Origin of the sequence: Pseudomonas sp. DSP3-2-3, assembly GCF_049898225.1 — a bacterium.
GTDB lineage: Bacteria > Pseudomonadota > Gammaproteobacteria > Pseudomonadales > Pseudomonadaceae > Aquipseudomonas.
Genome location: NZ_JAFCXH010000009.1, coordinates 115,344 through 171,966, shown reverse-complemented (window position 1 = coordinate 171,966; position 56,623 = coordinate 115,344). Strand labels below are relative to the sequence as shown.

At 60.2% G+C, this 56,623-nt stretch carries 53 protein-coding genes and 1 riboswitch (2 of these 54 only partly in view); of the genes, 30 read left to right on the top strand and 23 right to left on the bottom strand.

The genetic code is table 11. From position 1 onward, the window contains the following. Positions 1 to 934, top strand: the 3' portion of a protein-coding gene (locus tag ACP7E4_RS13095; RefSeq protein ID WP_426114208.1) for an alpha/beta hydrolase. It extends 23 nt beyond the left edge of the window; the window shows 934 of its 957 coding nt (coding positions 24-957); its start codon lies beyond the left edge, outside the window; its stop codon occupies positions 932 to 934. On the opposite strand, the gene ACP7E4_RS13090 is transcribed toward ACP7E4_RS13095, so the two are convergent. After that, positions 935 to 1,666 carry a CatB-related O-acetyltransferase gene (locus tag ACP7E4_RS13090; protein ID WP_426114290.1) on the bottom strand — a complete coding sequence of 244 codons (732 nt, stop codon included), beginning with the start codon at positions 1,664 to 1,666 and terminating at the stop codon, positions 935 to 937. 235 nt (positions 1,667 to 1,901) lie between these two features. Between ACP7E4_RS13090 and ACP7E4_RS13085 the strand changes: the two genes are divergently transcribed. Next, the gene (locus tag ACP7E4_RS13085) at positions 1,902 to 2,678 is read left to right on the top strand and encodes a DUF899 domain-containing protein (RefSeq protein WP_426114206.1); all 777 of its coding nucleotides are present in this window, start codon (positions 1,902 to 1,904) and stop codon (positions 2,676 to 2,678) included. Here the strand turns inward: ACP7E4_RS13085 and deoC are convergent. Beyond that, a complete protein-coding gene (deoC, locus tag ACP7E4_RS13080; RefSeq protein ID WP_426114204.1) occupies positions 2,672 to 3,355 on the bottom strand; it encodes a deoxyribose-phosphate aldolase in 684 nt (227 codons plus the stop codon). The genes ACP7E4_RS13085 and deoC overlap by 7 nt on opposite strands. Positions 3,356 to 3,453: 98 nt before the next feature. Between deoC and deoR the strand changes: the two genes are divergently transcribed. After that, positions 3,454 to 4,224: a DNA-binding transcriptional repressor DeoR gene (gene deoR / locus ACP7E4_RS13075; RefSeq protein ID WP_426114202.1), complete on the top strand. Its 771-nt coding sequence runs from the start codon at positions 3,454 to 3,456 to the stop codon at positions 4,222 to 4,224. 21 nt (positions 4,225 to 4,245) lie between these two features. Here the strand turns inward: deoR and ACP7E4_RS13070 are convergent, their stop codons facing one another. The 7 genes from ACP7E4_RS13070 to pcsA form a co-directional block, all read right to left on the bottom strand. Further along, positions 4,246 to 5,316 carry an aldose 1-epimerase family protein gene (locus ACP7E4_RS13070; RefSeq protein WP_426114200.1) on the bottom strand — a complete coding sequence of 357 codons (1,071 nt, stop codon included), beginning with the start codon at positions 5,314 to 5,316 and terminating at the stop codon, positions 4,246 to 4,248. After that, positions 5,313 to 6,644: an L-fucose:H+ symporter permease gene (fucP, locus tag ACP7E4_RS13065; protein ID WP_426114198.1), complete on the bottom strand. Its 1,332-nt coding sequence runs from the start codon at positions 6,642 to 6,644 to the stop codon at positions 5,313 to 5,315. Before fucP ends, ACP7E4_RS13070 begins: the two co-directional genes overlap by 4 nt. 61 nt (positions 6,645 to 6,705) lie before the next feature. Then, on the bottom strand, positions 6,706 to 7,626 hold the full coding sequence (gene rbsK / locus ACP7E4_RS13060; RefSeq protein ID WP_426114196.1) for a ribokinase: 921 nt from the start codon (positions 7,624 to 7,626) through the stop codon (positions 6,706 to 6,708). Positions 7,627 to 7,851: 225 nt separating this feature from the next. Beyond that, positions 7,852 to 8,616 (bottom strand): trans-aconitate 2-methyltransferase, encoded by a 765-nt coding sequence (tam, locus tag ACP7E4_RS13055; protein WP_426114194.1) that lies wholly within the window; start codon positions 8,614 to 8,616, stop codon positions 7,852 to 7,854. A gap of 75 nt (positions 8,617 to 8,691) precedes the next feature. Then, positions 8,692 to 9,438: a DUF72 domain-containing protein gene (locus ACP7E4_RS13050; RefSeq protein ID WP_426114192.1), complete on the bottom strand. Its 747-nt coding sequence runs from the start codon at positions 9,436 to 9,438 to the stop codon at positions 8,692 to 8,694. A gap of 5 nt (positions 9,439 to 9,443) precedes the next feature. Further along, positions 9,444 to 9,620 carry a hypothetical protein gene (locus ACP7E4_RS13045; protein WP_331150019.1) on the bottom strand — a complete coding sequence of 59 codons (177 nt, stop codon included), beginning with the start codon at positions 9,618 to 9,620 and terminating at the stop codon, positions 9,444 to 9,446. 213 nt (positions 9,621 to 9,833) lie between these two features. Continuing rightward, entirely contained in the window at positions 9,834 to 10,553 is a 720-nt protein-coding gene (pcsA, locus tag ACP7E4_RS13040) for a phosphatidylcholine synthase (protein ID WP_065831981.1), read from the bottom strand. A 187-nt stretch (positions 10,554 to 10,740) separates the two neighbouring features. After that, positions 10,741 to 10,932: riboswitch (cobalamin riboswitch) on the top strand. 185 nt (positions 10,933 to 11,117) lie between these two features. Between pcsA and ACP7E4_RS13035 the strand changes: the two genes are divergently transcribed. Genes ACP7E4_RS13035 through ACP7E4_RS13025 form a run of 3 tightly spaced genes read left to right on the top strand, consistent with a single transcriptional unit; the run spans position 11,118 to position 13,962 of the window. Next, a complete protein-coding gene (locus ACP7E4_RS13035) occupies positions 11,118 to 12,134 on the top strand; it encodes an ABC transporter substrate-binding protein (RefSeq protein ID WP_426114189.1) in 1,017 nt (338 codons plus the stop codon). After that, positions 12,131 to 13,174 carry a FecCD family ABC transporter permease gene (locus tag ACP7E4_RS13030; protein WP_426114187.1) on the top strand — a complete coding sequence of 348 codons (1,044 nt, stop codon included), beginning with the start codon at positions 12,131 to 12,133 and terminating at the stop codon, positions 13,172 to 13,174. Before ACP7E4_RS13035 ends, ACP7E4_RS13030 begins: the two co-directional genes overlap by 4 nt. Continuing rightward, positions 13,171 to 13,962: an ABC transporter ATP-binding protein gene (locus ACP7E4_RS13025; RefSeq protein ID WP_426114185.1), complete on the top strand. Its 792-nt coding sequence runs from the start codon at positions 13,171 to 13,173 to the stop codon at positions 13,960 to 13,962. Before ACP7E4_RS13030 ends, ACP7E4_RS13025 begins: the two co-directional genes overlap by 4 nt. Before the next feature lie 167 nt (positions 13,963 to 14,129). Here ACP7E4_RS13025 and ACP7E4_RS13020 read toward each other — a convergent pair whose 3' ends face one another. From ACP7E4_RS13020 to ACP7E4_RS13010, 3 genes are all read right to left on the bottom strand, one after another. After that, entirely contained in the window at positions 14,130 to 14,624 is a 495-nt protein-coding gene (locus ACP7E4_RS13020; RefSeq protein WP_426114183.1) for a GNAT family N-acetyltransferase, read from the bottom strand. Positions 14,625 to 14,721: 97 nt separating this feature from the next. Further along, entirely contained in the window at positions 14,722 to 15,672 is a 951-nt protein-coding gene (locus ACP7E4_RS13015) for a DUF979 domain-containing protein (RefSeq protein WP_426114181.1), read from the bottom strand. Then, positions 15,673 to 16,404, bottom strand: coding sequence for a DUF969 domain-containing protein (locus ACP7E4_RS13010; protein ID WP_044901065.1), 732 nt, complete (start codon positions 16,402 to 16,404; stop codon positions 15,673 to 15,675). A 302-nt stretch (positions 16,405 to 16,706) separates the two neighbouring features. On the opposite strand from ACP7E4_RS13010, the gene ACP7E4_RS13005 reads away from it, so the two are divergent. Continuing rightward, positions 16,707 to 17,627, top strand: coding sequence for a LysR family transcriptional regulator (locus ACP7E4_RS13005; RefSeq protein ID WP_426114178.1), 921 nt, complete (start codon positions 16,707 to 16,709; stop codon positions 17,625 to 17,627). Positions 17,628 to 17,841: 214 nt separating this feature from the next. On the opposite strand, the gene ACP7E4_RS13000 is transcribed toward ACP7E4_RS13005, so the two are convergent. Beyond that, the gene (locus tag ACP7E4_RS13000) at positions 17,842 to 18,729 is read right to left on the bottom strand and encodes a LysR family transcriptional regulator (RefSeq protein ID WP_426114176.1); all 888 of its coding nucleotides are present in this window, start codon (positions 18,727 to 18,729) and stop codon (positions 17,842 to 17,844) included. Positions 18,730 to 18,941: 212 nt separating this feature from the next. On the opposite strand from ACP7E4_RS13000, the gene ACP7E4_RS12995 reads away from it, so the two are divergent. Together ACP7E4_RS12995 and ACP7E4_RS12990 are read left to right on the top strand one after the other, a co-directional pair. After that, on the top strand, positions 18,942 to 19,403 hold the full coding sequence (locus ACP7E4_RS12995; RefSeq protein ID WP_426114174.1) for a multidrug/biocide efflux PACE transporter: 462 nt from the start codon (positions 18,942 to 18,944) through the stop codon (positions 19,401 to 19,403). A 112-nt stretch (positions 19,404 to 19,515) separates the two neighbouring features. Then, positions 19,516 to 20,349 carry a PhzF family phenazine biosynthesis protein gene (locus tag ACP7E4_RS12990; RefSeq protein WP_426114172.1) on the top strand — a complete coding sequence of 278 codons (834 nt, stop codon included), beginning with the start codon at positions 19,516 to 19,518 and terminating at the stop codon, positions 20,347 to 20,349. Here ACP7E4_RS12990 and ACP7E4_RS12985 read toward each other — a convergent pair. After that, positions 20,346 to 21,497: an MFS transporter gene (locus tag ACP7E4_RS12985; protein ID WP_426114170.1), complete on the bottom strand. Its 1,152-nt coding sequence runs from the start codon at positions 21,495 to 21,497 to the stop codon at positions 20,346 to 20,348. The two genes, ACP7E4_RS12990 and ACP7E4_RS12985, sit on opposite strands and share 4 nt — an antisense overlap. A gap of 520 nt (positions 21,498 to 22,017) precedes the next feature. Between ACP7E4_RS12985 and rarD the strand changes: the two genes are divergently transcribed. Further along, on the top strand, positions 22,018 to 22,893 hold the full coding sequence (rarD, locus tag ACP7E4_RS12980) for an EamA family transporter RarD (protein ID WP_426114168.1): 876 nt from the start codon (positions 22,018 to 22,020) through the stop codon (positions 22,891 to 22,893). Positions 22,894 to 22,899: 6 nt separating this feature from the next. Here the strand turns inward: rarD and zapE are convergent, their stop codons facing one another. Further along, complete coding sequence (zapE, locus tag ACP7E4_RS12975) at positions 22,900 to 24,018, bottom strand: cell division protein ZapE (RefSeq protein WP_426114166.1); 1,119 nt, start codon at positions 24,016 to 24,018, stop codon at positions 22,900 to 22,902. 171 nt (positions 24,019 to 24,189) lie between these two features. On the opposite strand from zapE, the gene ACP7E4_RS12970 reads away from it, so the two are divergent. Then, positions 24,190 to 25,635 (top strand): SulP family inorganic anion transporter, encoded by a 1,446-nt coding sequence (locus ACP7E4_RS12970; protein WP_426114164.1) that lies wholly within the window; start codon positions 24,190 to 24,192, stop codon positions 25,633 to 25,635. A gap of 48 nt (positions 25,636 to 25,683) precedes the next feature. On the opposite strand, the gene ACP7E4_RS12965 is transcribed toward ACP7E4_RS12970, so the two are convergent. Genes ACP7E4_RS12965 through ACP7E4_RS12955 form a run of 3 tightly spaced genes read right to left on the bottom strand, consistent with a single transcriptional unit; the run spans position 25,684 to position 28,674 of the window. Further along, complete coding sequence (locus ACP7E4_RS12965) at positions 25,684 to 26,004, bottom strand: AtuA-related protein (RefSeq protein WP_426114162.1); 321 nt, start codon at positions 26,002 to 26,004, stop codon at positions 25,684 to 25,686. Next, positions 26,001 to 27,365 (bottom strand): acyclic terpene utilization AtuA family protein, encoded by a 1,365-nt coding sequence (locus ACP7E4_RS12960; RefSeq protein WP_426114288.1) that lies wholly within the window; start codon positions 27,363 to 27,365, stop codon positions 26,001 to 26,003. Before ACP7E4_RS12960 ends, ACP7E4_RS12965 begins: the two co-directional genes overlap by 4 nt. Positions 27,366 to 27,381: 16 nt before the next feature. After that, positions 27,382 to 28,674, bottom strand: coding sequence for a CitMHS family transporter (locus ACP7E4_RS12955; protein WP_426114160.1), 1,293 nt, complete (start codon positions 28,672 to 28,674; stop codon positions 27,382 to 27,384). Positions 28,675 to 28,805: 131 nt separating this feature from the next. Between ACP7E4_RS12955 and ACP7E4_RS12950 the strand changes: the two genes are divergently transcribed. From ACP7E4_RS12950 to efeO (ACP7E4_RS12925), 6 genes are all read left to right on the top strand, one after another. Further along, entirely contained in the window at positions 28,806 to 29,684 is an 879-nt protein-coding gene (locus tag ACP7E4_RS12950; RefSeq protein ID WP_426114158.1) for a LysR family transcriptional regulator, read from the top strand. A 73-nt stretch (positions 29,685 to 29,757) separates the two neighbouring features. Next, positions 29,758 to 30,912, top strand: coding sequence for a class C beta-lactamase (gene ampC / locus ACP7E4_RS12945; RefSeq protein ID WP_426114156.1), 1,155 nt, complete (start codon positions 29,758 to 29,760; stop codon positions 30,910 to 30,912). Positions 30,913 to 31,112: 200 nt separating this feature from the next. After that, on the top strand, positions 31,113 to 31,976 hold the full coding sequence (gene efeU / locus ACP7E4_RS12940) for an iron uptake transporter permease EfeU (protein ID WP_426114153.1): 864 nt from the start codon (positions 31,113 to 31,115) through the stop codon (positions 31,974 to 31,976). Between the two features lie 8 nt (positions 31,977 to 31,984). Next, a complete protein-coding gene (efeO, locus tag ACP7E4_RS12935) occupies positions 31,985 to 33,193 on the top strand; it encodes an iron uptake system protein EfeO (protein WP_426114148.1) in 1,209 nt (402 codons plus the stop codon). Between the two features lie 237 nt (positions 33,194 to 33,430). Next, entirely contained in the window at positions 33,431 to 34,744 is a 1,314-nt protein-coding gene (gene efeB / locus ACP7E4_RS12930) for an iron uptake transporter deferrochelatase/peroxidase subunit (RefSeq protein ID WP_426114146.1), read from the top strand. A 44-nt stretch (positions 34,745 to 34,788) separates the two neighbouring features. Next, on the top strand, positions 34,789 to 35,613 hold the full coding sequence (efeO, locus tag ACP7E4_RS12925; protein WP_426114144.1) for an iron uptake system protein EfeO: 825 nt from the start codon (positions 34,789 to 34,791) through the stop codon (positions 35,611 to 35,613). Positions 35,614 to 35,889: 276 nt separating this feature from the next. On the opposite strand, the gene ACP7E4_RS12920 is transcribed toward efeO (ACP7E4_RS12925), so the two are convergent. From ACP7E4_RS12920 to ACP7E4_RS12910, 3 genes are all read right to left on the bottom strand, one after another. Continuing rightward, positions 35,890 to 36,660, bottom strand: coding sequence for a molybdopterin-dependent oxidoreductase (locus ACP7E4_RS12920; RefSeq protein WP_426114142.1), 771 nt, complete (start codon positions 36,658 to 36,660; stop codon positions 35,890 to 35,892). Further along, the gene (locus ACP7E4_RS12915; protein WP_426114140.1) at positions 36,653 to 37,276 is read right to left on the bottom strand and encodes a cytochrome b/b6 domain-containing protein; all 624 of its coding nucleotides are present in this window, start codon (positions 37,274 to 37,276) and stop codon (positions 36,653 to 36,655) included. Before ACP7E4_RS12915 ends, ACP7E4_RS12920 begins: the two co-directional genes overlap by 8 nt. A 115-nt stretch (positions 37,277 to 37,391) precedes the next feature. Then, positions 37,392 to 37,997 (bottom strand): hypothetical protein, encoded by a 606-nt coding sequence (locus ACP7E4_RS12910; RefSeq protein ID WP_426114138.1) that lies wholly within the window; start codon positions 37,995 to 37,997, stop codon positions 37,392 to 37,394. Between the two features lie 196 nt (positions 37,998 to 38,193). Here ACP7E4_RS12910 and ACP7E4_RS12905 point away from each other — a divergent pair, with 196 nt between their 5' ends. Together ACP7E4_RS12905 and ACP7E4_RS12900 are read left to right on the top strand one after the other, a co-directional pair. Then, positions 38,194 to 38,889, top strand: coding sequence for a heavy metal response regulator transcription factor (locus ACP7E4_RS12905; protein ID WP_020288740.1), 696 nt, complete (start codon positions 38,194 to 38,196; stop codon positions 38,887 to 38,889). 35 nt (positions 38,890 to 38,924) lie between these two features. Then, on the top strand, positions 38,925 to 40,253 hold the full coding sequence (locus tag ACP7E4_RS12900; protein ID WP_426114286.1) for a heavy metal sensor histidine kinase: 1,329 nt from the start codon (positions 38,925 to 38,927) through the stop codon (positions 40,251 to 40,253). Between the two features lie 344 nt (positions 40,254 to 40,597). Here ACP7E4_RS12900 and ACP7E4_RS12895 read toward each other — a convergent pair whose 3' ends face one another. Both ACP7E4_RS12895 and ACP7E4_RS12890 read right to left on the bottom strand, forming a co-directional pair. Continuing rightward, entirely contained in the window at positions 40,598 to 41,266 is a 669-nt protein-coding gene (locus ACP7E4_RS12895; RefSeq protein ID WP_426114136.1) for a polysaccharide lyase family 7 protein, read from the bottom strand. Positions 41,267 to 41,691: 425 nt separating this feature from the next. Continuing rightward, positions 41,692 to 43,032: an HD domain-containing phosphohydrolase gene (locus ACP7E4_RS12890; protein WP_426114134.1), complete on the bottom strand. Its 1,341-nt coding sequence runs from the start codon at positions 43,030 to 43,032 to the stop codon at positions 41,692 to 41,694. Positions 43,033 to 43,244: 212 nt separating this feature from the next. Here ACP7E4_RS12890 and ACP7E4_RS12885 point away from each other — a divergent pair, with 212 nt between their 5' ends. The 11 genes from ACP7E4_RS12885 to ACP7E4_RS12835 form a co-directional block, all read left to right on the top strand. Then, positions 43,245 to 44,204: a cytochrome-c peroxidase gene (locus ACP7E4_RS12885; protein WP_426114132.1), complete on the top strand. Its 960-nt coding sequence runs from the start codon at positions 43,245 to 43,247 to the stop codon at positions 44,202 to 44,204. Further along, positions 44,201 to 46,006, top strand: a complete 1,806-nt coding sequence (locus ACP7E4_RS12880; protein WP_426114130.1) for a DAHL domain-containing protein — start codon at positions 44,201 to 44,203, stop codon at positions 46,004 to 46,006. Before ACP7E4_RS12885 ends, ACP7E4_RS12880 begins: the two co-directional genes overlap by 4 nt. Continuing rightward, positions 46,003 to 47,421, top strand: coding sequence for an ATP-binding protein (locus ACP7E4_RS12875; protein ID WP_426114128.1), 1,419 nt, complete (start codon positions 46,003 to 46,005; stop codon positions 47,419 to 47,421). Before ACP7E4_RS12880 ends, ACP7E4_RS12875 begins: the two co-directional genes overlap by 4 nt. A 435-nt stretch (positions 47,422 to 47,856) precedes the next feature. Continuing rightward, on the top strand, positions 47,857 to 48,309 hold the full coding sequence (locus tag ACP7E4_RS12870) for a MarR family winged helix-turn-helix transcriptional regulator (RefSeq protein WP_426114126.1): 453 nt from the start codon (positions 47,857 to 47,859) through the stop codon (positions 48,307 to 48,309). Next, positions 48,306 to 50,393, top strand: coding sequence for an FUSC family protein (locus tag ACP7E4_RS12865; RefSeq protein ID WP_426114124.1), 2,088 nt, complete (start codon positions 48,306 to 48,308; stop codon positions 50,391 to 50,393). Before ACP7E4_RS12870 ends, ACP7E4_RS12865 begins: the two co-directional genes overlap by 4 nt. Further along, entirely contained in the window at positions 50,390 to 50,599 is a 210-nt protein-coding gene (locus ACP7E4_RS12860) for a DUF1656 domain-containing protein (RefSeq protein WP_020288749.1), read from the top strand. The genes ACP7E4_RS12865 and ACP7E4_RS12860 overlap by 4 nt, the downstream gene beginning before the upstream one ends. Next, positions 50,596 to 51,495, top strand: coding sequence for an efflux RND transporter periplasmic adaptor subunit (locus tag ACP7E4_RS12855; protein WP_426114122.1), 900 nt, complete (start codon positions 50,596 to 50,598; stop codon positions 51,493 to 51,495). Before ACP7E4_RS12860 ends, ACP7E4_RS12855 begins: the two co-directional genes overlap by 4 nt. Continuing rightward, positions 51,492 to 52,928: an efflux transporter outer membrane subunit gene (locus ACP7E4_RS12850; protein ID WP_426114120.1), complete on the top strand. Its 1,437-nt coding sequence runs from the start codon at positions 51,492 to 51,494 to the stop codon at positions 52,926 to 52,928. Before ACP7E4_RS12855 ends, ACP7E4_RS12850 begins: the two co-directional genes overlap by 4 nt. 72 nt (positions 52,929 to 53,000) lie before the next feature. Continuing rightward, a complete protein-coding gene (locus ACP7E4_RS12845) occupies positions 53,001 to 53,822 on the top strand; it encodes an aldo/keto reductase (RefSeq protein WP_426114118.1) in 822 nt (273 codons plus the stop codon). A gap of 108 nt (positions 53,823 to 53,930) precedes the next feature. Further along, positions 53,931 to 54,953: a transporter gene (locus ACP7E4_RS12840; protein WP_426114116.1), complete on the top strand. Its 1,023-nt coding sequence runs from the start codon at positions 53,931 to 53,933 to the stop codon at positions 54,951 to 54,953. A gap of 480 nt (positions 54,954 to 55,433) precedes the next feature. Then, on the top strand, positions 55,434 to 56,623 hold the 5' portion of the coding sequence (locus ACP7E4_RS12835; protein WP_426114285.1) for an inorganic phosphate transporter. It continues 340 nt past the right edge of the window; only the first 1,190 of its 1,530 coding nucleotides appear in the window; it begins with the start codon at positions 55,434 to 55,436; its stop codon lies off the right edge, out of view.

Sequence of the window (56,623 nt, the reverse complement as noted above, 5' to 3'; positions counted from 1 at the left end):
CTTCAAAGCGCGCTGGTTCGCCTGGTCATGCATGGCCCTGCTGATTATCGGTCTGCCGGTGGGTTGTGCGGTGTTGCAACATACCGAACGTGAGCTGGTGTTTCGCATCGAACCGGGGACTGCCAGCTGGTACAGCGGGCTGCCCGCCGGTGTACAGGAGTTCGAGCTCAAGGCCCCGGACTTCGGCGTGGCGCAGAACATCCATGCCTGGTGGTGGCCGGCCAACCGCAAGGACGCGCCAGCGGTGCTGTATCTGCATGGCTCGCGCTGGAACCTCACCGGTCAGCTGTTTCGCATTGAGCAACTGCGCGCGCTGGGCTTCTCGGTGCTGGCCATCGACTATCGTGGTTTCGGCCAGAGTCAGGGGCGATTGCCCTCCGAAGCCACGGTTTATGAAGACGCCCGCGTCGCCTGGGAACGCCTGAAACTGCTGCAACCCGACCCGCGCCAGCGGCTTATCTACGGCCACTCATTAGGCGGCGCCGTGGCGGTGGACCTGGCCGCCGAATTGGGCCGCGACACTGAAAACGGCAAGGAGCCCGCGCAAGCCCGGGGGCTGATTATCGAATCCACGTTCACCACCCTGGCGGATGTCGCCACCGCCGTGGCCAATACGTCGTTGCCGGTGCGCTGGTTGCTGTCGCAGAAATTCGACTCCATCGACAAGATCGCCGATATCCACATGCCGTTGCTGATCGTCCACGGCACCGAGGACCGCTATGTGCCATCGCGTTTCAGTGAGGAGCTTTTCGCCGCGGCCCAAGAGCCGAAGAAACTCCTGCTGGTGCCGGGCGGTTCGCATAACAACAGCATGAGCCTGGGACGACAGGCGTATGGGCAGGCGATTCAGGCGTTGTTCAGAGCCAGCGAGGCGCCGGCCCATGCCGCGAAATCCCCGGCGGGCGCCGAGGTTGTCGACCATTCCCCAGGCTGATCACTGCGGATCGATATGGCTCACAGTGAACGGCTTGCTGCGCACCACCACCTGCCCTGGATGACTGGCCGGCGCGACGCTGCCGTTCAGTTGCTTGAGTAATGCTTGCGGGTCTTCGATGGGCAACCCGGCTAACTGCTGCGCCGGCAGGTTCCACCACTGGCTGGCCAGCAAGCCGTCGATGACGTCCTGATCAAAGCGATAGCGCACCACCTGGGCCGGTGAACCGACGGCGATGGCGTAGGGCGGAATGTCCTTGTTGACCAGCGATTGCGCGCCAATCACCGCGCCGGTGCCGATGGTCACGCCTTCCAGGATCAGCACGTCCATGCCGATCCACACGTCATGACCGATGCAGGTTTGCTTCACCCCGTCGTGATGCGGCGCAATGCCGCCCAGCTTCTGGCGCAGGCCCACCAGCCCGCTATGGGAAGTCAGCCAGCTCAGCGGATGGGATTTACGGTCCTGGCCGATGGTCACGTTCCTGGCGATCGAGCAATAGCGCCCGATGCTGGAGACGTCGTGCAGCTCGGAACCGCTGACGATATCGGTGTAGGCGCCGATGGTCAGCTTGCGGGACAGAATCTTGATTTGATGCAGCTTCACGCCATGCTCCAGCGTCAGCTCGGTTTCGCGCCGCAGGCCTTTGATCCCGCTGTCCAGACGACACTTGTTCTTCGAAAGCGCCTTTTTCAGCTTCCTGTCCAACAGCGCTCGCTTGAAGAAATTCATGGTCTGGTTCCACAGATGATTGGTGGGCTGGCGGCGATTCCACGGCATGAGTGGAATTTTCCTACGCCTGCCTAAATGCTATCCCACACAAAGTCGGGAATCATCGCACAAGCCGAGCGAATCCCAAAAAGCTTGTTCACTGTAGCTCCCGTTCAGAGGGTGTCGATTCGCAGACGGGTCATTCGACTATCCAAAGCTGCACCCGAATGAATGAACACCGACGAGGAACACGCCCATGAGCACTTATCCAGTCACCCCACACGCACTCGACACTCACCCGGTCGTCTCCCGAGAAGAGTGGCTGACGGCGCGCAAACAGCACCTGATTCAAGAAAAAGCCTTTACCCGCCAACGCGATCAACTCAGCGCCGAGCGCCGCGCCCTGCCTTGGGTCAGGATCGACAAGCCGTACAGCTTTGAAGGTCCCAACGGCAGACAAAGCCTCAGCGAGCTGTTCGGCAATAACAGCCAGTTGATCATTTATCACTTCATGTTCGGTAAGGATTGGCAGGAAGGCTGCACGGGCTGTTCGTTCCTGACCGATCACATGGACGGCGCCAACCTGCATCTGGCGCACCACGACATCAGCCTCGTCGCCGTTTCCCACGCGCCATGGCAACAGTTTCAAGCGTTCAAACAGCGCATGGGCTGGCAGCTGCACTGGGTTTCATCGGCGGGCAGTGATTTCAACTATGACTTCGGGGTGTCCACTACGGCCGAACAGATTGCCGACGGTGGCGTCACCTACAATTACGAGCCTTGCACCGAACCCTTCGAGGAACTGCCCGGCCTGAGCGTCTTTTACAAAAACCCGGCGGGCGAGATTTTCCACCCCTACTCAACCTACGCCCGAGGCCTGGACATCCTGGTGGGCGCCTACAACTATCTGGACCTCACGCCTAAAGGCAGGAATGAGGTGCAAATCATGGACTGGATGCGCCTGCATGACCGCTATGAAGACAATGCCACGAGTTCTGCGGACTGTTGCGCAAGCAAAGCCCGCGATCAGTAACCGCTGCCCGACGCCTGGGCGCCGCTGACAATGGCGATGCCCGAGCTGGTGCCCAGACGCGTGGCGCCCGCTTCGATCATGGCCACGGCGGTGGCGTAGTCGCGAACGCCGCCGGAGGCCTTCACCTCGACCGCATTGCCGACCACTTTACGCATCAGGGCCACGTCTTCCAGAGTCGCGCCGCTGCGGCTGAAACCAGTGGACGTCTTGACGAAGGCGACGTTCAGCTCGCGGGAAATCTCGCAGGCGCGGATTTTCTGCGCCTCGTCGAGCAGGCAGGTTTCCAGGATCACTTTCAAGGGCACGGCACCGCACGCTCGCTTGACCTGGGCAATGTCATCGCGCACCACCTCGAACAGCCCGTCTTTCAAGGCGCCGATGTTCAGCACCATGTCGATTTCTCCGGCGCCGGCAGCAATCGCCCGCTGCGCTTCGAAGGCTTTGCTTTCGGTCAAGCCGGCCCCCAGGGGAAATCCCACCACCGCACAGACTATGACGCTCGCGCCCGCCAGCAGCTGCGCCGCATAAGGCACCTGCCCGGAATTGACACAGACTGAATAAAAGCCATGATCTTTGGCTTCCTGACACAACGTGGCGATTTGCGCTCTGGAGGCATCAGCGGCCAGCAAGGTATGGTCGATATACTTGGCCAATGCAGCCGGTTCGAGTTTGATCATCAGAAGATTCCTGTCAGAGTGCGCTTTCAAATCAGCACGTGAAGTTATTTTAGTCACAAATAGTGTTAGTTTTACAACAGCAAACTTTCATTACCGGAATGCCCGTGGACAGTAAAAAATCCGAACGCATCAAATTCATTCAACGCGCCCTGCAAGATCAGAAGGCTATTCACCTCCGGGAAATGGCCGCCTTGCTGGACGTCTCGGAAATGACCCTGCGCCGGGATCTGGGCCGCCATCCGGACAAATTTCATTTGCTCGGTGGCCACATCACCCTGGCCTTCGATGGCAATGAAGCCGCCGATTACCGGGTCACCGAGCAGGACACCCGGCACGTCGAGGAAAAACGTCGCATCGGCAAACTGGCCGCCGCGTTCATCAAGCCCGGCGACACGGTGTTTTTCGATTGCGGAACGACCATCCCCTTCGTGGTCGATTTCATTCCTGATGAGCTCGAATTCACTGCGGTGTGCAACTCGCTCAATGTGTTGCTCAAACTCCAGCAAAAACCCAATTGCACCATCGTGCTCTGCGGCGGCACCTTCCATCGCAAGAACCAGATCTTCGAGAATCGCGCCGAAACCGGCATCCTCGACGGCGTGCGCCTGAGTTGGGCGTTTGTTTCCGCCGCTGGGGTCAGCCAGGAGTTCGGCGTCACCTGCTTCAACTTCAACGAAGTCGAGGTCAAGCAAAAGGTCCTGCGTCAGGCGCGGCATTGCATGTTGCTGGCCGACCATTCCAAGTTCGACGCCGTGCGCACCGCGCATTTCGCCAACCTGGAGAACTTTCAGGTGGTGGTCACTGACAAAAAGCTGCCCCGTGTTTATCGCGATCTGATCGAGGCCAACGGCGCCCAACTGGTGCTCTGATCCAGACGTTACAAAAGCCACTTACAACAGTTCTTGCTCGATGGCCTGCCGTTCAGCGGCCGACAAATAGCCGGTCGTCACACTGAACTGCGCGCTTTCACCCGCCGCCAGCGCCCGTACATTGCCCTTGGCTGACTCGGCGCGATAACCCTCCGGTTCGCAGGTTGCCGGCAGGATAAACGCCGCAACCTGCTGATCGGGGTTGTGCAAAATCCAGCGCGCGGCGTGGTCGAACTGCTCCGGCCGAAAGCGGGTGTAGAACGCCGGGCCTTGCGGGTGTTCAAGCAGAAAATGCGCGTCACCGCTGCTGTCAGCACGCACACCATCGAAGAAACAGACGATTTCCGGGTCGTACAGCTCAGGCGTATCCAGGGTTTGCAAGCGCGTCGGATCCTGGGTCAGCTCACGCATATACGCACTCCACTGCGGCGTCGGGCGCACATGGGCGGGAACGCTGCTGCGCACCCGGGGACGTTCGACACCCAGCGGCTCGACAAACCGGCCGCCGGGCACATAGGCGTAATTCATGTGCGCCATGTACATCAGGTCCATGGGCTTGCCGGCCAGATTGGTTACCTGCATGCCGATGTCGAACAGCGCCGAACCGGCCCGCAGCGTGACACTGGGCCGCGCCTGATAATGATCGCCGAAACCCTGCACGTATTCGTACTCACCGCCCAGCCGCAGCCAGGCGCCGTCGGCATCTGCGCCGACTTCCAGCCAGGCGCTGTCCATCGCCGCGCAGGGCATTTCGCCATGCAGCGGATGATCGTCCTCGGGCCCGGGACAGCCGTTGCGCAACAAGCCGCTGTGAAACATGAAGCAGCCGTAAGTGCCGATCACGGTCGGGCTTGAGCGCGGCTGGCTGAACATGTTACGCATGGTCAGGTCGCAGCCATCGAAGACTGCCGACCAGATCATCTGCCCTTGATAAGGCAGCACCACCAGTCGACCGCGCTTGTTTTCCAACGCCAGAGCCAGCACGCCGGACGGAAACGTCCAGGCGCTGACCCGAAAATCGTCGGATTCGAGCAGAAGCTTTTCCGCGCCTGAGAACTGCGCAGGACACAATGCAACCCGGGTCGGATTCATGATGCGGTCACCACGCCTGCCGACACCTGTTCAGTGTTGCCCTGGCGCATGCAGCGCACGGCGTAGAGGACAATCACCACGAAGCACAGCAACGGAATGCTGTAGGCCATTTGCATGTTGCCGCCGGTGTAATCGGACAGCAGGCCCTGGAAGATCGGAATCACCCCGCCGCCGACAATGCTCATGACCAGCAGTGAACCGCCGACGCTGGTGTCTTCGCCCAAACCGTCGATGGTCAGGCCGTAAATGGTCGGCCAGCACGGGCCGAGGAAAATACTCACGCCCACCGCCGCGTAAACCGCAGAAATGTTCGGCACCAGAATCGTGTAGACCAGCAACACAATGGTCAGCACACCATACAACGCCAGGACTGTAGCCGGACGCATCTTGCGCATCAGCAGATTGGCAATCATCTTGCCCACGAAATAAGCGGCAAAGGTCGTCAACAGGAACCACGAAGCGCTGCGCTCATTCATCCCGCCCATCTGCATGGCCAGGCGAATGGTGAAACTCCACACGCCGACTTGCGCACCGACGTACAGAAACTGCGCCAGCACGCCGAACACGAAACGCGGATTACGGCGCAGGCGCGACAGACTCTGGCCGATGCTGGAGGTTTTCACGTCAGCCTTGGCGTTGCCTTTGCAGGCCGGAAAACGCGTGATGGCGACCAGGATGAACATCAGGATCAGTACTGCGATCATCCATTTGTACGGCAGCAGGGTCGACTGGATCATCTGCAACTGCTGGATCGCCGCATCGCTGGCGCTCATCTGGGTCAATTGCTCACGGGTCGCGTCGGTGTCCTTGAACATTACGAAACTGCCGACATAGACCCCGGCCATGGCGCCGAACGGGTGGAAAGTCTGCGAGATATTCAGGCGCCGAGTACCGGTTTCACGCGGTCCCATCAGCGTTGAATAGGTGTTACAGGCGGTTTCCAGAAACGCCAGGCCCGCCGCAATGACAAACAGCGCCATCAGGAACATGCCGTACTTGGCCGTCGAGGCCGCCGGAAAAAACAGCAGACAGCCCAGCATGTACAACATCAGCCCGATGAGAATCGTGGTCTTGTAGCTGAAACGGCGCACCGCCATCGCCGCCGGAATGGCGACAAAGAAATAGCCCAGGTAAAACGCCGACTGCACGAACGCAGTCTGGAAATCGCTGAGCAGGAAGGCTTTCTTGAAGTGCGCGATGAGCACGTCGTTCATGCTCGCCGCTGCCGCCCACAGGGCAAAGATGCTGCACAACAGCAGAAAGGCAAACCACGGCGTGCGATTGAGGTAAAACCCATCGGCGGTTTGTTGAAGCGGAGGCTTAGTCATTATTGTTCTCCGGAGTGAAGCAAGGAAATGCGACGCAAGGCTCAGGGCTCGGCGACGCCGATCAAACAGTTTTCAGGAACTCGGCAAAAGCTTCGGCATCGGGATAGGAAGTCTGCGTTCCCAAACCGGTAACCGAGCAGGCGGAATAAGCCACGGCCTGGGTCATCGCGCGGCGGATGTCGCCGTCCTGCGTCCAGTGGCGCGCGAAGCAGCCAATGAATGCATCGCCAGCGCCAGTAGTGTCGCGGGCAGCGACGCTCAGGCCACCGACGCGAAACTCGCCCTCCTCGCCCACGTACAGCGCGCCTTGCTCACCAAGGGTGACGATAACGTGGCGAATGCCTTCGGCGACCAGTTGACGTGCAGCGATGGCCGCCGATTCCGGCGAGTCCACAGTCAAGCCGCTGATCAGGGCCAGCTCGCTTTCGTTGGGGATCAGGAAATCCAGCTGCGCCAGATGCGCAGCGCTAAGTCCGGCCACGGCTGGCGCCGGGTTGAGCAACACCGGGATGCCGTGACGCTTGCCGAACTCGATGGCGTAGTAAACGGTGGCCAGGTCGATTTCCAGCTGCACCACGATCAGCGCGCAATCGCGCAACGCAGCTTGTGCGGCATCGATGTCCGCCGGTTTGAGATGGGCGTTGGCGCCTTTGACGATAAGAATGCTGTTGTGGGAGTCGCTCTGCACGAAGATCGGCGCCACGCCGCTGGAGACGCCGGCAACCCGGTTGACGTACTGGGTATCGATACCAAAACGCAGGAAATTGGCCAGAGTGTTATCGGCGAACACGTCGTCGCCGACCTTGCTGAGCATCAGCACGTCAGCGCCAAGCTTGGCCGCCGCCACCGCCTGATTGGCCCCCTTGCCGCCGCAGCCCATGGCAAAACCAGGCGCTTCAAGGGTTTCGCCCTGCCGAGGCATCCGGTCGATGTAGGTGATCAAATCCACCATATTGCTGCCGATGACCGCGATCTTATTCATTGTATTCACCTTGATATATCGGGCCCTCCACAGCGGGAGAAAACCTTTTTAACGATTATATTTTGTTAAATTAATAACATTTAGTGTGATAACTCAATCTTTTTTTGATGGCAATTTCTCAACGCAAGCAAAAACGGGCCAGGCATTTCTGCCTGACCCGTTGCGAACCCTCGATATAGACGGTGCTTGGCCGGTTATTCTCCGCTCGTCGAACAGCTTGATCGCTTAACGCGTTGCCACCACAAATAACCGTGGAAACGGCAACAGCACAGTTCCGTCTTCAAGGGCCGGATAAGCCTCGCTGATCGCGGCGAGATAACGTTCGAGGAACGCGAGCTTCAGCGTCTCATCCAGGGGCTCAAGATAAGGCCGCAATGCCGAACCCTTGAACCACTCGACCACCGCCGCATGCCCACCTTCCAGCGGATGAAAATAGGTGGTGCGCCACACGTCCACTGAACTGCAATGGCCCTTGAGCAGTGAGTAATAAAAACTCGCGTCGTGGCGATCAGGATGTTTCACCGCAGCAATCTTGCTCGCCCACGGCCCGTCCGCTGCCACTTCACGGGCCAGACGGTGGGCCGGTTCCTGCAAGTTATCGGGAGTTTGTACCGCCAGGCTGCCACCGGGTGTGAGCTTGCTAACCAGCCGTGGATACAGCGCGGCGTGATCCGCCACCCATTGCAGCGAAGCGTTGGCGAGAATCACATCCAGTGGTTGTGCGGGATTCCAGGCAGCGAGGTCGGCCAACTCGAAGCTCAAGGCTGGCAACCGCTGGCGCGCGTCGATCAGCATGTTTTCCGAACTGTCCAGGCCGGTTACTCGCGCATCGGGATAACGTTCGGCAAGCACTTCTGTCGAATTACCGGGGCCGCAGCCCAGATCCACCGCTGTCTGTACGTTCTGCGTCGGGATCGCCGCCACCAGATCAAGGACCGGCCGCGTGCGCTGTTGCTCGAAAATTGAATACTGCCTGGCTGACCAGCTCATGGTGGCTCCCGTGTTGTTTTGAGAAGTGACCAGAGACTAAAACGTGCGACTCCCGGAAACAACGTCCGGGCAAGATCAGCGGGACAACAGCCGCTGCAACTCCAGCGCATTACCCACGGCAAAACCACTGGCGGTGTTATCGAAAATGCACCAGTTGGGGATGTTTTTTTGCCCGGATGCCAGCAAATCCTTGGCCAGTATTTCCAGCCGGGATTGTTCGTACGTGCTGTGGTAGATGCGTGGCGAACCGTGCAGGCGCCAGTAGCGAACGCCCGGCCAGCCTGCGGGAAGCGTGCCGCCGGGGATCGGCGATGGATCAGCCGCGACCCGGCCAATTCGATGTTCCATCAGTAGATTTTCGGCGTTCAGCCAGCTCTCGTGGCGGGGCTCAAGCACGACATCGTCGGAAAAACGCTCCCGCAACGCCTGAAAGAAAACCTGCGCAGGCTGAGATTCATAAGCCAGGGACGGCGGCAACTGAACCAGCAGGCAACCGAGTTTTTCGCCAAGCCCGCTGCACTGCGCCATGAACTCGTCCAGCGCTGCATTGCATTCCAGCAAGCGCCGTTCGTGAGTGATCAGCTTGGGTACCTTCACTGCAAAGCGAAAGCCTGCGGGAACCGATTCAGCCCAGCGCACGTAGGTTTGATGACGATGAGGACGGTAGAACGAGCTATTGATTTCAACCGCTGGCAGCCGCAAGGCATAACGCTGCAAATGCGAGCCTTGTTGGTCAAATGCCGACCAATGCTCGCGAGGCAGACTCCAGCCAGCGCAGCCCACGTAAATGGGCGACGCCTGATTATCGTGGCTGACTACCACGTGTTTTAGCTCGGCACGCCAGAGCCATCGTCGCCCGCGATGTCCGGATCATCCGGCTCCACCTCATTGTCCTCGGCGTTGCGCACATCATCGTCCGGGCGCGCCTCGTCGTCGGATTCCATCGGATTGGGGTTCGGCCCCGGGGATTGCGCAGCTTGGGTGTCGACAGGTCGTATGCTCATGATGCCCTCACAGAATCAGATCAATGGGGAGTGACATGATTTGGAAGCGGCAGCGTGGCGGGAGTTCGGATTATTGGATGACTGGTGTGTAACCTGTGGGAGCGTTCGGAGGTTACGACGGCCGCGAAGCGGTGTGCCAGGCGAACGTCTGTCGATCCCGCCGCCCTCTTCCCGGATGAATTCGCACACAGCCTGCACAGGCCGGCATTCGCCTCAGCCGCGCAACTTGCCCAACCACTCCAGCGAAGTGCGCCACAGGCAAATCCCCAGGAAGTAGGCGGACATTGCGGACCAGACGATCATGACTGTCGGGCTTTGCGCCGGGTGGTCGATTACCAGCAAGGCGCTGCACACCAGCCAGATCGTGGTGACGGTGATGTTCAGCGGCATCAGGCGGCGGACGCGAAATGGGTGGAGGAATTTCATGCGCGTCAGGGTCAGCAAGGCCAGGCCGAAGACGGTCAGCAACGTCACCCAGGAGGCTGGCGAGATGATGTAGACGCACAGCGCAACCACGTTCCAGGCGGCGGGAAAGCCCTGAAAATAATTATCCTTGCTCTTCATTTCCAGGTTGCAGAAGCAAAACAGCGAGGACACCAGAATCACCGCAGTGCTGAGCAACATGGTGTGATCCGGCAAATCGATGTAGCGATAGATGAACAGCGCCGGAATGAACACGTAGGTCAGGTAATCAATGACCAGATCGAGCACTGAACCATCAAAGCCCGGCAACACTGACTGAACATTGAATTTGCGCGCCAGGGAGCCATCGACTCCATCTACCACCAGCGCCAGCCCCAGCCAAAGCAGGCACGCCTTGGGCTGGTCTTCGAACAGCGCGATGGTTGCCATGAAGGCAATGACCACACCGGTGGCGGTAAAAGCATGTGCACCCCAGGCTTTGAGCCAGGCCGTGCGTTGAGTCGATATCACAGGGGGAAATCTCCAGAAATAATACGTGCCGGGCATCATCATCGCCGATTTGTCACCGGAGCACTCAGCCAGCGTGCATGTATCGACCGGCCGCCGGCCGATTAGGTTCACCAACGGGTGATCTGCGAGCAATCTCCAGGCCAGCGAATCGACCGCCGGGAAAACTTCCCCGTCGCGGTTGATATCCATTACCATGCCGCCCGTCGGTTCCCAAACGGGATTAATAGGGAATCCGTGATGGCCTCAGGTCATCAACCGGAACTGCCCCCGCAACTGTAGACGCTGAGCCGCTCCATCGATGCCACTGGATAAATCCGGGAAGGCCGGAGCATGGCGATGACGCGTCAGTCAGGAGACCTGCCGACATCAGGGTCGTACGAGCGTGCGCCCTGGCAATTGACCCACCGGCGGGGTGTCCCGGGAGGACATCCGTCAGAATCGGTTCATCGCCGTTGCTGCCAGACCCTGCTCGACCGGCCACGCCGCAGTCGGCAGCGGTGGCTGATGTGTTTCCTGCCCTTACACCGCCGTCCGGACATTCCGTTCGAATGGAGATAGCCTTTTATGCCTTTGCCTCGCCTTGCCGTACTGTTTGCCAGCCTTGGATGTTCTGCACTGGCACTGGCCGCCGGCCCGACGCACTACCCGCTGACCGTCGAAAACTGCGGCATGCCGCTGACCTTCAAACAGGCACCCGGCAAAACAGTCACCATCGGCCAGGCCGGCACTGAAATCCTCTATTCACTCGGACTGGCCGACAAAGTGGTCGGCACTTCGCTGTGGTTCAACGATGTGCTGCCCCAGTTCAAGGCCCAGAACGACCGGATTCCGCGTCTGGCCGATAACGAACCGAGCTTCGAATCGGTCATCGGCAAACGACCTGACCTGGTGCCGGTGCAGTTTGAGTGGATGGTCGGCCCGCAAGGCGCGGTCGGCACACGTGAGCAGTTCAGCGAACTGAATATCCCGACCTACATCATGCCGTCGGACTGCGAAGGCAAAGACAACCTGGTCGGCGCCGATGGCACGCGTCTCAAGCCGTTCTCAGTGGAAACCGTATTCAAGACCGTGACGCAACTGGCGCAGATCTTCGACGTGCAGGACCGTGGCGATGAATTGAGCGCCCAGCTGCGTGCCGGTCTGACCAAGGCTCAGGCCAGCGTCAAGGCCAAGCACTTGACCGATGCTTCGGCGCTGTTCTGGTTTTCCAGCGCCGACCTGCACATCGACCCTTATGTTGCAGGGCGCAAAGGCGTTCCGGATTTCATGATGAACACCCTCGGCCTGCGCAACGTGATTGAGTCCGATGAAGAATGGCCAACCGTCGGCTGGGAAACCATCGCCAAGGCCAACCCGACAGTGCTGGTCATTGCGCGCATGGATCGCCGCCGCTTCCCCGCTGACGACTTCCAGAAAAAGCTGGAATTCCTCAAGTCCGATCCGGTGACGAAAAACATGGATGCCGTGAAGCACAACCGCATCGTGATCCTCGACGCCGACGCCATGCAGGCCTCGGTGCGCATGTTCGACGGCATCAACGAGCTGGCCGGCGCCATCGATCAGGTTGATCCGGGAAAATGAGAGCAGTAACCGGCGGTCAGGTTCTGCGCAGGGTTTGTCTGCATGCAGCGTGGGTGATCCCGGTGTTGTTGGCCGCGATACTGGCCGGCATCGCCATTGGTGAGACGCCGATCAGCCTGTCGCTGGTGTTTCAGGTGCTGGCCAACAAGGTGTGGGGCGCCGGTTTTGTCCTGGATCCTATCGATGAAGGTATCGTCTGGAACTACCGCCTGACCCGCGCGCTGGTGGCCGCCGCATGCGGCGCCGGGCTGGCGATTTCCGGGGTGGTGTTGCAATCACTGCTGCGCAATCCGCTGGCCGATCCGTACCTGCTGGGGATTTCTGCCGGAGCTTCGACCGGCGCGGTACTGGTGTCGATCATCGGCCTCGGCGCCGGCGCCATCTCGCTGTCGATGGGCGCCTTCGCGGGCGCGATTGCAGCGTTTGCCCTGGTCGCCTTGCTGGCGCGCAGCACCGGGGCGGTCAGTGGCAGCGGGCAAATCATTCTGGCAGGCATCGCCGGTTCGCAGCTGTTCAACGCCCTGACTTCGTTCCTGATTACCAAGTCGGCCAGCTCCGAACAGGCGCGAGGCATCATGTTCTGGTTATTGGGCAACCTCAGCGGGGTGCGCTGGCAGTCGGTGACATTGGCTGTGCCGGTGGTGTTGATCGGACTGGCGATTTGCCTGTGGCATCGCCGCGCGCTGGATGCGTTCATGTTCGGCAGCGATTCGGCCGCCGCGCTTGGCATCCCGGTGCGACGTGTTCAAGTGGTGCTGATCGCCACGGTTGCACTGGTCACGGCGGTGATGGTGTCACTGGTGGGTTCGATCGGCTTCGTCGGTCTGGTGGTCCCGCACGCTGCGCGCCTGTTGGTCGGCGTGCGCCACGGGCGGCTGATCCCGCTCAGCGCATTGAGTGGCGCCCTGTTCCTGATCGCCGCCGACGTGCTGTCGCGCACCGTCATCAAGGGCCAGGTGCTGCCGGTCGGCGTGATCACCGCGCTGATCGGCGCACCGGTATTCGCCGTAATCCTGATCAAAGCCAAGGGTGGCCGATGAATAGCCTGCAAATGCCTGCGCTTCAGACGACTGTGATGGCTTGCTCTGACCTGAGCTGGTCAGTCAAAGGCCACCTGATCGTCAAAGGCGTCAGCCTGGATCTGCAACGCGGGGAAACCCTGGGCTTGATCGGTCCGAACGGCTCCGGCAAATCCAGCCTGCTCAAATTGCTGTCTGGAATCCGGCCACCCGACAGCGGGCGGATTCAGCTCGACGGTGAGGCGCTGACCGACATGACGCGCCGGGATATCGCACAGATGATTGCCGTGGTCGAGCAACAGGCCGAGACCTCGGACGCCATCAGTGTGCTGGACGCCGTGGAACTGGGGCGCACGCCCTGGCTTTCGGCGCTGACGCCATGGTCCGCGGCCGACGATGAAATCGTTCAGCAAGCGCTGGTCGATGTGGACATGGCCGACAAGCGCAAGCGTGCCTGGCACAGCCTGTCCGGCGGCGAACGCCAGCGCGTGCACATCGCTCGCGCTCTGGCCCAACGCCCGCAAATCCTGCTGCTGGACGAACCCACCAACCACCTGGACATCCAGCATCAGCTGAGCATTCTGGGTCTGGTCAGATCGCTGCCGGTGACCACGCTGATTGCGCTGCACGACCTCAATCAGGCCCTGGCCTGTGATCGGCTGGCGGTGATGGACAAAGGCGAGCTGATCGCCATCGGCGATCCGGCGCAGGTGCTGACGTGCGAGCGGCTGCGCACCACCTTTGGCGTTGAAGCCCACTACCTGACCGATCCCCACGACGGTGCGCGGATTTTGCGCTTTCGCTCATAAAACACGCAGCCGCAAAACACATAGATCACGTGGGAGCGGACTTGTCCCCGAAGGCGTCGGTACGGCCAGCGACCCGTCTGGATTTTCGTGGCGTCAGTTCTATCGCATCGAGGACAAGTCCTCTCCCACCGGTTTCAGCAAACACACCTAAGATCGCTCTACAGGAATCAGGTTTTCAGCCCGCACTCCATATGCGTCGTCTGCCAAACCGGATCGGTCTCGACATCAACGACATGAAAGCCCTGGCGCTGCCAGAAGCCGACCGCTCCCGGCAAGAACGGATGGGTGTGCAGATACAGCACCTCAACGCCCTGCCGCCGCGCATGTTCCTTCAGTTCCAGAAAGATCCGGGTCGCCAGCCCTGAGCGGCGAAATTCGGGGATGACGAACAGCCGGACAATTTCCACCACGCGCTTGTGGCCGTAGTCCAGCTGGGTGAATCGCCCGTCGTAAGGCAGGTAACCGATGGCCGCGACGATTTCCCCTTCGCGCCGGGCGATCAGGAACTTGCCGCCGCCGTCGTCGATATAGACCCGGGCAAAACTCGCCAGATCCGCCGGCATGCCAGCAGCGGCAAGCTTCGGGAAGATTTCCGCGCGGGCGCGCAACACGAACTCCAGCACAGCGGCGACGTCTTGCTGTGCGGCAGGAACAATTTCCATCGATGACCCATCTCCATAAACCGGCGGCCATCCTACGCACAATCACAACGCCCGCGAAAGTCGCGGGCGCTATGTGTTCACTGATGGCTCTCGAAGGCTACATCAGGAAGTACAACAGCACGATGTTGGCGACCAGCATCGGCAGCGCCGTGGGGATCTGCGCCTTGATGACGGCGTATTTGTCCGGCAACTCCAGCAACGCCGCCGGGACTATGTTGTAGTTGGCCGCCATGGGTGTCATCAGCGTGCCGCAATAGCCGGAGAACATCCCAATGGCCGCGACCACCGCCGGATTGCCGCCATACATGCCGACCAGCACCGGCACACCAATGCCGCCGGTCATCACCGGGAACGCCGCGAAGCCGTTGCCCATGACGATGGTGAACAAGGCCATGCCCAGCACGTAGACCGAAACCGCCACCAGACGGAAGTCAAGGTTGATGTACGCCGTCGCCAGATGCGCCACCGCCTTGCCAACCCCGGCATCGTTGAATAGCAAACCGAGCATCGCCAGCATCTGCGGCAACACCAAAGCCCAGCCCAGCGCCTCGGTCAGGCGCCGGGATTCGCGCATGGCCTGCACCGGCGTATCCCGGGTCAACCAACAAGCCAGCGCCAACGCCAGCAGGCAACCCAGGCCGAGGGACACGAAGGTACTGTTGGCCGGATCGAGCAAGGCGACGTCGCCAAACTTGATGTTCTTGAGGAACATCGCGCCAACCACTGTCACCAGCGGAATCGCCAAGGCTGGAATGAATAACTTGTTGCCCAGCCGACCGGCGCTGGCGCGGCGCGCCTTGTCCGGCAGGTCTTCATGTTTGCCGAAGCCAACGCCGCCGAAACCGGCAATCGCCGCCATGACCAATACACCCACGCCCACAATCGCTGGCGGCAGGCGTTCACCCACCAGAAACGCGACGGCGAACAAGGCCCAGAACAGGCCGGTGCTCCAGCGCTTGGGATTAGTGGTGTCGGTAACGGTCATCACTGCGGTAATCGCCAGAATGATGCCGGCCAGCCAATACAGGTATTGAATTGAAATGATCATTTACACGCTCTCCTGCGCGGCCGCTGGCGGGGTGGACTGCGGCAAGGGCTGCAACTGACGATTGAGCAGGCGATCAAAACGATGCAGGCGAATTGCATGGATCACAAAGGCGCAGATCGCCGTCGGGATACCCCACAGCGCGATGTGCATCGGGTCGACGTCGATACCCGAACCGAGCAGGAAGGTGTGCATCAAGGCAATCGCACCAAAGGCGACGAAGATGTCTTCGCCGAAGAATAACCCGACGTTATCCGTGGCGGCACACATGGCCAGCAGCTTGACGCGCAAGGCTTCCGGCAACTTGCCAAACCGCGCTTCAGCGGCGCCTTCGGCCATCGGCGCCAGCAACGGGCGAACCATTTGCGGGTGTCCGCCAAGGCTGGTCAAACCCAACGCGGCCGTGGTCTCACGCACAAACAGGTAGGCGATCAGCAGACGCCCGGCGGTGGCACTGGTAAAGCGCGCGATCCAGTTCTGCGCATGCAGGCGCAGACCGTGACGCTCCAGCAGACCGATCACCGCCAGGGGCAGCAAGATGATCAGCGGCAAGGTGCGGGTCTTGATGAAACCGGTGCCGATGGTGGCTAGAATGGTGTCCAGCGGCATGCTCGCGGCGAACCCGGTGGCGACTGCCGCGAGCGCCACCACCAGCATCGGATTGAAGCGCAGCACAAAGCCAATAATGATGACCAGCACGCCCAGCAGCGGCCATAGATTGATAGCGGTTTGCATGATTGGAGTCTCGTTCGGTGGTCCAGGAAAGGTGTAAAGCCTCGCTCCAACTGTTTTGTGCAAGTCATGCGACAGCACGCAGTTATCAAGCCAACCCCAGACAATCTTTCGGTAGCCTTGCCTCTGGCGTCCAACGGGAAAAAACCGCTATGCCTCATAAGAATTTCTGTATCGGTGCTGGCATATAACCTGCAATTTCAGGGGATATCCCTGACGCCGCCCGGTCTGAAGATTCGGCCTCGGCGCGCGATCAGCAGCTCAATTCAAGGCCACATTTGCAGGCCTCAATTCAAGGATCGGCGGTGAACCTCAAGTTTCTGGAAACCTTCGTCTGGGTCGCCCGGTTGAAGAGCTTTCGTCTGACGGCGGAAAAACTGTTCAGCACCCAAGCCTCTATCTCCAGCCGTATCGCGGCCCTGGAAGACGAAATGGGCGTGCGTCTGTTCGTGCGCGATTCCAAGGGGGTTTCGTTGACGCCCGAAGGCCAGCGGGTCCTGGAATATGCCGAGCACATCATGGACACCATGCAAACCATGAAGGCCGCGATCAAGGACCCGCGACAGGTGCGGGGCCGGATTCGCATCGGCGCAATGGATACGGTGATACACACCTGGCTCAGCCCTTTGGTAACACGTCTGATGAAGTGTTACCCGGCGCTGGAGATCGAATTGACTGCGGACACGGCCAGCAATCTGTGTTCGCAGCTGGAAAAAGGCTATCAGGACATCATTTTCCAGACCGACATACTGCGCTTCGACACGGTGCGCAACGCCGTGCTGACCCGTTATCCGATGCATTGGGTGGTGCCCACCGGCTCCAGCTATGACCGCAACTATGCGTCGCTGGAAGACTTGTCCCTGGAACGCATCGTCACGTTTTCGCGCAACTCCCGGCCGCATCAAGACATTCTCAACATGCTGCACAGCGCCAACATCATCACCCCGCGCATCAACTGCGTGAACTCGGCGTCGGCCATTACCCGGCTGGTGCGTGACGGCTTCGGCATCGGCGCCCTGCCCGCCGCACTGGTGCGCGGCGAGCTGGCGCAAGGCGTGCTGACCCTGCTCGACGGCATTCCCCTGCCCTCGGTGATGGACATTGTTGCCAGCTGGCGTACCGGTGCCGGCATGGAACTGGTGGAAGACATCGTCAGCCTGACCCGGGAAGTGGTGGCCGAATTTGATGCGGAATTGCCGCCGGATTTTGTGGCGAGCACTTTGTAAAAACTCTGTTACCGGGCCCCTGTGGGAGCGAACTTGTTCGCGAAGGGCCGCTACATCCAACTTAGATTCGGCGTCTGAAACATTGCTTCGCGAATAAATTCGCTCCTACATTTTCGAAATCGGCGCGGTCCTGTGCAGGCTGTGTGGGACCGGATTTATCCGGGAAGACGTCGGTTCAGACAACACATCTGTGGTGTCCTTCAAGATCTGAGCCCTACCGCTCACCGCGATGCCGGGTGAAGGTTTCCAGCAGCCAGGCGCCTGCTGGCCCCAGGCTGCGCTGTCGGGACCAGATCACGTCGACGGCGGAACTGCGCGGCCAGCCGGGAACATCCAGTTCCTTCAACTTGCCACCGGCATAGCCCTTGACCAGCCAGCGCGGCAGCGCCGACCAGCCGAAACCGAACGCGGCCATGTCCATCAGCAACAGATAATTGGGCGCCGACCAGGGCCGGTGGCCGCTGATGGGCAAGTCGTCGGTGGGCACGCTCTGATCGACCAGCGTGTTCAGGCGCAGGGCGCGATGAGCCGCGAGTTTCTGGTAGTCGACCTGCTGCTCGACCGCCAACGGATGTTTATGCCCGACGAACAGGCCGAAGTCGGCGCGTTCGGCAATGGTCGCGTAGCCGACTTCCGGCGGGTAACTCGGTTGCGCCGACAACAGCCCTAGTGACGCACGACCGGACTGGATCAGGTTGATCGCATCGCCGTGCTCGGCAAAGACACATTCCAGTTCCAGCTCGGGAAAGCGCTGGTCCAGCTCGGCCATGCGGATTTCGAAGTCAGCGAATTGATTGGCGTCGGACAAGACCAGCGTCAGGCGCGGCTCCATCCCTTCAGCCAGGCGCCCCGCAGCCCGGCGCAATTTGTCCGAAGCGGCCAACACGTCCTCGATGCGCCCGAGCATGGCCTTGCCGGCCTCGGTGAGGACTGGGTGTTTGGACGAGCGGTCGAACAATTCCAGACCCAGGTCTATTTCCAGCCGGGAAATCGCTTCGCTGATGGTCGACTGGCTCTTGCCCAGACGCCGCGCAGCAGCGCTGAAAGAACCCAGCGCAACGGTCTGGGCAAACGCCTCAAGGGCTTCGGGGGAATAACTCATGGGCACCTTGTATCGGTTTTTCCGATGGAAACGATTTTCACTTTAGCGCAATGACCGATGAGAATGCACGTCATGAACTGCCCTGATCCAACTCTGTGGGAGCGAGCCTGCTCGCGAATAATGGCGGCAATCCGACACATGCGAGCCTGAAACACCCCGTTCGCGAGCAAGCTCGCTCCCACCAAATACAGGCTCCAAGAGGTCTTCATCTCATGCAACAACCCACCAAAACCATCAAGGAACGCGCGCTGCATGCGCTGCTCTTCGAAATCATCGGCGTGCTGCTGTTTGCACCATTGCTGGCGTGGCTGCTGGGGCATTCCCTAGGCAAGATGGGCGCGATGACGGTGATGATTTCCACGGTGGCGATGCTCTGGAACATGCTGTTCAACGCCCTGTTCGACCGGATGCGGCGCAGGTTCGGTTTCGCTCTGTCGCTGAAAGCGCGCATCGTCCATGCGCTGGGTTTTGAGGGCGGGCTGATTCTGGTGGTGGTTCCGCTGGCGGCCTGGTGGCTGTCCATCGGCTGGCTGGAAGCGTTCTTGCTCGACGCGGGCCTGCTGTTGCTGTTCCTGCCGTACACCCTGGTGTTCAACTGGCTGTATGACCAGACGCGCGAGCGAATCGTCCAGCGTCGCGTGCAAGCTGAGCAAAACAGGACTCAGGCGCTGTAACCGGTAGCTCGCATCAATGTTGCAGATGGCTCGCATAAGGACTATTGGTTAGTGATCTGGGCCGACGGAACCGATACTGGCTGGCATATCCAATCAACAGGCATGAACGCAGATGACCACAAACATTCTGAAACTGGCGGCCTTCGGCGACGGCGATCAAGGCGGTAATCCTGCAGGCGTCTGGATCGGCGACACCTTGCCGGATGACGCCAACATGCAGCGGATTGCCGCTGAGGTGGGCTTCTCCGAAACTGCGTTTGCCGTACCCATTGAGGGCGGCTGGCGAGTTCGTTATTTCTCTCCGCAGGCAGAGATTCCCTTTTGCGGGCACGCCACCATCGCCCTCGGTGCCGCGCTGGCTGGCCTGAACGGCGATGGCCTGTTCAATCTGACGCTCAATCAGGCGCAAATCAGTGTTGAAGGGCACGCTCGGGGCGATTTGATTTCCGCAACCCTGCAATCGCCACCAACCCACAGCGAAGCCATCACGCCTGAGCTGCTCAATGAGGGCCTGGCGCTGTTCGGCTACGACCGTAGCGACCTGGACGAGCGCATTCCGCCCGCCTCGATCAACGGCGGCGCGCAGCATCTCGTGTTGGTGTTGAACAGCCGTAAAAAGCTCAAGGACATGCAGTACGCCCAGCAGGCCGGTCGTGAACTGATGGTCCGCGCGGGCTGGGTGACCATTCTGCTGGTCTGGTGCGAAACCGAGCAGCTGTTTCACACCCGTAATCCGTTCGCCTATGGTGGCATCTACGAAGACCCGGCCACGGGCGCGGCCACTGCGGCGTTCGCCGGTTACCTTCGCGACATCGGTTGGCCGCATAACGGCCTGATCGACATCGTGCAGGGCGAGGACATGGGCAGTCGCTCACGGCTGCGCGCGGAAATTCCCGAACAGAAAGGCAGCTCCATCCGGGTTTCAGGCATGGCGCGCAAGCTTTAGGCCTTCAGGCGGCTGCCGCCCACCGCCACGCCCAGCAACATCACCGCAACGACCATGAAGGCCAGTTCCAGACTGCTGGCGTGGGCGATGAAACCGATGCCCGCCGGGCCGATCAGAATCCCGGCATAACCCAGGGTAGTGATCGCCGGGACTGCGACGTTTTCCGGCATGCTTTTCTGGCGGCCGACTGCGCTGTAGCAGACCGGGACGATATTCGAGCAGCCCGCGCCCACCAGCGCGTAACCGAGCAGCGCGGCTTCCCAGGATGGAATCAGCGTGGCGATTGCCAGACCCGAGGACGCGCACAGGCCACCGAGGATGATCACCCGATTGGGCCCGACCCGGCGCACGATGGCGTCGCCAAAAAAGCGCCCGAGGGTCATGGTCAGGGCGAACACCGCATAACCCAGCCCGGCATAGGATGTTTCAACGCCGCGCAGGGAGCTGAGGAACACTGCGCTCCAGTCGAGCATGGCGCCTTCAGTGAGAAAAACCGTGAAGCACAGCAGGCCGATGAACAACACTACGCCACGAGGAATGGCAAATGGCGGGCCATCGCTTTCGCTGCCGTAATTCAGCAGATGCGGCGCGGCCTTGAACAGGCTAAGCGCCACGAACGCCACCACAACGATCATCGATAGCAGCGGTGATGCGCCCAGGCTCAACAGCCCGGCAACGCCCGCCGCACCTGCGATCCCGCCCAGGCTGAACAGGCCGTGAAAGCCGGACATCATGGTCCTGCCGCTGGCCCGCTCGACAATGATCGCCTGAATATTCACAGTACAATCCAGCGCGCCCATGCTGGCGCCGAACACAAACAATGTGGCGATCAATAGTGGCAAACTGGAAATCGTCGCCAAAAGCGGCAGGCACAGGCAGATGATCGCAGTGGAACCGATCAACACCCGCCGACAGCCGAAGCGCGCCGCCAGGGCACCGGCCAATGGCATGGCAATGATCGAACCGACACCCAGGCAGAGCAACAGCAAACCCAGCGTACCGTCATCCAGCCCGACCCGAGCCTTGGCGTATGGCACCAGTGGTGCCCAGGCGGCAAGGGTGAGGCCGGCGATAAAAAACGCCACGCGAGTGGAAAATTGTTCCAGTCGTCCCGCCGCAGCCTGCGCCGGGGTGCTGATGGAAGTCATGCAAGCTCCTTGTGAACACCCGTCAGGCTCGACCGGGCAATCGCAGCAGCCTAGCAAAGGTCGACGGTTATCCAAACATTTCGTGACTGGGTATTACCTTTCTGTACCTATTCGTTGGAACGAGGCTTGCCCGCGAATCAGGCGCCTCGGTGGGCCGGATGCACCGCGTCATCGTTCTTCGCGAGCAAGCTCGGCTCCCACAGGTTCAGGTCCGTTGGAGCGAGGCTTGCCCGCGAATCAGGCGCCTCGGTGGGCCGGATGCACCGCGTCATCGTTTTTCGCGAGCAAGCTCGGCTCCCACAGGTTCAGGTCTGTTGGAACGAGGCTTGCCCGCGAATCAGGCGCCTCGGTGGGCCGGATGCACCGCGTCATCGTTTTTCGCGAGCAAGCTCGGCTCCCACAGGTTCAGGTCTGTTGGAGATTCTTTGTTCGCGAGCAAGCTCGGCTCCAACGGTGGTTTCATCCTTCCGTTCCGCTAGACTGTGCGCCGCTGCGAATCAATAAAAACAAAGAGGTTGCTGTGTACAAAGGTGTAGTGCTGTCGGTATCAGCCTCGGTGTTGTTCGGGGTCATGTATTTTTATACCTCGCTGATGACGCCATTGAGCGGCGAGGAGATTTTCGGCTGGCGCATGTTGCTCACCGTCCCGTGCGTCACGCTGTTTCTGTTGTCGAGCGGCGACTGGCCACTGGTGCGCAAGATTGCCAGTCGTCTGCGGCAAAAGCCCGCGCTGCTGTTCGGCATGGCGGTTTCATCGCTGCTGCTGGGCGCGCAGTTGCTGGTGTTCATGTGGGCGCCGCTGCATGGCCGCAGTCTCGAAGTGTCGCTGGGCTACTTTCTGCTGCCGCTGACCATGATCATTACCGGACGCATCGTTTATGGCGAAAGGCTGTCACGCCTGCAAAAGATCGCCGCGTTTTGCGCGGTGATCGGCGTCGGCAACGAACTGTTGCGCCTGGGCAGCTTTTCCTGGGAAACCCTGTTGGTTGCCTTGGGTTACCCGATCTATTTCGTGCTGCGCCGCAAGCTGGCCATCGATAACCTCGGCGGGTTGTGGTTCGACATGACCTTGATGCTCCCGGTTGGCGTGTGGTTCATCGTCAGCGGCAATCCAGCCGCCATTCAGCAAGCACCGCAGCTTTATCTGTTGATTCCGTTACTGGGTGTGATCAGCGCATCGGCATTGGTGAGCTACATCGTTGCCAGCCGTCTGCTGCCGTTCAGCCTGTTCGGCCTGCTCAGTTACGTCGAACCGGTGCTGCTGGTGGGCGTTGCGCTGCTGCTCGGCGAAAGCATCAGTCGCGAGGAATGGATGACTTACCTGCCGATCTGGCTGGCAGTGCTGGTGCTGGTCTTCGAAGGCAGCAAGCACGTCCTGGTGCAGCGGCGGACCTGACCACGATCAGGCCGCGACGAAGCGTTCCAGTTGCATTTCCTGCAGGCGACTCAAGGTGCGGCGGAACGCGAAGGACAGATAACCTTCGGTGTACAGCTCGGCCATCGACACCTGCGCCTCGACATACAGCGGCACGCGCCGGTCATAACATTCGTCGACCAGCGCGATGAAGCGCCGCACGCCGTCGTCATGGGGCGACAACTGCGGCAATTCACGATCGCCCGCCGCGACCTGCTCCACGGCATCCTCGGTGCCACGCGCGATCCTGCCTTCGCGCTGGGGCGCGCTGAGGGCCGGGACTTCGTTGATCAGGATTGCTGAAAAGCGATCACACAGCTCGATGAAGTCCATGGCCGCCAGCGGCGTCTCGCACAGCTCGGCGTAGCGACACCACAGCACCGTTTCGCTGTTGCACACGCAGTTGATGGTGCGATGGCCCACCGGCACAAGATCGGTGGAGACCGTCTGACCAACGCTAAGCGCGTCGAAAATCCCGCCCAACGCACTCGGCCGACCCGGCTCGGTGATCCAGTAACGCTGATGCAACTGCCCCGGATGCAGGCGATGGTCTTCGCCGCCGTCCACCGTGAGCACATTCATATAGCGATTGATCGCGGCAATGGCCGGCAGGAAACGCTCACGGTTATGCCCGTTGATGTACAGCTGCTCGGGCGGCTGGTTGGAGGTGCAGACCAGCACCACGCCTTCTTCGAACATCACCTGCAACAGGCCGCCGAGAATCACCGCATCGCCGATGTCATTGACGAACAATTCGTCGAAGCACAGCACGCGCACGTCCCGCGCCAGCTCTTTGGCCAGCACGTGCAGCGGTTTGGCAGTGCCCATCAACTCGAACATGCGCTTGTGAACCCAGCGCATGAAGTGATGAAAATGCTGACGCCGGGCAGGCACCGTCAGGCTCTCGAAAAAGCGGTCCATCAGCCAGGTCTTGCCGCGCCCGACCGGCCCCCACAGATAAACGCCTTTGGCACTGCGCGGATTGTTGCCCAACGCCAGATAGCAAGCCTCCAGCTCGCGGGCGGCTTGCAGCTGCGCCTCGTCCGGCTGGAAACCACGCTGCTCGACCGCCTGTTGCCAGGCTTGCAAAGGGGACACACCAGTCATCAGAAACACCGCTCGCCAGGGTAAAGCCGGCAATCATAAAGCAGGAGCGAGCTCGCTCCCACAAAATGAACTGCCCTCCAACCCGCTGGCCGACCCACCTCACATTCCGTAACATCCCCCCTTTTTGCGCCGTTGGCGGCTGATCAGCACGCCATGCACTTCAGGTAAACCATGAAACCAGCTCGTATACGTGCCGATGTCCTGGCCGGACTCACCACTTCCTTCGCCCTGGTGCCGGAGTGCATCGCGTTTGCCCTCGTCGCCCATCTCAACCCGTTGATGGGCCTTTACGGTGCTTTCATCATCTGTACCCTGACCGCGCTGTTCGGTGGTCGGCCGGGGATGATTTCCGGTGCGGCCGGGTCGATGGCGGTGGTGATCATTGCGCTGGTGGTCCAGCATGGCGTGCAATATTTGCTGGCCACGGTGCTGCTGGGCGGCATGCTGATGGTGCTTTTCGGCCTGTTGCGTCTGGGCAAACTGATCCGTCTGGTGCCGTATCCGGTCATGCTCGGTTTCGTCAACGGCCTGGCGATTGTCATCGCGCTGGCGCAACTGGAGCATTTCAAGACCGGCGAAACCTGGCTCAGCGGGATGCCGCTGTACCTGATGGTCGGCCTGGTTGCGCTGACCATGGCCATCGTCTACCTGCTGCCGCGCCTGACCCGCGCCGTGCCGCCCGCGCTGGTGGCAATTCTGGGCGTCGGCTTGCTGGTTTACCTGCTTGACCTGCCGACTCGCACCCTGGGCGATATGGCGCACATCGCCGGTGGTCTGCCGAACCTGACCTTGCCGGAGGTGCCTTGGAACCTGGAAACGCTGCGCATCATCGCGCCCTACGCCGTCTTGATGGCGCTGGTCGGGCTGCTGGAAACCCTGCTGACCCTGAACCTCACCGATGAAATCACCGAGAGCGCCGGCCAGCCGGATCGGGAATGCATCGCGCTGGGCGTGGCAAACATCGCGTCCGGCGTGTGTGGCGGCATGGGCGGTTGCGCGATGATCGGGCAGACCGTCATCAACCTCAATTCCGGTGGACGAGGCCGTTTGTCCGGTGTAGTGGCCGGGGTGATGATCCTGATGTTCGTGCTGTTTCTCTCGCCGCTGATCGAAGAAATCCCACTGGCGGCGCTGGTCGGCGTGATGTTCGTGGTGTCCCAGCAAACCTTCGCCTGGGCCTCGTTGCGCATCCTGCACAAAGTCCCGGTCAACGATGTGCTGGCGATCATTGCCGTGACCATCGTGACGGTATTCACCGATCTCGCTACCGCAGTGCTGTTCGGGATTGTCATTGCCGCGATCAACTTTGCCTGGCAGCAAGCCCGCGAGTTGTACGCCGATACGCATCTGGAGCCGGACGGCAGCAAGCTATATAAGCTGCACGGCACGCTTTTCTTCGCCTCCACCACGCCTTTCCTGAACCAGTTCAATCCCGGTGACGATCCGCAGCTGGTAACGCTGGACTGCCGCCATCTGAGCTTCGTCGACTATTCAGCCATCGCCGCACTCAAGACCTTGCGCGAACGCTACAGCAAGGCCGGCAAGCATCTGCGCGTGGTGCACTTGTCTGATCGTTGCAAGCAATTGCTCAAGCGTGCCGGGGTGCAACACGGCTGAGCGAGTGAACAACTGCCCTGGTTTTGGTTGGAGTGTCGCAATACGCGATCAAACCTCAATATCCAGCAACGCCGCGCCCAATGCCTTGCCATGGGCGTCCAGCGCCAGGGAACGGGTGACGCCGCCGCGCAAGATGCCGGGCAGGACGAAATTCAGGGCGTGGACGTTGGGTAATTCGTAGCGCCGCACCGGGCCAGCCGTCGGATCAAGAAGTTCGGCAAAGTGGGCGGTTACTCGTTCGACGGTCAAGGCTTCTCGCAGGCGGGGAAAGTCTTCGGCGCGGTAGGCGATCACTGAAATGTTCGAGGTATCGCCTTTGTCGCCGGTTCGGGAATGAGCCAGTTCGCGCAGCTTGATCGGTTCGCTCATGGTGTTTGCTCCAGATGCACAGTCGGCGTAACGGCAGTGCGTGGCACAAACAACGACGCCACCGCCACCACCTGACGCAAGCCCTTGGTGGCCCCGCCGCCGCCATACGGGCCGTTGGTGTAAAGGGTTTCCACTTCATTGCCGACGCGCACGGCTTCGGCCTTGTCGGCGCAACGGGCCGCAACCCGCAGCCGGACTTCCCACGGCTCGCTGGTCACCCGCGAACCCAGTTCGCCGCCATGCAAGGCATCCACGCCAATCAGTTCGGCGCGCACCTCGTCATAAACCACGCCCATGAGTTTCAGGCGCTCCAGCACCACGTCCCGCGCCAACCGGGCCCGAGCCAATGCGCCGGGACCGCCGTAGGAGATCTGCCCTTCGCCGATCCAGCCATCGAGATAACCCACCGACACTTTCAAGGTTTCCGGTCGAGCGCGGCCACCAGCACCGCTGACCCGTACTTGATCCGGACCCGACGCGCAGAACGACACCCCGGAGAAATCCGCGCTGACGTCCGGCGTCAAATACGCCGCCGGATCGTGAACTTCGTAGATCAGCTGCTCGGTGCAGGTCGCGGTATCGATGCGCCCACCCGAACCTGCCACTTTGCTGATCACTGCCACACCTGAGGCGTCAACTTCAGCGAGGGGGAAGCCGAGGCGCGCCAGATCGGGCACGTCCTTGTAACCAGGATCGGCAAAATAGCCGCCGCTGATCTGTCCCGCGCATTCCAGTAAATGCCCGACCACTGTGCCGCGCCCCAACAAGGTCCAATCGTCCTCCGCCCAGCCAAACTCGAACAACTGCGGCGCAAGAAACAATGAAGGATCAGCGACCCGGCCGGTAATCACCACATCGGCATCGGCCCGCAATGCCTCGACGATGCCTTCAATGCCCATATAGGCGTTGGCGGAAATCAGCCGTTCGCCCAACGATCCAAGGGTCGCGCCGTTATCCAGCAATTGCTCGGGATTGGCCTGCAAGGCGGCCAGCACGTCGTCGCCGGTCAAGGCCGCAACTTTTAGACCGGACAAGCCTAGTTGGGCGGCGATACGCCGAACTTCCCGGGCCGCTGCCAACGGATTGGCCGCGCCCATGTTGGTGATGATCCGCAAACGACGACGCTGGCCGTCGGCACCGCGCCCGACAAAGGGCAGCACCCGGCGCATGCGTTCGCTGAGCAGCGGGTCATAGCCGGATTCGGGATTGCTCAGGCGCGCCTGCTGGGCCAGAGCGATGGTGCGCTCGGCCAGGCATTCGAAGATCAGGTAATCCAGCTCGCCATGCTCGGCCAGTTCGACAGCAGGCTCGATGCGGTCGCCGGAATACCCGGCGCCGGAGCCAATACGCAGGCTTTTCATTTCAGGATCATTCATATCAAAACACTCCCAGAAGCAACGCGGTCAGGGTCATCAACACCGAAGCCGCGAACAGGAAAGGGATAGTGAAACGCTGATGATCGGCCAGTTCGATCTTGCACAGGCCGACCAACAGGAACGTCGCCGGGGTCAGCGGGCTGACCGGGAAACCGGTGGTGTGTACGCCGAGCAGCGAGGCCTGGGCCACTTGCAGCGGATCGACGCCCAAGGCTTTGCCGACTTCGGCAATCACCGGCATCACGCCGAAATAAAACGAATCCGGGTCGAACAGCATGCTCAACGGCATGGACAGGAAGCCCACCACCATCGGGATCAGCTTGCCGTGCCCGGCGGGAATCTGCGCCACCGCCACTTCGGCCATGGCCTTGAGCATGCCGGTGCCTTGCATGATTCCGGTGAACACTCCGGCCGCCAGGAGAATACTGGCCATGGTCAAGGCAGTCTTGGCGTGGGCATCGATGCGCGCACGCTGAGCGTCGACGTTGGGATAGTTGATGCACAGCGCCAGCACCGTGCCGAGCATGAACATCACCACCGGATCGACAATCCCGGAAATCATCACGCCCATCACAGCGATGGTCAGCACCAGGTTCAGCCAGAACAAGCGTGGCCGACGCAAAATTTCTTCATGCTCGCTGAGCACCCGTTGTGGCACCACATCCACTGTGGCGCCAGCGCCGAGGCCCAGACGTTTTTCTTCACGACGACCCAGGAACCAGGCGCAGGTGAAGACAAATATCAGGCCAACGATCTGCACCGGAATCAGTGGCTGGAACAGATCCGCCACCGGCACGTGCAAGGCCGCCGAAGAGCGCAACACCGGGCCGGTCCAGGGCAAGAAATTCACCCCGGCGGCCATCGCCGTGACGCAGGCGAGAATCCGTTTATCCATGCCCAGCCGCATATATAAGGGCAGCATGGCCGGGATGGTCACCAGAAAGGTCACCGCTCCCGAGCCATCAAGGTGCACCAGTAGCGCCAACAGCGCGGTGCCCAGGACGATGCGTGTCGGCCGCGTCCCGACCGTGCGCAGGATGCGGTCGATGATCGGGTCGAGCATTCCGGCGTCGGTCATCACCCCGAAAAACAGAATCGCGAAGACGAACATGCCTACCACCGGCGCGACATTCTTGATGCCGGTGATAATGAAGGCGCTGGTTTGCAGGCCGAATCCACCGAGCAAGGCGGCGATGATCGGCAAGGCGATGAGTGCGACAAGGGGCGAAAGGCGTTTACTCATGACAGCGGCGAGTAAACAGAGAATGGTGATGACACCGAGGGTGGCGAGCATAGGGACTTCCTGTTCGTCATCCCTGACCACTGGCGCGGCGAGATGAGCTGTTGTTGTTTTCAACGAGTATTGAAAACACAGGTAAGCTTTGTAAATTGAAATGTTCAGCGCCCTGCATTCGGAAAAACAAAATGAAGAACTCCATTCAGCACATCCGCGCCTTCCTCGCCGTCGCCCACAGCGGCAGCTTCGCCAAGGCGGCGCTGGAGCTGAACCTGTCGCCTTCGGCGCTGACCGTGCAGGTCCAGCAACTTGAAGAATGGCTCGGCGTGACGTTACTGGAACGCAGCCCGCGCCACGTCAGCCTCACGGCGGCCGGGCAGAACAATCTGCGCCCCATGGAAAAACTGCTGCTGGATCTGGACAACATCGTCGCTGGCTCTCGGGATCTGGCGGCGTTGCGACGTGGCGTAGTGACCATTGCCGCCCTGCCCTCTATGTGTTCCGGCGCATTGCCTCCAGTGTTGCGCCAGTTTCGCGAGCAGTTTCCCGGCGTCGAAGTGCGCCTGCGGGACGTGGTGGCGCAGCGCATCGATGCGCTGGTCCGTGAGGGCGAAGTGGATTTTGGCCTCGGCGTCAAAGCCCGGATGAGTCATGGCCTGGACTTCCAGGTGGTGATGACCGATCGCCTGTGCCTGTTTGCGCCGCACGCGCATCCATTGGCCAGACACGCGTCGATCAAGCTCACGGCTCTGGCCGGCCTGCCGCTGATTCTTACCGGTCGGGACAGCAGCGTGCGCGAACGGGTTGAGCAGCTGTTTGCCGACGAGCATCTGGAACTGGTGCCGGGGCTGGAAGCCAATTACATGTCGACGGTTCTGGCACTGGTTCGCCAGGGGCTGGGCATGACCTTGCTGCCGGAATCAGCCGATGAAGGCCGTGGCGATCTGGTCCGGGTGCCGGTGGATCATCCGGGTGTCAGCCGGGAAATCGGCTTGATTACCCGCAGCAACCACAGCCTGAGCCCGGCAGCCCTGCGCTTCGTGGAAGTGATGGGAAATATTTTGTGATAGAAGGTTTATTGAGCCACCTTCGCCGCACTCAATAGGCTGCATGCTCCACAACTGAACCGAGGAAACCTGGATGTCCGCGATTTATCCTTCCTGCACCAAGCTGCTGTTTATAGCCAGCAGCCTGATGGTTGGCAGCCTGGCGATGGCCGCCGCCCCTTCCAGAATCGACATCGCGTTGACCGATGCAGCCCATGCCGTCATGCAGCAGTACAACATTCCGGGGCTCGCTATCGCGCTCACCGTAGATGGCCAACAGCACTTCTACAACTTTGGCGTGGCGTCGAAAGACACCCAGGCCAAGGTCAGCAGTGACACCTTGTTCGAGCTCGGCTCAATCAGCAAGACCCTCACCGCGACGCTGGCAACCTATGCGCAGGCCAACGGGCGGCTGTCCCTGAGCGATCATCCGGGAAAATATCTGCCACAACTCAGAGGCAGCGCGTTCGACCAAGTGACGTTGATGAATCTGGGCACACACACCGCTGGCGGCTTTCCATTGCAGGTGCCGGACGCGGTACAGAACACCGCACAGCTGATTGATTATTTGCAGGCATGGCAACCGCAATACCCGGCGGGTGACAAAAGAACCTACGCCAATCCGAGCATCGGCATGCTGGGAATGATCACCGCCAAGGCCATGGACATGCCGTTTGAACAGGCGATGGAGCAGCAGTTATTGCCCAGGCTGGGGCTCGGCAATACCTGGCTGACGGTGCCCGCGAGCAAAATGCCGTTGTATGCCCAGGGCTATGACAAACAGGATCAACCGATTCGTTTGCGAGGCGGTGTGCTCGGCGCCGAAGCCTACGGCATCAAATCCAGCGCCAGGGACATGCTGCACTTCGTCGAAGCGAATATGACGATGACGCCAATGGAGCCGACCATCAAACAGGCGCTGGCGCAAACGCACGCCGGTTATTTCAAAGTGGGCGCGATGACCCAGGCGCTGGTCTGGGAGCACTACGTTTACCCGGTATCGCTGGAGACATTGCTGGAAGGCAACGCCAACAAGATGGCTTATGAAACCCAACCGGTCACGGCGATCAACCCGCCAATCGCGCCCCTGCAAAACGCCTGGATCAACAAGACCGGTTCCACCAACGGCTTTGGCGGCTACGTCGCATTTGTGCCAGAGAAGAAGACCGGCATCGTGATCCTCGCCAACAAGAACTACCCCAATGCAGCGCGGGTGGAGTTGGCGTATGGGATTTTGAGCGGTTTGTAAGCCCAACGAATCTGCGTCCGAATCCCGCCTGGAACGTTGCCTGAACCCTTCCTGAACGAGAATGCGAAACCGATGGGAATCAAAAAAACAACTATACGCATTCAATAATGAGTATCATTATGTTACGCATTGTTTCAGACATCAGAGAATTTCTGATCCGCTGAAACGAATCAGCCTACAGCAAAAAACCCTGGTGAAACATGCTCGTTCCTTTTTTGATCATGCTGCGCGAAGGGATTGAAGCCGCGCTTATCGTTGGCATCATCGCCAGTTATCTGAGACAGACCGGTCGCGGGGAGTGGATGGCCGCTGTGTGGATCGGGGTTTTCCTCGCCGCAGCCCTGGCGCTGTTCGTCGGGGGTGGCCTGGAAATGGTCAGCGCCGAATTCCCGCAAAAACAACAGGAATTGTTCGAAGGTGTCGTCGGTCTTGTCGCCGTGGGCATCCTCAGTTCCATGGTGTTCTGGATGCGCAAGGTCGCCCGTTCGATCAAGCATTCATTGCACATGTCCCTGGATGCCGCCCTCGCCGGCTCGAAAAACCAGACCTACGCGTTGATCGCCATGGTGTTTTTCGCCGTGGCCCGTGAAGGTCTGGAAACCGTGTTCTTCCTGCTCGCCGTCTTCCAGCAAAGCGAAGGCCCCGGCGCACCGCTGGGTGCCCTGCTCGGCCTGATCATCGCAATCGGCGTGGGTTTCGCCATCTACAGCGGCAGCATGCGCCTGAACCTCAGTCTGTTTTTCCGCTGGACCGGGCTGTTCATCCTGGTGGTCGCCGCCGGGATTCTGGCCAACTCGGTACAGGCACTGCATGAAGCCGGAATCTGGAATCACCTGCAAACCGTGGTCTTCGACTTCAGCGCCACGCTGCCGATGGACGGCCCGACGGGTTCGGTTCTGGCCGGCATGTTCGGTTACCAGGATGCGCCAACCATCAGCACCCTCAGCGTGTATGTGCTTTACCTGGTCGTCGCGCTGGTGCTGTTCTTCATGCCCAGCGCCCCGGTGGTGAGTCTGCCCACCCGGCCCGCGCATCCGCACCCCTCTTCAGCTACGAACGAATAAGGGCACACATGTCGAATCGTCCCACAGGGCTTTCAGAGAAAGCCAAGCCTCCCCGCGCCTTGCGATTGGCCGTCGCCGGTTCCGTGGTCGTCATGATCGCGGCGGGCGGGCTGTTTTATTACGCCTCGCAGAACGCCATGAAAAAACGTGCGGCCAACACCCAGGCGGAAACCGTGGTCACCATTCACGCTCACGCTTGCGAGCCCAATGACCTCACCGTTGCGGCGGGCAAGAACGCCTTCCGCATCGTCAACCGCTCCGAGCGGGCCGTCGAATGGGAAATCCTTGATGGCGTGCTGGTGGTCGAAGAACGGGAAAACATCGCCCCCGGTTTGAGTCAGGTAATAAACGCCAATCTGCTGCCCGGCGACTACGCGATCACCTGCGGCTTGCTCAGCAATCCGCGCGGCACGCTGCACGTCACGCCGACTGCTGAATCCGACGCCAACGCCAAGGCTCGGCCATCCATGGTGGCGTTCATTGGTCCGCTGTCCGAATACCGCGTGTACCTGAGCATGCAAGGCTCCGCACTGATCAAGGCCGTGACGGCCTTGCAACAGGCTATTGAAGCTGGCGACCTGAGTGCCGCGCAAGCCGCCTACGCCCCGGCCCGCGCCGCTTACCAGCGCATTGCTCCGGCCGCGCAGCGTTTATCCGAGCTGGACAACGCGATCAATGCCCGCGCCGACTATTACGAAAAGCGCGAACAGGACCCGGGTTTCAGCGGCTTCCATCGCATCGAGTACGCGCTGTTTGACAAGAAATCCGTCGACGGCCTGGCCCCGATTGCGCAACGCCTGCAAGCCGACGTCACCACCCTCAAGCAGCAGTTGCTGGCGCAGAACATCGCGCCCGAGCAACTGGCGAGCATCATCACTCGCAACATGCGCAGTCTGGCCGAGATCCGCAGCAACGGCGAAGAAGAGCGCTACAGCCATCTGGACCTCAACGGCTTCGCCGCCAACCTGGAAGGTACGCGCAAGGTGGTCGACCTGATTCGTCCGCTGCTGGCGAAGAATTCCGGCGATCTGGTGCAGAAAATCGATAGCGCAGCGGCGGCACTGGACACTGAACTCAACGGCCTGAAAACCGACGGCGGTTATCGCCCGTACGATCAGGTCAAGGCCGAGCAGCGCAAGTTGATCGCCGCCAAAGCCAAGGCCTTGGCGGATGCGCTGGATGGGATTGATGGGGCGCTTGGGCTTTCGGGGCTTTGAGGCGCTAAGCCCAAGGCTTTACAACTTCTGTGGGGCCTTGGGGCTTAGCCCAAGGTTTCACGACATCTGTGGGACTTTGGGGCTTAGCCCAAGGTTTCACGACATCTGTGGGACCGGCTTTAGCCGGGAAGGGGCCGGTACATGCGCTGCATATTTCTCTTCCAACATACCGCTTTCCCGGCTAAAGCCGGTCCCACTTTTACGCCGATTTTGAGATAGCGAGCAAAGAAAACAGCCATGAACGACTCAGACAACAGCAACGCCCCACAATCCGCGCAACGTCGGCGCGTCCTGCTGGGTCTCGGCGCGGCGGGTGCGGCGCTGGCGGGCAGCAGCCTGAGCGGCAACGTCCTGGCGGCCGCACCGGCGCAAGTCACCGAAGCGCCGAAAAGCGAAAAGACCGAAGACCGCAACCAGTTTTTCGGCGCGCATCAGACCGGCATCGTCAACCCGCGCCCGGCCTCGGGCATGCTGGTGGCTTTCGACGTGCTGGCCGCCGACCGGGAAGACCTGGAGCGCCTGTTCCGTACGCTGAACGAACGCATCGCCTTCCTGATGACTGGCGGCCCGGTGCCTGAGGTGGATCCGAAATTTCCGCCGGTGGACTCCGGCATCCTCGGCCCGGTCGTCACGCCGGATAACCTGACCATTACGGTTTCGGTGGGCGAATCGCTGTTCGACGAGCGTTTCGGCCTGGAATCGGTCAAGCCCAAGCGCCTGAGCCGCATGGTCGGGTTCCCCAACGACGCACTGGAAGCCGACAGCTGCCATGGCGACCTGAGCATCCAGTTCTGCGCCAACAGCGCCGACAGCAATATTCACGCCCTGCGCGACATCGTGAAAAACCTGCCGGACCTGCTGCTGGTGCGCTGGAAACAGGAAGGCACCGTGCCGCCGCAAGCGCCGAAAAAGCCCGACCAGCCGCCGGAAAGCGCGCGTAACTTCCTCGGTTTCCGTGACGGTTCCGCCAACCCGGACTCCAACGACCAGAAGGCCATGAACGAGCTGGTCTGGGTCCAACCCGGCAGCGACGAACCGACCTGGGCCGCCAACGGCAGCTATCAGGCGGTGCGCATCATTCGCAACTTTGTTGAACGCTGGGACCGCACGCCGCTGCAGGAACAGGAAGCGATTTTCGGCCGGGTCAAAACCACTGGCGCGCCCATGGACGGCAAGGTCGAAACCGACGTGCCGAACTACGTTGCCGACCCGCACGGCAAGACGACCAAGCTCGATGCGCATATTCGTCTGGCCAATCCGCGTACCGCCGAAACCCAGCGCAACCTGATTCTGCGTCGCCCGTTCAACTACTCCAACGGCGTCAACAAGAACGGCCAGCTCGACATGGGCCTGCTGTTCATCTGTTACCAGTCCGATCTGGAAAAAGGCTTCATCACCGTGCAGACCCGCCTCAATGGCGAGCCGCTGGAGGAATACCTCAAGCCGGTCGGCGGCGGTTATTTCTTTACCCTGCCCGGCGTTGTCGACACTCAGGATTTCATCGGTCGCTCGCTGCTTCAGGCGTCGGCTACTGCGACTAAGACTGCGTGAATTTTCACAAAAACTGCCCCTACCACCTCAACAGGAAGAGTCCCATGAAAAAGTTGCCTTTTGCTTTGCTGCTCACCGTTGGTTTGCTCCAGACCCCATTGTCGGCGTTCGCCGCGACTGCACCGCTTGACCTGGTAGGGCCGGTGTCGGACTACAAAATCTATGTCACCGAGCAGATCGCCGAGCTGGTCAGCCACACTCAGAAATTCACCGACGCAGTGAAGAAAGGCGACCTGGCGACGGCCAAGAAGCTGTACGCGCCAACCCGTGTGTTCTACGAAGAAATCGAGCCGATGGCTGAGCTGTTCAGCGACCTGGACGCCTCCATCGACTCACGCGTTGATGACCACGAAAAAGGCGTGAACGCTGAAGATTTCACCGGTTTCCATCGCCTGGAATACGCGCTGTTTTCGCAGAACACCACCAAGGACCAAGGCCCGATTGCTGACAAGCTGATGGCTGATGTGAACGACCTGGAAACCCGCGTTTCCGGCCTGACCTTCCCGCCTGAGAAAGTGGTCGGCGGCGCTGCTGCGCTGCTAGAAGAAGTTGCCGCGACGAAGATTTCCGGCGAGGAAGACCGTTACAGCCATACCGACCTGTATGACTTCCAGGGCAACATCGACGGCGCGAAGAAAATCGTCGACCTGTTCCGCCCACAAATCGAGAAGTCCGACAAAGTCTTCGCCACCAAGGTCGACAAGAACTTCGCCACTGTGGACAAGATCCTCGCCAAGTACAAAACCAAGGATGGCGGTTTCGAGACTTACGACAAAGTGAAGGAAAACGACCGCAAGGCGCTGGTTGGCCCGGTCAATACCTTGGCTGAAGACCTGTCCACATTACGTGGCAAGTTGGGTTTGAACTGAGTTAGCTCAAGACACTCGTGGGACCGTCTTCAGCCGGGAAGACTGAATGCCTGACGCAAGAAATGCATCAGGTGTATCGGCCTCTTCCCGGCTAAAGCCGGTCCCACAAAGTTGGGTTTGAACTGAGTTAGCTCAAGACACTCGTGGGACCCGCTTCAGCCGGGAAGACTGAATGCCTGACGCAAGAAATGCATCGGGTGTATCGGCCTCTTCCCGGCTAAAGCCGGTCCCACAAAATACCCTGGCTAAAGCCGGTCCCACATTAACATCCTTGCTTTAAATCCCGCTAAACCAGTTATACCCCTGATCTTCCCAATACCCGCCCGGATTCTCGTTGGTCACGATCAGCTCGACGATGTGCTTGGGGTTCTTGAAACCCAGTTTGGTCGGCACGCGTACGCGCAGCGGATAGCCATAATCCGGCGGCAGCGCCACTTCTCCGAAATCCAGAGCCAGCAGCGTTTGCGGGTGCAACGCCGTGGGCATGTCCAGGCTTGAGTAATAACGGTCGGCGCACTTGAAGCCAACGTATTTGGCGGTGATGTCGGCGCCGATATGTTCAAGGAACGTGCGCAACGGCACACCACCCCATTGGCCGATGGCGCTCCAGCCTTCGATGCAGATCAAGCGGGTGATGTCGGTGCGTTGCGGCAGTTTGCGCAGGCTGTCCAGATTCCACGATTGTTTATCCCGCACCAGTCCGGACACCGCCAGCTTGTAATCGGAGATATCCAGATCCGGCACGTTGTATTCGGGATAAAACGCGTTGAACGGGAACGGATTGGTCAACTGCGCCTTGCTGTAGGTCGGCGCAAGTTTCTGACCGCTGAATAGCCAGGCCTGCACCCGGTCATTCCAGCGCGACATGGCCCACAGCACTTTGTCCACTTGATCGCCATCTTGCAGGTTGCAGCCGGTGAGCATCGACATCGCGCCAACGGTCAGCCCGGCGCGCAAGAACGAGCGGCGCTGAATATCGATCAACTGCGTCTGCTGCGCGGGTTCCAGGCGAATGCGTTGGGTCGGGCGTGGCTTGGGGTCACTCATGACCGGTCTCCCCGTTTTCAAGAGGTCGCTTGCCGCCAGTAATCATCGGCAGCAGGGTGCGCGGCACAATCAGCACCAGCGCCAGATGGACGACGACAAACGCGCCAATGGCGGCCATCGCGCCGAAATGCACATAGCGTGCGAAGTCGAAGCCACCAAACAGGCTGGCGAGTTCCTGAAACTGCACGGGCTTCCAGATCGCCAGCCCGGTCAGCACCACCAGCACGCCCATCAACAGCACCAGCCAATACATCAGGCGCTGCACGGCGTTGTAGCGACCGTGCTCATGAATCAGACGCAAACGCAGGGCATCGACCACGTCGCGCTTCACCGCGCTGGCCTGCACCGGCAGCAGGTCGCGCTTGAAATGACGGCTGAACACGCCGTACAGCACATACGCCAGGCCGTTGATGACCAGCAGCCACATCACCGCAAAATGCCAGGCAATGGAACCGCCGAGCCAACCGCCCAGGGTGAGTTGTTTGGGGAATGTGAAGCCGAACAGCGGCGACGCGTTGTAGATCGCCCAACCGCTCATGAACATACCGACCATGCCAAAGGCGTTGATCCAATGAGTCAGGCGCACCGGCCAGGGATGGATGCTGCGGGTTTTCATGGTTGTTTACCTCGACCGTTGGAGCGAGGCTTGCCCGCGAATGCAGCGCACCGGTATGTCTGATAGACCGGGACGCCATGTTCGCGGGCAAGCCTCGCTCCAACAAGAAATGAGCTTACATCGGCGGGGTAAAACCATCCTTGCCGACCGCTACACCACGGGCGGATTTGCCGTCATCGGCAGGGAACAGGACGATCTTCGCGCCGGCTTTCAACTCGCTGCGCTGACCCGGTTCAACATAGGCGATTGGCACGTCTTCGGGTACGACCAATTGCTTCTCGCCGCCTTTGTACAACACGGTCAGCGTGCGGCCGTTGGCTTTGGACAGTGTGCCGACCGTGCCATTGGTCATGGTGCCGGTGCTGCCGTCGGCGTTTTCCCAGCCGTAGTGACCTTCGCCGCTGCCTTTGAGGCTGGCTTCGAAGACCGTGACTTCCAGCGCTTTCAACGAACCGTCGGCCTGGGGAATCGCGGCAGAGCCGACGAAGCTGTCAGCCTTGATCGAATCCAGATCGGCCTTGGACACCAGGCGAATGCCGGTTTTGTCCGTGAGCGTGATGGTCTGGTGCTGACCGGCGCGAGTGGTGTAGCTCAGGGTATCGGCCTGGACGCTGTCGACGGTACCGCGCATGGGTTTGACCACCGGCATGTCGGCGGCCTGGGTCATGACCGCGGCGCTGAGCAGCAGCAAGCCGAACGTGGTGGACAGTGCAGTCTTCATGAGTGATTCCTTGGCAGGGTTGAAGTGGTGATCATCATCAACCTGCAACCGGCACTGAACCATGACCGGCGAATGACATTTTTGTCATTCGCCGCAGCCCCCGGATCAATGACAAAAATGTAACCGACAGCCCGCCGGGTCTTGGTTAGACTTGCCTTCCCACCCGGCGTGCTGCGCCTGAACAGGCCAAACCACGATGCACATCCTGCTCATCGAAGACGACACCAAGACCGGCGAGTACTTGAAAAAAGGCCTCGGCGAATCCGGCTATAAAGTCGACTGGACCCAGCACGGCACCGACGGCCTGCACCTGGCCCTGGAAAATCGCTACGACCTGATCGTGCTGGACGTGATGCTGCCCGGCATCGACGGCTGGCAGATCATCGAAGTGTTGCGCGCGAAACAGGACGTGCCGGTGCTGTTCCTCACCGCCCGCGACCAGTTGCAGGACCGGATTCGCGGCCTGGAGCTGGGTGCGGACGACTATCTGGTCAAGCCGTTTTCCTTCACCGAACTGCTGCTGCGCATTCGTACCATCCTGCGCCGGGGCGTGGTGCGCGAGGCCGATCATTTTCATCTGGCGGATCTGGAACTGGACCTGCTGCGCCGCCGCGTCACCCGCCAGCAACAGGTGATTGTCCTGACCAACAAAGAGTTCGCTTTGCTGCACCTGTTGCTGCGCCGTGAAGGCGATGTGCTGTCCCGGGCGCAGATTGCCTCGGAAGTCTGGGACATGAATTTCGACAGCGACACCAATGTCGTCGACGTGGCGATCAAACGCCTGCGCAGCAAAGTCGACCTGCCCTTCCCGGTCAAACTCATCCACACCGTGCGCGGCATCGGTTACGTCTGCGAGGTGCGACCGTGCGGTCCCGACGCCAACCATCCCTGATCCTGCGCTCCAGCCTGGCCTTCGCCCTGGTGGCGATGTTTACCGTCAGCGGCGCCGGCTGGTATCTGTACGCATCAATGAAACAATCGGTGATGCAGCGCACCGACCACGCCGTGCTGGCGCGTCTCGATCACTTTCGCAAACTGCTGCGCTACGACCTGACCCTGGACAATCTCAAGGGCAGCCCGCAGTTGTTCGAGAACATGCTCGACAGCGAAGAAGACATTTTTGTGATTGGCGAGCCCGGCAAGACGCCAGTTATCTCGGTCAACCCGCAACGGGCGCCATTGCCTGAATTGCCCGTCGTGCCGCAGGACGTGGCGTTGCGCGATACCGATCTGCGCAGCGGCACGAGCCTGCAAGGCGTGCCTTTGCGGGCCGCATCGAGCGCGGCAATGTCCGGTGGCGTTGAAGTGCGCCTGACAGCAGCGCATTTGATGGTCAAAGAGATGGCCATGCTGGAAAGCTTCCGTCAGCGCATCTACGCAGCGATCAGCCTGGCGTTTCTGATTACCGCGCTGCTTGGCTATGTGTTGTTGCATCGCGGCCTGCGTCCGCTGCGCCGGATGACCGCCCACGCCTCGAAGATCACCCCGGCGCGCTTGCACACGCGCCTCGACAATCAGGACACACCGGTGGAATTGCAGCCGCTGGTGGATGCGTTCAACGCCATGCTGGAACGGCTGGATGACGGCTATCAACGCCTGACCCAGTTTTCCGCCGACCTGGCCCACGAAATCCGTACACCGGTGGGTTCCTTGATGGGTCACTGCCAGGTTGCGCTGCGCCAGTCGCGCAGCGTCGATGAATACCAGGCGCTGCTGGCTTCCAATCTTGAGGAGCTGGAGCGCATTTCGCGATTGATCGAGAGCATCCTGTTTCTCGCCCGCGCCGATGAAGCCCAGGCTGTCCTCGAACGGCAGCCGTTATCCCTACAAGACGAATTGCAACGGATCGCCGGCTATTTTGAAGGCCTTGCCGAAGAGCGGCGACTGAGCATTCAGACGTCAGGCGACGGCACGTTGCATGCGGACCCGATCCTGTTGCGCCGGGCGTTGAGCAATCTGGTCGCCAATGCGATCCGTTATGCCGACGAAGGCAGCGAAATTCTGGTGCGGGTCAGGCAGCACGCCGGCCAGTGGTGGATTGAGGTCGACAATCAGGGACCGCCCTTGGCCGAAACAGCGCTGACCAAGCTGTTCGACCGGTTCTATCGGGGCGACGCCTCCCGCCATCAAAGCTCAGACTCCAACGGCCTGGGCCTGGCCATTGTCGCGGCGATCATGCATCTGCATGGCGGCCGGGTTGCAGTGGCGCAACCGGTGGCGGGGAGGATTTGTTTTACGCTGGTTTTTCCCGGCTGAGCCCCTTGTGTGGGAGCGAACTTGCTCGCGAATCGGCAAACCCCGCAAGCATCTGACCGATGAGGCCCCCGTGCAGACGGTGTGAAAACCACTGCGCTCGACAATACTGCGTTAAAAACAGGCGAAAAATGCTCATTTAGAACACCTGGAGTCGATCGCGACCCCGGCCGTTTTTCGCCTGTTTTTGCCTTGTCTTGTCTTCGCTCGTGACGTTTTAACACAGTCTGCGTGGGACCGGCTTTAGCCGGGAAGAGGCCGGTTCATTCACTGCATTTCATCGTTAGAAATACCGTCTTCCCGGATAAATCCGGTCCCACATGTTCGGTGTCGCCGGGATAAACCCATCACGCCTTCTTGTCGTGGTTGATCGTCAGTTTGTAGAACGTCGCCGCGCCGCCTTCGGTGGCATAGCCGGTGTTGTCCTGGGTATAAACCCCGGCCTTGAAATACAGCAGTTTGGCGCCCCAGGTCGCATCGAGTTTGGCACTCCAGACAAAGTCCGAGGCATTGACCGTCAGGTTGCCGGCCGGGGTCAGGTGGATGCTGTAGCTGAAACGCTGATTCAGGGGGATGCCCTGGGCAATGGTGATGACCTCGATTTCCGCATCCGGGCTGCGGCGGAATTTGGCGACGATGTTGCCGGTCTGGAGTTTTTCCTTGTACTGATATTCAACCTTGAGCAGCGGCTCCGTGCTCTGGTAGCAATGGATCTGCCCGATCACGATCTTGCCCGTCGAAGGCACCTGATTGACCATCAGCGCGGCCCTGAGGAAATTGTCGGCCTGCGAATACGTCCAGTTGTTTACGCTGCCGTCAGCCTTGGTCTCGCGCAATTCGGTTCTGGGATAGACCGCATTTTCAGTGCGGGAGCCCGTGACCGGCGCCCAGAAAAACAGGGTGTTGCCCGAACGGAAATAGCCATCCTGATAACCGCCCAGCAGTTTCGGCGTATCAATCGTGACGGCGGGCGTGCCGACCGGTACAGACAGGTTCCACATGGCGAGATCGATCATTGCGTACTCACGAGGTGCGCTGGCGCACCGACAAAGTGTCTATATCGGGCTTTTGCTGCCCATTGGCTTCGTCTCGGAGTATCGGCAGGATTTTCGGTTTAAATAGCGGCCACGACAGAGCATTGGCGTCAATAAAACAACGCGAAATGACAAAGGCTATTATTTGGCCAGTATCTGAGTCGAAACTGATACCGATTCATTTGGATGGCAATTGATAGCGCATGAGGCCTCTAGGCCGGGGCCGCGCGTCAGTTTTTTGCTGCGGTAGCGTCGCTGATACATTTTCTGAAGGGTATTTTCTGCGGGGATTAAGACGAACGGTCGTATTTTTTCACTGAAGAGAGGCACTTTTTCAACTTGTCACGGTCAGCCTGCGCACCGATAAGGCACAGGCTGACGATTCAGGCGCGACCAGCAGCCCGCTGTCAGGCGAGAACCGGCACTTCCAGACGTACGAAAATGGTGTACTTGCTGGCTTCCATAGCCTCGAAAGCAATCAGCTTCTGGATCAGTTGCTCGCTGAGCACCTTGCCAGCGTTGAGCAACAGCATGCCGTTGTCGGCACTCAGGTTGCGTGCCAGCGCCATACCCGCCTCCAGCTCGCGCGTGGTGAAGCCTTTGACCAGCGGGTCGCCCAGGGTCACGTCGCTCTGGTAGATGGCACACACTTTGACGAAGTCTTCCAGCAAGCCCGGATCGTACAGACGCCCGCTGTATTTGCGGATGAAGGTCAGGGCTTCGTCGCTGTTCATCTGCCGCTCAAGGATCAAGCCATGCTGCAGCTCAATGAAATCCACAGCGAGCTTGAGCAGACGCGAACCGAACGGAATCGCCTCGCCCTTGAGGTGGTCGGGGAAACCGGTGCCGTCCCAGCGCTCCTGGTGGTGAAGAATCAGCCGCGCCGCATCCTGCATCGGCTCCAGCGTCATCAGCACCGATTCGCTTTTCTTTGGATAGCTGCGATAGCGGTCGCGCTCGGTGTGATTGAGCAAGTCCGCCGGCGCGCTCATCATGCTGTCGGTCCAGCTCAGCTTGCCGATATTGTGCAGCGCCGCCGCCATGCTCAGGTCGCGCTGGCTGGCCTCATCCATGGGATGGGCCTGGGCGTAGGTGCGGACCAGATCGATGATCTGCCGATTGGTCTGCTTGTCGTGGGGCAACCGCTGGTTGAGCAGCACCGAGAAAACTTCAGTGCTGGTCGCGTAACTGCGCTTGAGCTCGTCGTAAGCCAGATCAAGCATGTCGGCAGTCTGTTGCAACTCGGAAGTACGCGCCGCAACGCGGTTTTCCAGCGTGATATTCATCGACTGCAGGGCTTCGTTCTGCACCTTGGTGAGTTTCTCAAGCCGCACCCGCTCGCGCTCCGAATGCTGATGCGCAAACAACTGACGCAGGGTCAGCAGCATCTCTTCATCGTTCCAGGGCTTGCTGATGTAGCTGTGAATACGGCCCTCGTTGATGGCCTTGGCAATCATGTCCACGTCGGCGAAGCCGGTGAGCAGGATGCGCATGGTCGAGGGATAACGTTTGTTGATCTCGGCCAGCAACGTCGCGCCATCCATGTTCGGCATGCGCGCATCGCTCATTACCAGATCAATATGCTGCTGCGCCATGATTTCCAGCGCCTTGGCCCCGCTATCGGCGAGAAACAGGTTGTAGCCGTGAGAGCGCAGTAGGCGACGCAGGCTGCTGAGGATGAGCTCCTCGTCGTCTACCAGCAACACATTGGGCTTGAATTCAACCTCGGAACCAGATTGTTCGTCCATGTCGACACCTTGATTAGCATTTATTTGTGCGCGTTAAGTTCCATCGCTACCGCAGATAATGCGTTAGTCCATGAGCTTGGGGAAGGGCATTTATATTCGCCTGACCGGCTCACTAAAATCCCGCGGCAGCCGACATACAGTTATGGGTCCGGCGCCCGGACCGTCTGCGCCGCTTCCCGGAAGCTCCATTCCATTGGCACAGGACGCTATAGATGTCTTCATATGGATTGATTGTTGTCCTCGCCCTGATGCTGGGCGTACCGACCGCCAGTGTCGCACTGCCCTTGGATGAACCGCTTCAGCCGTTGCCTGACGTCGTGGTGCAAGACCCGCAGCAGGTCGAACTGGGCCGACAGCTGTTCAATGAAGTACGTCTTTCAGCCAATGGCACGCTTTCCTGCGCCAGCTGCCATCGCCTGGACCATGGCGGCGCCGACGACAAGCCGCTGTCGATTGGCTTTCAAGGCGACACGTTGCCGATCAATACGCCGACGGTGTTCAACGCGGCGCTGAATTTCAAGCAGTTCTGGAACGGTCGCGCCGATTCCCTGACCGCACAGATCCATGAAGTGGTGCAAAGCCCACTGGAAATGGGCAGTTCCTGGGAACACGTCAGCGCCCAGCTGTCCAGCGACAGTCATTACCGGACAGCCTTTGCTGCGGCCTACACCGACGGCGTCACCATCGCCAACATCCAGCAAGCGCTGCAAAGCTATGAGCGCACGTTGATCACTCCCAACTCGCGCTTCGATCGTTACCTCAAAGGTGACACGGACATCCTCACCCTGGAGGAAAAGTTCGGTTACCAGCGTTTCAAACAATACGGCTGCATTGCTTGTCATCAGGGGGTCAACATCGGTGGCAACATGTTTCAGAAATTCGGCGTCATGGGTGATTACTTCAAAGTCAGGGGCAACGTCACCAACGCTGACCAGGGCCGTTTCCTCGTGACCGGCAACGAGAGCGACCGCAACGTATTCAAGGTGCCGAGCCTGCGTAACGTCGCGATCACCGCGCCTTATTTTCACGACGGATCGGCCGCCACCCTGGAACAGGCCGTCGACGTGATGTTCACCTATCAATTGGGCCGCGTCCCGACCGAGCAGGATAAATCGCTGATTGTGCAGTTTCTGAAAACCCTGACCGGTGAGCTGGCAGGTAAACCCCTATGAACATGTCCCGACGCTCGAAAACCTCGCTGTTGGGTGCGATAACCCTGAGCATCGCCTCGGGTCTGGTGTTTTTATATTTCAATTCCATCGCCCACGAGACCTCGACCTACTTCGAGTCCCGGGACGTGATACGCCAGCTCAAACAGCTGGATGCCCACTGGGAAACGGAAATCCTCAAGTCGCGGATGGGCGTCACCCAGGATTACGATCTGCTGGTCGCGCCCCTGACGGAAATGAAGCGCCTGGGGTCGAGTTTTGAAACGATGCTGCACCTTGAGCCCGGCCAACAGACTGACGAATGGAAAACCCATCGCGACGCCTACCTGGAGGCGCTGGAACTCAAGACGGAGCTGGTGGAGCAATTCAAATCCCACGATGCGGTGTTGCGTAACTCGTTGGCATTTTTGCCCTCGGCAGCGGATGACATACAGTTTCAGCTGGCACGGGTTGAAGACCCTGTCCTGCTGCAAAACACCGCGACCAATATTTATGACCTGCTGCTGACCGGCCTGGAGTTTGCTCAGTCGGCAACGTCTGACAAATCTGCCGAGATCGAAGTGGGGATCAATCGTGTGCGCACGGAAAACGATCGCCTGCCGGCACCGCTCAGCGCCTCGATCAACATCCTGCTCAATCACGTCAACCTGATCCAGCGGGAACAGCCTTTCGTCAATGATCTTCTGGGTCGCATCGCGGCGGTGCCCGTGGCGGATCGCCTGGACGCGATTAACCAGATGCTCAACATTCATCAACAACAAGCCGTGGAAAAAGAGCAGCAGTACCACCTGTACCTGATCATCCTTTCGGCGGTGATGGCGCTGCTGCTGTTGTACCTGGTGCATCGCCTGGTACGCAGTTACAAAGTGATCAACGACGTCAATAAAGCCTTGCAGGAAGCCAATGCCAGCCTGGAGCGGCGGGTCGAGGAGCGCACGTGCGAACTCAGGAATGCGCAGACTGAACTGATGGACACTGCGCGTCAGGCCGGGATGGCAGAGATCGCCACTAACGTTCTGCATAACGTTGGCAACGTGCTTAACAGCGTGAACATTTCCGCAGAACTGGTGACACGCCGGGTTCGCGACAGCAAGGCCCGTGGTCTGGCCAAGGCCGTTGCCATGATGAACGAGCATGCGGCAGACCTTGGCAATTTCATGACCCTGGACGACAAAGGCAGGCTATTGCCCGGTTACTTGAACCAGCTGGTCATCACCCTGGATATGGAACAACAGAGCATCGCCGAAGAACTGGAACGCCTGACCAAGAGCGTGGACCACATCAAGGAAATCGTGGCGACCCAGCAGTCCTATGCGGGTGCCGCCGATCTCGTCGAATCACTGAGCATTACCTCCCTGCTGGAGGACGCCCTGCACATGAACTCCGGTGCCTTGACCCGGCACAGTGTCGCCGTGGTGCGCGAGTACGGCAGCGTGCCGGAAATAATGGGCGACAAACACCGGATCCTGCTGATCATGATCAACCTGATCAGCAACGCCAAATACGCCATGTCCCAGACCGACAATGCGGCACGCAAGATAACCCTGGCAGTGAACATTGTCGGGGGCACGACGCTGCGCATCTGCGTCAAGGACGAAGGCGAAGGTATCTCGCCGGAAAACCTGCCGCGTCTGTTTGTCCACGGATTCACCACGCGTAAGGAGGGCCACGGTTTCGGTCTGCACAGCTGTGCCCTGGCTGCAGTTGAGATGAACGGGCAGTTGACGGCCCATAGCGACGGTCCCGGCAAAGGTGCCTCGTTCACCCTGGATCTCCCCTTCAAGCCTGCCGCAGGTACGCAATGAAAAGTCTAGCTAACCGACGCATCCTTCTGATCGACGACACACCGTCCATTCACGAAGACTTCCGCAAGATCCTCACACCCTCCAACGTCTCCAATGAGGAACTGGACCTGATGGAGGCGGCCCTGTTCGGCAACGAGATTCCGGTGGTCGGCAAGCCGTTCTCGCTGGACTCCGCTTACGGCGGCCAGGAAGGACTGGACAAGGTCAACGAGGCGCTGACGCAGAATCTTCCCTACGCCCTGGCGTTCGTCGACATGCGCATGCCCCAGGGCTGGGACGGCGCCAAGACCATCGAGCATTTATGGGTGGCGGACCCACGCCTGCAAATCGTGGTGTGCACCGCTTACACCGATTATTCCTGGGACGAACTGCTGGACCGGTTGCAAGGCCACGACCGCCTGCTGATTCTGAAAAAACCTTTCGACAACATCGAGGTCCAGCAACTGGCCAACACGCTGACCAACAAATGGGAAATGGCCGAGCGGGCTTCGGTACAGATGGATTTGCTGGAAAACCTGGTCGAGCGACGCACTGCTGAACTGACCCAGACCAGCGAAGCACTGCGCCGCGAAATCGATGAGCGAAAACTGCTGGAAAGCCAGCTGGTGCAATCGGAAAAACTCGCCTCGCTGGGGCAACTGGCAGCAGGTGTCGCCCATGAAATCAACAATCCCATCGGTTTCATCTCCTCCAACCTGGGCACGCTGGAAGGCTACTTCAGCAAACTTCAGGAAATGCTCGGTGCCTATCGCCTGGCAGAAAAATCGATGCCGCCGGGACCGACTGAACAGCAGTTGGCCGCCCTTCGTGAACAAGTGGAACTGGATTACCTGCTCGAAGACATCCCGGTGTTGATCGCAGAGTCGAAGGAAGGCATCAGCCGCGCCGGAAAAATCGTCAAGGATCTGAAGGCATTTTCACGGGTGGACTCCAGCGAGCAATGGCAATGGGCAAACGTACACGAAGGCATCGACTCGACCCTGAACATCGCCGCCAACGAATTGAAATACAAGGCAGACGTGATCAAGGAATACGGCGACCTGCCGGAAATCGAATGCCTGCCTTCGCAAATCAATCAAGTGATCATGAACCTGGTGGTCAACGCCGCCCAGGCGATGGGCACGCAACGCGGCAAGATCACGATTCGCAGCGGCGTGGACGACGATCAAGTGTGGCTGGAAGTGGCTGACAACGGTTCGGGCATTGCCCCGGAGTCGCTGCAGCGCATTTTCGATCCCTTCTACACCACCAAACCCGTGGGCCAGGGCACCGGTCTTGGCCTGTCGTTGTCATACGGCATCGTCAACAAACACGGTGGGCACATCACCGTGCGCAGCGAAGTGGGCGTGGGTACCGCGTTCAAGGTCATGTTGCCGATTCATCAGACTCCGGTCGAAACGACCGAAAGCCTGTAAACGACCGATTCCGTTGGAGCGAGGCTTGCCCGCGAAGAACGATAACGCGGTGAATCTGGTTCACCGAGGCACCTGATTCGCGGGCAAGCCTCCAACGGATCTACGCAGCATTCACGACAGGACGTACAGCCGATGAATCTGCGTCTACTGGAATGCCGTCTTCCCGGATAAATCCGGTCCCACAAAACCAGCGCGATCTAGTGGGACCGGCTTTAGCCGGGAAGGCGTCGGTTCAGACAATACATCTGCGGCACCTGGCGGTTGCCCTCAGACATAGAATCTCCAACGGCCCCTGGCTCCAACCTCACAAAAACTCCCACCACCCGGCACTTCGGGGTTGACTGTAACTCTTTGTTACAGGATATTAATAGTTAGCAAACTAATAATGTCTCTACGAACAATATCAACCCTAACTATTTAAACCCGGTCCATCTCATGTCCCTTGACTCACTGCAGATGAATATCAGCAGCGGCATGGTCGCTGCGTCTCGCCAGTGGCGACGAATCTGCCAAAACACGCTGGTCACCTACGGCGTGTCCGAAGCCTGCGCCGGTCCTTTGCTGATGATCCTGCGGCTGGGCGATGGCGTGAATCAGGTCACCGTCGCCCAGGCTGCGGGCATGGAAAGCCCGACGCTGGTGCGCCTGTTGGATCAGCTGTGCAGCGCCGGAATTGTCTGCCGCACCGAAGACCCGAATGATCGCCGCGCCAAAGCCTTGAGCCTGACCGAAAGCGGTCGAACCCTGTCTCTGGCCATCGAAGAAGAACTGATTCGCCTGCGCCGCGACGTGCTGAAAAACGTCGCCCGGGAAGACCTGGAGGCCACCTTGCGCGTCTTCAGAGCCTTTGCCGACGCGGCGCATCCGGACACAGCGGGGCAAGTTTGAAAGACTTCTTTGCGGGCGTTCCCCCGGCGCGCGACTGGTTTTACGGCGTGCGCACGTTCGGCGCTTCAATGCTGGCGTTGTACATTGCTTTGCTGATGGAAATGCCTCGGCCGTACTGGGCGATGGCCACGGTGTATATCGTTTCCAGCCCGTTTGTCGGCCCGACCAGTTCCAAGGCGCTGTACCGCGCGCTGGGCACTCTGGCGGGCGCGGCGGCGGCGGTGTTTCTGGTGCCGATGTTCGTGCAGACGCCGATTTTGCTGGCGGTAGTCATTGCGTTGTGGACCGGCACGTTGCTGTTCCTGTCCCTGCATTTGCGTACCGCCAACAGCTACGCCTTGATGTTGGCCGGGTACACCCTGCCGCTGATTTCCTTTCCGGTGGTGGATAACCCGCAAGCGGTGTTCGAGATCGCCGTTTCACGCACCGAAGAAATTTTCCTCGGCATCGTTTGCGCGGCGGTGGTGGGCAGCATGTTCTGGCCGCGCCGCCTGGCGCCGGTCATGCAGGGCGCGGCGGACAAATGGTTCAACGATGCATCGGCCTACAGCGATCGTTTCCTCGCCCGCGAGGTCAACGCGGAAGAAGTCGGTGCCTTGCGCGGTTCCATGGTCGCCACCTTCAACAGCCTGGAGCTGATGATCGGTCAATTACCCCATGAAGGCGCGCGCAGCCAGACCGTGCGCAATGCCAAGGAACTGCGCGGGCGGATGATTCATTTGTTGCCGGTGATCGACGCGCTGGACGATGCCTTGTGGGCACTGGACCGTCGCACCCCTGAACTGGTCGCTAACCTTGCGCCGCTGCTGATCGACACCCGCGCCTGGCTGGATAACACCGCCAGCGGTGTGCAGTTTGAGCAGTGGGAAGCATTGCACCGGGAACTTGAGCGCCTGCAACCCAGCGCTGCGCAACTGGACGATCGACGTCAGTTGCTGCTGTCCAACGCGCTGTTCCGCCTGGGCGAATGGATCGATCTGTGGCAGGACTGCCGCACGCTGCAACACGCGATCAAGACCGACGATCAGACCCCATGGCGCGCGGTCTATCGCCATTGGCGGCTGGGGCGAATCACGCCGTTCCTGGATCGTGGGCTGATGTTGTATTCGGTGACGTCCACGGTGCTGGCAATCATCGTCGCCTCAGTGCTGTGGATTCTGCTGGGTTGGCCCGACGGCGCGGCGGCGGTCGCGCTGGCGGCGGTGTCGTGCAGTTTCTTCGCGGCGATGGACGATCCGGCGCCGCAGATTTATCGGTTCTTTTTCTGGACCATGCTCTCGGTGGTGTTTGCCAGCCTGTATCTGTTCGTGGTCCTGCCCAATCTGCATGATTTTCCGATGCTGGTGCTGGCGTTTGCGGTGCCGTTCATTTGTGTCGGCACGCTGACCGTACAGCCGCGCTTCTACCTCGGAACGCTGCTGACCATCGTCAACACCTCGTCATTCATCAGCATTCAAAGTGCCTACGACGCGGACTTCCTGAACTTCGTCAATTCCAACCTGGCCGGTCCCGTCGGCCTGTTGTTTGCCTTCGTCTGGACGTTGGTGGTGCGGCCATTCGGGGTCGAACTGGCAGCCAAGCGCCTGACCCGCTTCAGCTGGCGCGACATCGTGGCGCTGACCGAACCGGCGACCCTGGCCGAGCACCGCACCATGGGCGCACAAATGCTTGATCGGCTGATGCAACATTTGCCGCGCCTGACCCTCACCGCGCAGGACACCGGCATTGCCCTGCGCGAATTGCGCGTGGCGTTGAACCTGCTGGATCTACTCGCCTGGCTGCCACGGGTCAATACCGCCCGGCAAATGCTGGTGCGGCACGTGGTGGATGAAGTGGGCGGTTATTTTCAGGCCTGCCTGGATGCCCGCGAACGACTCCCCGCCCCCAAAGGGCTGCTGATGACCATGGATCGCGCCCGCCGCGCCTTGAGCGCTGAAGGCCTGGGCGATGAACCGGCCCGCCCGCATCTGCTGCACGCGTTGAGCGGCTTGCGCCTGGCGCTGTTGCCCGGCATAGAGATCGTCCACCCGGCGGCGGAAACCGAAGAACAACCTCCCTATGGCATTGACGGAGCACCCCTATGATCGGTGATCTGGACATCAGCGGGGTGTTCGTCCCCACCTTTCTGGCGCTGATGGGCATCACGTATTTGCTGTTTCTGGTGGTCCACGCTGGGTTGTCGCGTGTCCATTTTTACCGCCTGGTCTGGCACCGGGCATTATTCAACGTAGGTCTATACGCTTTGCTCCTCGGCGCTGTGGATACTCTCAGTCGATACCTGATGAAATGAAAAAACCTCTGCTGACATTGGGCCGCGTGGTCCTGACTTTGCTCGTTGTGGTCTTTGCCGCCATCGTGGTCTGGCGCATGGTCATGTATTACATGTACGCCCCGTGGACCCGCGACGGGCATATCCGCGCCGACATTATCCAGATCGCCCCGGACGTTTCCGGGTTGATCCAGAAAGTCGACGTCAGCGATAACCAGTCGGTGAGCAAAGGCCAGGTGCTGTTCACCATCGACCAGGACCGCTTCCGCCTGGCCTTGCGTCAGGCGCAGGCAACGGTCGCCGAACGTCAGGAAACCTACGAGCAGGCGCGGCGCGAAAACAAACGCAACCGGGGCCTGGGCAATCTGGTAGCCCGGGAACAACTGGAAGAAAGCCAGTCCCGGGAAGCCCGCGCCCTGTCGGCACTCAACGAGTCGGAGGTCGCCGTGGACGCCGCACAGCTGAACCTGGATCGCTCGGTGATCCGCAGCCCGGTTGACGGTTACCTCAACGACCGCGCGCCCCGCGCCCATGAATTCGTCACCGCAGGCCGGGCGGTGCTGTCGGTGGTGGACGGCACATCTTTCCATATCGATGGCTATTTCGAAGAAACCAAACTGGACGGCATTCATATCGGCCAGGGCGTGGACATCCGCGTGATCGGCGACAACGCCCGCCTGCGCGGCCATGTGGTGAGCATCGTCGCCGGTATCGAGGACCGCGACCGCAGCAGCGGCTCGAACCTGCTGCCTAACGTCAACCCGGCGTTCAGCTGGGTGCGTCTGGCGCAGCGGATTCCGGTGCGCATCGCCTTTGATGAAGTACCGGCGGACTTTCGCATGATCGCTGGACGCACTGCCACGGTCTCGATCATCGACGACGCGCAGACACCAGCAACCAAGGAGCACGCGCAATGAAACACCTGACGCGCCTGACAACGCTCGGGCTTGGCTTGCTGTTGTCGGCGTGTCAGGTCGTCGGTCCCGATTACAAGCTGCCCAAGGAAGCCGCCGTCAATCGTGCGGATTTGCAGGGCGAGCTGGCGGGCGAATCGGTCAACACGATTTCCGCGCCGGTGCCTGCCGACTGGTGGCGTTTGTATCAGGACCCGCGCCTCGATCAGTTGGTGCAACAGGCCATGGCCTCCAACACCGACCTGCGCATCGCCGCTGCCAACCTGCAACGCGCCCGCTATCAGACGGCTGAGGCGCAGGCCGCCGGTGGTTTCAGCAGTGGCGTGAAGATCGGTGCGGAGCGTCTTCAGGAGTCCGGCGAAGCGTTTCTGTTGGCGGATAAAGTCCCAGTGGGCAATGTCGGCAACGTCGGGATCACGACCTCGTATCAATTCGATCTGTTCGGCACCTTGCAGCGTGGCATCGAAGCGGCGAAAGCCAATGTCGACGCTACTCAGGCCGCCGCCGATACCGCGCGCATTACGCTGGTTGCCGATGTGGTGCGCGCCTACACCCAGGTGTGTGCCGCCAACGAAGAACACGACATCGCGCTGCAATCCCTGGACCTGCAACAGCAAGGCGTGACCCTGACGCAACGCTTGCGTGATGCTGGCCGTGGCGATGAAACCCAGGTCACCCGCTCGCAAACCCAATTCAAGTCCCTGCGCGCCGAGCTGCCGCGTTATGAAGCGCTGCGCCAGGCCGGACTGTTTCGCCTGTCGATGCTGCTGGCCAAGCCGCTGAACCAGTTGCCCGCTGGCGTGGCGACCTGCAACGAGTTGCCGCATATCGCCCAAGTCATGCCCGTGGGCGATGGCGCCGCGTTGCTCAAGCGTCGGCCCGATGTTCGCCAGGCTGAACGCCGCCTCGCCGCTGCCACTGCTGAAATTGGCGTAGCAACCGGCGAGTTGTATCCGGACATCAGCATCGGCGCGACGGTCGGCACCGTGGGCCTGCTGGAAAACCTCGGCAAACCCGCCACCAATCGCTGGGGTTTTGGCCCACTGTTGAACTGGACTATTCCGTCCAACGGCTCCCGCGCGCGGATTCATCAGGCCGAAGCCTCGACGCAGGCAGCGCTGGCGCGCTTTGACGGCGTGGTGCTCAACGCCATCCGCGAAACCCAGACCGGCCTGGCGCAATACACCGCCCTGCTGGAGCGCCGCGACGCGTTGGCCGACGCCGAGCAATCGGCCAAACAGGCGGCGGACCAGACCCACCGTTTCTTCCAGGCTGGCCGCGAATCATTCCTTGCCGACCTGCAAGCCACCCGCACCTACACCGACGTCCGCGCACAACTGGCAACGGCTAATACTCAGGTTGCCATGGGGCAAATCGACTTGTTCCTGGCGTTGGGCGGTGGTTGGGAGAATGCCGGCAAGGTGGCGAGCAAATAACGCCGTATCCGGGAACCCTTTGCCCATTTCAGTGCCACACTCCTCATCATTCATCCAAATGCAGGGGTTCCCATGCGTACGCTCGAACTCGCGGGGCAGACCGTACCGGTCTTGGGTCAGGGAACTTGGCACATGGGTGAAGACCCGCGTCAGCGTTCCCTGGAAATTTCCGCGCTGTGCCAGGGTATCGAGCTGGGCATGACCCTGATCGACACCGCCGAAATGTATGCCGACGGCGCCGCCGAACAAGTGGTGGGCGAAGCCATTGCCGGCCAACGGGACAAGGTGTTCGTGGTCAGCAAGGTCTACCCGCACAACGCCAGCCGCACGGGCGTGCCCGCGGCTTGCGAGCGCAGCCTGAAAAGGTTGAATACCGATTACATCGATCTGTACCTGCTGCACTGGCCTGGCCAGTACCCGCTGGAGGAAACCGTCGAAGCCTTTGAACGCCTGCGAGAAGCCGGCAAGATCGGCCGTTGGGGCGTGTCGAATTTCGACGTGCCGGACATGCTGGAACTGAACAACCCCGACTGCGCAACCAATCAAGTGCTGTACAACCCTGAAGAGCGCGGTATCGAATTCGATCTGCTGCCATGGGCCGATATTCAGCGCATGCCAACCATGGCGTATTGCCCGATCGGTCAGGCCGGTAATCTGCTGCATCACCCGGCGTTGCAGGCTGTTGCCGCCCGTCATAACGCGACGCCAGCGCAGATCAGCCTCGCCTGGGTGTTGCGTCAGGACAACATGATCGCCATCCCCAAGGCGGTCAATCCCGAGCACCTGCGCCTCAACCTCGCCGCCGCAGAGCTGATCCTCACCCCGGAAGATATCGCCGACCTTGATCGAGCCTGGCCTGCGCCCACCCGCAAGCAGCGTTTGGCAATGGTCTGAGACGAAACAATCGGTCACAAACCGCAACAAAACTGAAATAAACGCTTGTCATGATGCGCCCTTCGTCCATTTGTCACGGACCGGGCGTATCAAGACCTGCGAGTAGCCATGAGCCAGAGCATTGTGCAGAAAAATCAGGATTCCGATCTGTTCGGCCTGCTCTATGGCTTTCGTTTTCGTCCCGGTGGCGTCGGTGAGGAAATCGGCTCTACGGCCGCCTTGAGTTGCCTGTGCACGCCCGAAGACCCGGAAGAGTTTCTCTGGCTGCACCTGAATCTGGCGCATGCCGGTTGTGAGCGCTGGATGAAAACCCATCTGCAACTACCGGAAGAATTCTTCGAGGCACTGCACGAAGGCTCGCGCTCGACTCGTATCGAACACGTGGACTCGGCCCTGCTGGCGGTGGTCAACGATGTGGTCTTTGACTTCAACATGGTTTCCACGGACATCTCTACCCTGTGGGTTTGCACCCACCGCCAACTGTTGATCACTGCCCGCCAGTTGCCGCTGCGCTCGGTGGACAAACTGCGGTCGTCGGTCAAACGTGGCGAACAGTTTCGGTCGCCCGTGGAATTACTCGCGCATTTGCTGCGCGATCAGGGCGAAGTGCTGACCCAGTTCCTGCGCAAGACCAGCGTCAGCGTGGACAAAATCGAAGATCAGTTATTGTCGCAACGCCTGAGCAATAACCGCTCGGAACTGGGCGCCATGCGCCGGGTACTGGTCCGCTTGCAGCGGCTGCTGGCGCTGGAGCCTGGCTCTCTCATGCGTCTGCTGCACCGGCCGCCGTACTGGTTGCAGGAGGACGATGTGCAAGAGCTGCGGCAATCCACCGAAGAGTCCGCGCTGGTGATCAGCGACCTGACGGCGCTGGGTGAGCGCATCAAACTGTTGCAGGAAGAAATCGCCGCCAACCTCAATGAACAAAGCAGCCGCACCCTGTTCACCCTGACCGTGGTCACGGTGCTGGCACTGCCGATCAACATCGTCGCCGGTTTCTTCGGCATGAACGTGGGTGGTATTCCGCTGGCGTCCGATCCCCAGGGTTTCTGGGTGCTGGTCGCGCTGGTGGCAACCTTTACCCTGATCGTCGGGCGCTGGGCGTTTCGCAAGAACCGGGATCAGGCGTAGACGCCAACGCAACCCGTGCGGGCTGTGTGAAAACCCTCGACTGAAAACGAACTGCGCGCTCTCACGTGAGTTCTCTGAAAGTTCGCGTGGTGTGGCAGACCTGAAATTCACGTAGAAGCGCGGTTTTTAGTTCGTTTTTTAGCCAGCTAACTCGTCTCCGAGGTTTTCACACACTCTGCGTGGGACCGGATTTATCCGGGAAGGCGTCGGCAAAGTCCTCGCATTTGCAGCGCCTGTCCCATCGCTTCCCGGATAAATCCGGTCCCACAGGGCCTCGCTCCAACGATTGATACCAAACATCCGATTAATCATCACATCGTTGACTTGTGTCGCAACGCTGTAACATTTTGTAATGAACATGGGTGCCATCCCTTCCCCACAGGATTGCGCACCATGGTTTCCAGCACACTGGCCCCGGACTCAATCAGACACGCCGATGATTCACGACCGCAGTTCTCCCGCAAGCCCGGCAAACTCACCATGGGGCTGTTCTTCGTCATCCTTGCCATGGGCCTTTTATTCACTGCCTACAGCCTGAAACAAGACGTCGATGACATGGGCACGGTGGTCACCACCTGGACTCCATTCCTGCTGCTCGGCGTGGCGCTGGTGATTGCCCTTGGGTTTGAGTTCGTCAACGGTTTCCATGACACCGCCAACGCCGTGGCCACGGTGATCTATACCCATTCCCTGCCGCCGAACTTCGCAGTGGCCTGGTCGGGCCTGTTCAATTTTCTCGGTGTGCTGTTTTCCAGCGGCGCTGTGGCGTTTGGCATCATCGCGCTGCTGCCGGTGGAATTGATCCTGCAAGTCGGTTCCAGCGCCGGCTTCGCGATGATCTTCGCCCTGCTGATCGCGGCAATCATCTGGAACCTCGGCACCTGGTGGCTGGGCTTGCCGGCTTCTTCATCGCACACGTTGATCGGCTCGATCATCGGCGTCGGTGTGGCCAATGCCCTGATGCACGGCCGCGACGGCACCAGCGGCGTGGATTGGTCCCAGGCGACCAAGATCGGTTACTCGCTGCTGCTCTCGCCGCTGGTCGGCTTTGGCTGCGCGGCGTTGTTGCTGCTGGCCATGCGCCTGTTCATCAAGAATCGTGCGCTGTACAAAGCGCCAAAAGGCAATTCGCCACCGCCGTGGTGGATTCGCGGCCTGCTGATCGTCACCTGCACCGGCGTGTCCTTTGCGCACGGCTCCAACGACGGACAAAAAGGCATGGGCCTGATCATGCTGATCCTGGTCGGCACCCTGCCGATGGCCTACGCCCTGAACCGCACCATGCCCGCCGATCAGTCGATTCAATTCGCAGCCGTGGCCGAAGTTACTCAGCAAGCCTTGAGCCGCAGCGTTCCCGCCCCTGCTCCGGCTGATCCGCGCCAGACCTTGTCGGCCTATCTGGTCAGCAAACAGGCCACGCCCGATCTGATCCCGGCGCTGGCGGTCATGGCCGGCAAGATCGGCATTCAGGTCAAGAGCTACGGCTCGCTGTCTGCCGTGCCCGCCGAGGCGGTGGCCAACGTGCGGAACGACATGTACCTGACGTCGGAAACCATCCGCCTGATGGAGAAGAACAAGGTCGGCAGTTTCGATGCCGATACTCAGGACAAACTCAAGCTGTTCAAGGACCAGATCGACAGCGCCACGCGTTTTATCCCGACCTGGGTGAA

Excerpts from the sequence above, each read along its gene's own strand:
- ACP7E4_RS12985 (WP_426114170.1), bottom strand. The coding sequence starts at position 21,497 with ATGACTTCCATCAGCACCCCGGCGCAGGCTGCGGCGGGACGACTGGAA.
- ACP7E4_RS12970 (WP_426114164.1), top strand. The coding sequence starts at position 24,190 with ATGAAACCAGCTCGTATACGTGCCGATGTCCTGGCCGGACTCACCACT.
- ACP7E4_RS13090 (WP_426114290.1), bottom strand. The coding sequence starts at position 1,666 with ATGAATTTCTTCAAGCGAGCGCTGTTGGACAGGAAGCTGAAAAAGGCG.
- ACP7E4_RS12965 (WP_426114162.1), bottom strand. The coding sequence starts at position 26,004 with ATGAGCGAACCGATCAAGCTGCGCGAACTGGCTCATTCCCGAACCGGC.
- ACP7E4_RS12895 (WP_426114136.1), bottom strand. The coding sequence starts at position 41,266 with ATGATCGATCTCGCCATGTGGAACCTGTCTGTACCGGTCGGCACGCCC.
- ACP7E4_RS13085 (WP_426114206.1), top strand. The coding sequence starts at position 1,902 with ATGAGCACTTATCCAGTCACCCCACACGCACTCGACACTCACCCGGTC.
- ACP7E4_RS12885 (WP_426114132.1), top strand. The coding sequence starts at position 43,245 with ATGTCTTCATATGGATTGATTGTTGTCCTCGCCCTGATGCTGGGCGTA.
- ACP7E4_RS12995 (WP_426114174.1), top strand. The coding sequence starts at position 18,942 with ATGCAACAACCCACCAAAACCATCAAGGAACGCGCGCTGCATGCGCTG.
- ACP7E4_RS12955 (WP_426114160.1), bottom strand. The coding sequence starts at position 28,674 with ATGCTCGCCACCCTCGGTGTCATCACCATTCTCTGTTTACTCGCCGCT.
- ACP7E4_RS12850 (WP_426114120.1), top strand. The coding sequence starts at position 51,492 with ATGAAACACCTGACGCGCCTGACAACGCTCGGGCTTGGCTTGCTGTTG.
- ACP7E4_RS12840 (WP_426114116.1), top strand. The coding sequence starts at position 53,931 with ATGAGCCAGAGCATTGTGCAGAAAAATCAGGATTCCGATCTGTTCGGC.
- ACP7E4_RS12875 (WP_426114128.1), top strand. The coding sequence starts at position 46,003 with ATGAAAAGTCTAGCTAACCGACGCATCCTTCTGATCGACGACACACCG.
- efeU (WP_426114153.1), top strand. The coding sequence starts at position 31,113 with ATGCTCGTTCCTTTTTTGATCATGCTGCGCGAAGGGATTGAAGCCGCG.
- ACP7E4_RS13015 (WP_426114181.1), bottom strand. The coding sequence starts at position 15,672 with ATGATCATTTCAATTCAATACCTGTATTGGCTGGCCGGCATCATTCTG.
- ampC (WP_426114156.1), top strand. The coding sequence starts at position 29,758 with ATGTCCGCGATTTATCCTTCCTGCACCAAGCTGCTGTTTATAGCCAGC.
- zapE (WP_426114166.1), bottom strand. The coding sequence starts at position 24,018 with ATGACTGGTGTGTCCCCTTTGCAAGCCTGGCAACAGGCGGTCGAGCAG.
- fucP (WP_426114198.1), bottom strand. The coding sequence starts at position 6,644 with ATGACTAAGCCTCCGCTTCAACAAACCGCCGATGGGTTTTACCTCAAT.
- ACP7E4_RS13000 (WP_426114176.1), bottom strand. The coding sequence starts at position 18,729 with ATGAGTTATTCCCCCGAAGCCCTTGAGGCGTTTGCCCAGACCGTTGCG.
- ACP7E4_RS13045 (WP_331150019.1), bottom strand. The coding sequence starts at position 9,620 with ATGAGCATACGACCTGTCGACACCCAAGCTGCGCAATCCCCGGGGCCG.
- ACP7E4_RS12905 (WP_020288740.1), top strand. The coding sequence starts at position 38,194 with ATGCACATCCTGCTCATCGAAGACGACACCAAGACCGGCGAGTACTTG.
- ACP7E4_RS13030 (WP_426114187.1), top strand. The coding sequence starts at position 12,131 with ATGAGAGCAGTAACCGGCGGTCAGGTTCTGCGCAGGGTTTGTCTGCAT.
- ACP7E4_RS12870 (WP_426114126.1), top strand. The coding sequence starts at position 47,857 with ATGTCCCTTGACTCACTGCAGATGAATATCAGCAGCGGCATGGTCGCT.
- ACP7E4_RS12845 (WP_426114118.1), top strand. The coding sequence starts at position 53,001 with ATGCGTACGCTCGAACTCGCGGGGCAGACCGTACCGGTCTTGGGTCAG.
- ACP7E4_RS12900 (WP_426114286.1), top strand. The coding sequence starts at position 38,925 with ATGTTTACCGTCAGCGGCGCCGGCTGGTATCTGTACGCATCAATGAAA.
- ACP7E4_RS13010 (WP_044901065.1), bottom strand. The coding sequence starts at position 16,404 with ATGCAAACCGCTATCAATCTATGGCCGCTGCTGGGCGTGCTGGTCATC.
- ACP7E4_RS12855 (WP_426114122.1), top strand. The coding sequence starts at position 50,596 with ATGAAAAAACCTCTGCTGACATTGGGCCGCGTGGTCCTGACTTTGCTC.
- rbsK (WP_426114196.1), bottom strand. The coding sequence starts at position 7,626 with ATGAATAAGATCGCGGTCATCGGCAGCAATATGGTGGATTTGATCACC.
- tam (WP_426114194.1), bottom strand. The coding sequence starts at position 8,616 with ATGAGCTGGTCAGCCAGGCAGTATTCAATTTTCGAGCAACAGCGCACG.
- ACP7E4_RS13025 (WP_426114185.1), top strand. The coding sequence starts at position 13,171 with ATGAATAGCCTGCAAATGCCTGCGCTTCAGACGACTGTGATGGCTTGC.
- ACP7E4_RS12915 (WP_426114140.1), bottom strand. The coding sequence starts at position 37,276 with ATGAAAACCCGCAGCATCCATCCCTGGCCGGTGCGCCTGACTCATTGG.
- deoC (WP_426114204.1), bottom strand. The coding sequence starts at position 3,355 with ATGATCAAACTCGAACCGGCTGCATTGGCCAAGTATATCGACCATACC.
- ACP7E4_RS12960 (WP_426114288.1), bottom strand. The coding sequence starts at position 27,365 with ATGAAAAGCCTGCGTATTGGCTCCGGCGCCGGGTATTCCGGCGACCGC.
- efeO (WP_426114144.1), top strand. The coding sequence starts at position 34,789 with ATGAAAAAGTTGCCTTTTGCTTTGCTGCTCACCGTTGGTTTGCTCCAG.
- ACP7E4_RS13035 (WP_426114189.1), top strand. The coding sequence starts at position 11,118 with ATGCCTTTGCCTCGCCTTGCCGTACTGTTTGCCAGCCTTGGATGTTCT.
- ACP7E4_RS12880 (WP_426114130.1), top strand. The coding sequence starts at position 44,201 with ATGAACATGTCCCGACGCTCGAAAACCTCGCTGTTGGGTGCGATAACC.
- ACP7E4_RS12860 (WP_020288749.1), top strand. The coding sequence starts at position 50,390 with ATGATCGGTGATCTGGACATCAGCGGGGTGTTCGTCCCCACCTTTCTG.
- ACP7E4_RS12920 (WP_426114142.1), bottom strand. The coding sequence starts at position 36,660 with ATGAGTGACCCCAAGCCACGCCCGACCCAACGCATTCGCCTGGAACCC.
- efeB (WP_426114146.1), top strand. The coding sequence starts at position 33,431 with ATGAACGACTCAGACAACAGCAACGCCCCACAATCCGCGCAACGTCGG.
- ACP7E4_RS12890 (WP_426114134.1), bottom strand. The coding sequence starts at position 43,032 with ATGGACGAACAATCTGGTTCCGAGGTTGAATTCAAGCCCAATGTGTTG.
- ACP7E4_RS13070 (WP_426114200.1), bottom strand. The coding sequence starts at position 5,316 with ATGAATCCGACCCGGGTTGCATTGTGTCCTGCGCAGTTCTCAGGCGCG.
- ACP7E4_RS12990 (WP_426114172.1), top strand. The coding sequence starts at position 19,516 with ATGACCACAAACATTCTGAAACTGGCGGCCTTCGGCGACGGCGATCAA.
- ACP7E4_RS13020 (WP_426114183.1), bottom strand. The coding sequence starts at position 14,624 with ATGGAAATTGTTCCTGCCGCACAGCAAGACGTCGCCGCTGTGCTGGAG.
- ACP7E4_RS12910 (WP_426114138.1), bottom strand. The coding sequence starts at position 37,997 with ATGAAGACTGCACTGTCCACCACGTTCGGCTTGCTGCTGCTCAGCGCC.
- deoR (WP_426114202.1), top strand. The coding sequence starts at position 3,454 with ATGCCCGTGGACAGTAAAAAATCCGAACGCATCAAATTCATTCAACGC.
- ACP7E4_RS12950 (WP_426114158.1), top strand. The coding sequence starts at position 28,806 with ATGAAGAACTCCATTCAGCACATCCGCGCCTTCCTCGCCGTCGCCCAC.
- efeO (WP_426114148.1), top strand. The coding sequence starts at position 31,985 with ATGTCGAATCGTCCCACAGGGCTTTCAGAGAAAGCCAAGCCTCCCCGC.